The organism is Fischerella thermalis PCC 7521, from assembly GCF_000317225.1.
GTDB classification, from domain to species: Bacteria; Cyanobacteriota; Cyanobacteriia; order Cyanobacteriales; family Nostocaceae; genus Fischerella; species Fischerella thermalis.
In genome coordinates this window covers 1-57,671 of the sequence record NZ_AJLL01000098.1, presented here as the reverse complement: position 1 = coordinate 57,671, position 57,671 = coordinate 1, and the positions used below count along the sequence as shown (strand labels likewise).

52 protein-coding genes, 2 tRNA genes and 1 pseudogene (1 of these 55 running past the window's edge) are annotated in these 57,671 nt (G+C 39.6%); 34 read left to right on the top strand and 21 right to left on the bottom strand.

Features of this window, described 5'->3' with window-relative positions; genetic code table 11:
* Nucleotides 1-61, bottom strand: partial view of a serine hydrolase gene (locus UYK_RS0120840; protein ID WP_009456451.1) — the start only. The gene continues 1,256 nt to the left of window position 1, outside the view; only the first 61 of its 1,317 coding nucleotides appear in the window; its start codon is at nucleotides 59-61; the stop codon falls past the left edge of the window.
* A gap of 750 nt (nucleotides 62-811) precedes the next feature.
* On the opposite strand from UYK_RS0120840, the gene UYK_RS0120835 reads away from it, so the two are divergent.
* From UYK_RS0120835 to UYK_RS0120735, 21 genes are all read left to right on the top strand, one after another.
* Nucleotides 812-895 (top strand) — tRNA-Leu (locus UYK_RS0120835).
* 630 nt (nucleotides 896-1,525) lie between these two features.
* Nucleotides 1,526-1,729, top strand: a complete 204-nt coding sequence (locus UYK_RS0120830; RefSeq protein WP_009456450.1) for a hypothetical protein — start codon at nucleotides 1,526-1,528, stop codon at nucleotides 1,727-1,729.
* 512 nt (nucleotides 1,730-2,241) lie between these two features.
* Nucleotides 2,242-3,057, top strand: coding sequence for a WecB/TagA/CpsF family glycosyltransferase (locus UYK_RS0120825; protein WP_009456449.1), 816 nt, complete (start codon nucleotides 2,242-2,244; stop codon nucleotides 3,055-3,057).
* A 573-nt stretch (nucleotides 3,058-3,630) separates the two neighbouring features.
* A complete protein-coding gene (locus tag UYK_RS0120820; protein WP_016872090.1) occupies nucleotides 3,631-4,410 on the top strand; it encodes an ABC transporter permease in 780 nt (259 codons plus the stop codon).
* A 2-nt stretch (nucleotides 4,411-4,412) separates the two neighbouring features.
* Nucleotides 4,413-5,738: an ABC transporter ATP-binding protein gene (locus UYK_RS0120815; RefSeq protein ID WP_009456447.1), complete on the top strand. Its 1,326-nt coding sequence runs from the start codon at nucleotides 4,413-4,415 to the stop codon at nucleotides 5,736-5,738.
* A gap of 129 nt (nucleotides 5,739-5,867) precedes the next feature.
* Nucleotides 5,868-6,866, top strand: a complete 999-nt coding sequence (locus UYK_RS0120810; RefSeq protein WP_009456446.1) for a glycosyltransferase family 2 protein — start codon at nucleotides 5,868-5,870, stop codon at nucleotides 6,864-6,866.
* Nucleotides 6,857-7,846: a glycosyltransferase family 2 protein gene (locus UYK_RS0120805; RefSeq protein WP_009456445.1), complete on the top strand. Its 990-nt coding sequence runs from the start codon at nucleotides 6,857-6,859 to the stop codon at nucleotides 7,844-7,846. Before UYK_RS0120810 ends, UYK_RS0120805 begins: the two co-directional genes overlap by 10 nt.
* Nucleotides 7,847-7,872: 26 nt before the next feature.
* Nucleotides 7,873-9,126, top strand: coding sequence for a glycosyltransferase (locus UYK_RS0120800; protein WP_009456444.1), 1,254 nt, complete (start codon nucleotides 7,873-7,875; stop codon nucleotides 9,124-9,126).
* Nucleotides 9,127-9,186: 60 nt separating this feature from the next.
* Complete coding sequence (locus tag UYK_RS0120795; protein ID WP_009456443.1) at nucleotides 9,187-11,220, top strand: HAD family hydrolase; 2,034 nt, start codon at nucleotides 9,187-9,189, stop codon at nucleotides 11,218-11,220.
* Nucleotides 11,221-11,289: 69 nt separating this feature from the next.
* The gene (locus UYK_RS0120790; protein ID WP_009456442.1) at nucleotides 11,290-11,679 is read left to right on the top strand and encodes a hypothetical protein; all 390 of its coding nucleotides are present in this window, start codon (nucleotides 11,290-11,292) and stop codon (nucleotides 11,677-11,679) included.
* Complete coding sequence (gene glf / locus UYK_RS0120785) at nucleotides 11,676-12,806, top strand: UDP-galactopyranose mutase (RefSeq protein WP_009456441.1); 1,131 nt, start codon at nucleotides 11,676-11,678, stop codon at nucleotides 12,804-12,806. Before UYK_RS0120790 ends, glf begins: the two co-directional genes overlap by 4 nt.
* A 121-nt stretch (nucleotides 12,807-12,927) precedes the next feature.
* Entirely contained in the window at nucleotides 12,928-14,769 is a 1,842-nt protein-coding gene (locus tag UYK_RS0120780; protein WP_009456440.1) for a glycosyltransferase, read from the top strand.
* A gap of 135 nt (nucleotides 14,770-14,904) precedes the next feature.
* A complete protein-coding gene (locus tag UYK_RS0120775; protein ID WP_009456439.1) occupies nucleotides 14,905-16,023 on the top strand; it encodes a glycosyltransferase family 2 protein in 1,119 nt (372 codons plus the stop codon).
* 16 nt (nucleotides 16,024-16,039) lie between these two features.
* Nucleotides 16,040-17,152 carry a glycosyltransferase family 2 protein gene (locus UYK_RS0120770; RefSeq protein WP_009456438.1) on the top strand — a complete coding sequence of 371 codons (1,113 nt, stop codon included), beginning with the start codon at nucleotides 16,040-16,042 and terminating at the stop codon, nucleotides 17,150-17,152.
* A gap of 71 nt (nucleotides 17,153-17,223) precedes the next feature.
* On the top strand, nucleotides 17,224-17,904 hold the full coding sequence (locus UYK_RS0120765) for a class I SAM-dependent methyltransferase (RefSeq protein WP_009456437.1): 681 nt from the start codon (nucleotides 17,224-17,226) through the stop codon (nucleotides 17,902-17,904).
* Nucleotides 17,905-17,967: 63 nt separating this feature from the next.
* Nucleotides 17,968-18,756, top strand: a complete 789-nt coding sequence (locus tag UYK_RS0120760) for a class I SAM-dependent methyltransferase (protein ID WP_009456436.1) — start codon at nucleotides 17,968-17,970, stop codon at nucleotides 18,754-18,756.
* Between the two features lie 7 nt (nucleotides 18,757-18,763).
* A complete protein-coding gene (locus UYK_RS0120755; RefSeq protein ID WP_009456435.1) occupies nucleotides 18,764-19,924 on the top strand; it encodes a glycosyltransferase in 1,161 nt (386 codons plus the stop codon).
* A 4-nt stretch (nucleotides 19,925-19,928) separates the two neighbouring features.
* Nucleotides 19,929-21,083, top strand: a complete 1,155-nt coding sequence (locus UYK_RS0120750) for a glycosyltransferase family 4 protein (protein ID WP_009456434.1) — start codon at nucleotides 19,929-19,931, stop codon at nucleotides 21,081-21,083.
* Nucleotides 21,084-21,085: 2 nt separating this feature from the next.
* The gene (locus UYK_RS0120745; RefSeq protein WP_009456433.1) at nucleotides 21,086-22,339 is read left to right on the top strand and encodes a glycosyltransferase family 4 protein; all 1,254 of its coding nucleotides are present in this window, start codon (nucleotides 21,086-21,088) and stop codon (nucleotides 22,337-22,339) included.
* Nucleotides 22,340-23,503 carry a glycosyltransferase gene (locus UYK_RS0120740; RefSeq protein ID WP_009456432.1) on the top strand — a complete coding sequence of 388 codons (1,164 nt, stop codon included), beginning with the start codon at nucleotides 22,340-22,342 and terminating at the stop codon, nucleotides 23,501-23,503.
* A 155-nt stretch (nucleotides 23,504-23,658) separates the two neighbouring features.
* The gene (locus tag UYK_RS0120735) at nucleotides 23,659-24,996 is read left to right on the top strand and encodes a hypothetical protein (RefSeq protein ID WP_016872088.1); all 1,338 of its coding nucleotides are present in this window, start codon (nucleotides 23,659-23,661) and stop codon (nucleotides 24,994-24,996) included.
* Nucleotides 24,997-25,014: 18 nt separating this feature from the next.
* Here the strand turns inward: UYK_RS0120735 and UYK_RS0120730 are convergent, their stop codons facing one another.
* From UYK_RS0120730 to UYK_RS0120680, 9 genes are all read right to left on the bottom strand, one after another.
* A complete protein-coding gene (locus tag UYK_RS0120730) occupies nucleotides 25,015-26,130 on the bottom strand; it encodes a nucleotidyltransferase domain-containing protein (RefSeq protein ID WP_009456430.1) in 1,116 nt (371 codons plus the stop codon).
* A gap of 31 nt (nucleotides 26,131-26,161) precedes the next feature.
* Nucleotides 26,162-28,024, bottom strand: a complete 1,863-nt coding sequence (locus UYK_RS0120725) for an ABC transporter ATP-binding protein (RefSeq protein ID WP_016872087.1) — start codon at nucleotides 28,022-28,024, stop codon at nucleotides 26,162-26,164.
* Nucleotides 28,021-28,926 carry a phosphoenolpyruvate carboxykinase (ATP) gene (locus UYK_RS0120720; RefSeq protein WP_009456428.1) on the bottom strand — a complete coding sequence of 302 codons (906 nt, stop codon included), beginning with the start codon at nucleotides 28,924-28,926 and terminating at the stop codon, nucleotides 28,021-28,023. The genes UYK_RS0120725 and UYK_RS0120720 overlap by 4 nt, the downstream gene beginning before the upstream one ends.
* A gap of 352 nt (nucleotides 28,927-29,278) precedes the next feature.
* Nucleotides 29,279-29,497 carry a lasso peptide gene (locus tag UYK_RS0120710; protein WP_009456427.1) on the bottom strand — a complete coding sequence of 73 codons (219 nt, stop codon included), beginning with the start codon at nucleotides 29,495-29,497 and terminating at the stop codon, nucleotides 29,279-29,281.
* A gap of 381 nt (nucleotides 29,498-29,878) precedes the next feature.
* Complete coding sequence (locus UYK_RS0120700) at nucleotides 29,879-30,091, bottom strand: lasso peptide (protein WP_009456426.1); 213 nt, start codon at nucleotides 30,089-30,091, stop codon at nucleotides 29,879-29,881.
* A gap of 126 nt (nucleotides 30,092-30,217) precedes the next feature.
* On the bottom strand, nucleotides 30,218-32,245 hold the full coding sequence (locus UYK_RS0120695) for a lasso peptide isopeptide bond-forming cyclase (RefSeq protein ID WP_016872084.1): 2,028 nt from the start codon (nucleotides 32,243-32,245) through the stop codon (nucleotides 30,218-30,220).
* Nucleotides 32,242-32,682, bottom strand: a complete 441-nt coding sequence (locus tag UYK_RS0120690) for a lasso peptide biosynthesis B2 protein (protein ID WP_009456424.1) — start codon at nucleotides 32,680-32,682, stop codon at nucleotides 32,242-32,244. The genes UYK_RS0120695 and UYK_RS0120690 overlap by 4 nt, the downstream gene beginning before the upstream one ends.
* Nucleotides 32,666-32,980, bottom strand: coding sequence for a PqqD family peptide modification chaperone (locus UYK_RS0120685; RefSeq protein WP_009456423.1), 315 nt, complete (start codon nucleotides 32,978-32,980; stop codon nucleotides 32,666-32,668). The genes UYK_RS0120690 and UYK_RS0120685 overlap by 17 nt, the downstream gene beginning before the upstream one ends.
* A gap of 531 nt (nucleotides 32,981-33,511) precedes the next feature.
* Nucleotides 33,512-33,838 (bottom strand): hypothetical protein, encoded by a 327-nt coding sequence (locus tag UYK_RS0120680; protein ID WP_009456422.1) that lies wholly within the window; start codon nucleotides 33,836-33,838, stop codon nucleotides 33,512-33,514.
* Between the two features lie 429 nt (nucleotides 33,839-34,267).
* Here UYK_RS0120680 and UYK_RS0120675 point away from each other — a divergent pair.
* A tRNA-Gln gene (locus tag UYK_RS0120675) sits at nucleotides 34,268-34,339 on the top strand.
* A 559-nt stretch (nucleotides 34,340-34,898) separates the two neighbouring features.
* A complete protein-coding gene (locus UYK_RS0120670) occupies nucleotides 34,899-37,118 on the top strand; it encodes a GumC family protein (protein WP_016872083.1) in 2,220 nt (739 codons plus the stop codon).
* Nucleotides 37,119-37,184: 66 nt separating this feature from the next.
* Here the strand turns inward: UYK_RS0120670 and UYK_RS0120665 are convergent, their stop codons facing one another.
* From UYK_RS0120665 to UYK_RS0120655, 3 genes are all read right to left on the bottom strand, one after another.
* Nucleotides 37,185-37,664 (bottom strand): hypothetical protein, encoded by a 480-nt coding sequence (locus UYK_RS0120665; protein WP_009456420.1) that lies wholly within the window; start codon nucleotides 37,662-37,664, stop codon nucleotides 37,185-37,187.
* Between the two features lie 175 nt (nucleotides 37,665-37,839).
* Nucleotides 37,840-38,961, bottom strand: coding sequence for a non-hydrolyzing UDP-N-acetylglucosamine 2-epimerase (gene wecB / locus UYK_RS0120660; protein ID WP_009456419.1), 1,122 nt, complete (start codon nucleotides 38,959-38,961; stop codon nucleotides 37,840-37,842).
* A gap of 177 nt (nucleotides 38,962-39,138) precedes the next feature.
* Nucleotides 39,139-39,513: a hypothetical protein gene (locus UYK_RS0120655; RefSeq protein ID WP_009456418.1), complete on the bottom strand. Its 375-nt coding sequence runs from the start codon at nucleotides 39,511-39,513 to the stop codon at nucleotides 39,139-39,141.
* 340 nt (nucleotides 39,514-39,853) lie between these two features.
* On the opposite strand from UYK_RS0120655, the gene UYK_RS26360 reads away from it, so the two are divergent.
* The 4 genes from UYK_RS26360 to UYK_RS0120635 all read left to right on the top strand — a co-directional run bounded on the left by UYK_RS26360 (nucleotide 39,854) and on the right by UYK_RS0120635 (nucleotide 43,165).
* Nucleotides 39,854-40,024, top strand: a complete 171-nt coding sequence (locus tag UYK_RS26360) for a hypothetical protein (RefSeq protein WP_157221844.1) — start codon at nucleotides 39,854-39,856, stop codon at nucleotides 40,022-40,024.
* Between the two features lie 292 nt (nucleotides 40,025-40,316).
* On the top strand, nucleotides 40,317-41,615 hold the full coding sequence (locus UYK_RS0120645) for a type IV pilus twitching motility protein PilT (RefSeq protein ID WP_009456417.1): 1,299 nt from the start codon (nucleotides 40,317-40,319) through the stop codon (nucleotides 41,613-41,615).
* A gap of 130 nt (nucleotides 41,616-41,745) precedes the next feature.
* Nucleotides 41,746-42,510: a circadian clock KaiB family protein gene (locus tag UYK_RS0120640; RefSeq protein ID WP_009456416.1), complete on the top strand. Its 765-nt coding sequence runs from the start codon at nucleotides 41,746-41,748 to the stop codon at nucleotides 42,508-42,510.
* Nucleotides 42,511-42,571: 61 nt separating this feature from the next.
* Nucleotides 42,572-43,165, top strand: coding sequence for a Uma2 family endonuclease (locus tag UYK_RS0120635; protein ID WP_009456415.1), 594 nt, complete (start codon nucleotides 42,572-42,574; stop codon nucleotides 43,163-43,165).
* A 34-nt stretch (nucleotides 43,166-43,199) separates the two neighbouring features.
* Here UYK_RS0120635 and UYK_RS0120630 read toward each other — a convergent pair whose 3' ends face one another.
* Entirely contained in the window at nucleotides 43,200-44,579 is a 1,380-nt protein-coding gene (locus UYK_RS0120630; RefSeq protein WP_009456414.1) for a glycerol acyltransferase, read from the bottom strand.
* Between the two features lie 164 nt (nucleotides 44,580-44,743).
* Here UYK_RS0120630 and proS point away from each other — a divergent pair, with 164 nt between their 5' ends.
* The 3 genes from proS (at nucleotide 44,744) to UYK_RS0120615 (ending at nucleotide 48,156) form a co-directional block, all read left to right on the top strand.
* Nucleotides 44,744-46,549 carry a proline--tRNA ligase gene (gene proS / locus UYK_RS0120625; RefSeq protein WP_009456413.1) on the top strand — a complete coding sequence of 602 codons (1,806 nt, stop codon included), beginning with the start codon at nucleotides 44,744-44,746 and terminating at the stop codon, nucleotides 46,547-46,549.
* Nucleotides 46,550-46,678: 129 nt separating this feature from the next.
* Nucleotides 46,679-47,479: an LmeA family phospholipid-binding protein gene (locus UYK_RS0120620; protein ID WP_009456412.1), complete on the top strand. Its 801-nt coding sequence runs from the start codon at nucleotides 46,679-46,681 to the stop codon at nucleotides 47,477-47,479.
* Between the two features lie 68 nt (nucleotides 47,480-47,547).
* Nucleotides 47,548-48,156 (top strand): GerMN domain-containing protein, encoded by a 609-nt coding sequence (locus UYK_RS0120615; protein WP_009456411.1) that lies wholly within the window; start codon nucleotides 47,548-47,550, stop codon nucleotides 48,154-48,156.
* A gap of 134 nt (nucleotides 48,157-48,290) precedes the next feature.
* Here UYK_RS0120615 and UYK_RS0120610 read toward each other — a convergent pair whose 3' ends face one another.
* The 4 genes and pseudogenes from UYK_RS0120610 to UYK_RS0120590 all read right to left on the bottom strand — a co-directional run.
* Entirely contained in the window at nucleotides 48,291-48,635 is a 345-nt protein-coding gene (locus UYK_RS0120610) for an ArsR/SmtB family transcription factor (RefSeq protein ID WP_009456410.1), read from the bottom strand.
* 69 nt (nucleotides 48,636-48,704) lie between these two features.
* On the bottom strand, nucleotides 48,705-49,256 hold the full coding sequence (gene accB, locus UYK_RS0120605) for an acetyl-CoA carboxylase biotin carboxyl carrier protein (protein ID WP_009456409.1): 552 nt from the start codon (nucleotides 49,254-49,256) through the stop codon (nucleotides 48,705-48,707).
* 441 nt (nucleotides 49,257-49,697) lie between these two features.
* Nucleotides 49,698-50,255, bottom strand: a complete 558-nt coding sequence (gene efp / locus UYK_RS0120600; protein WP_009456408.1) for an elongation factor P — start codon at nucleotides 50,253-50,255, stop codon at nucleotides 49,698-49,700.
* 454 nt (nucleotides 50,256-50,709) lie between these two features.
* Nucleotides 50,710-51,084, bottom strand: a pseudogene (locus UYK_RS0120590) (ion channel); the annotation flags it as partial.
* Nucleotides 51,085-51,182: 98 nt separating this feature from the next.
* On the opposite strand from UYK_RS0120590, the gene UYK_RS0120585 reads away from it, so the two are divergent.
* Nucleotides 51,183-52,889 (top strand): bifunctional ADP-dependent NAD(P)H-hydrate dehydratase/NAD(P)H-hydrate epimerase, encoded by a 1,707-nt coding sequence (locus tag UYK_RS0120585; RefSeq protein WP_009456406.1) that lies wholly within the window; start codon nucleotides 51,183-51,185, stop codon nucleotides 52,887-52,889.
* Between the two features lie 259 nt (nucleotides 52,890-53,148).
* On the opposite strand, the gene radC is transcribed toward UYK_RS0120585, so the two are convergent.
* The 3 genes from radC to UYK_RS26355 all read right to left on the bottom strand — a co-directional run bounded on the left by radC (nucleotide 53,149) and on the right by UYK_RS26355 (nucleotide 55,490).
* Nucleotides 53,149-53,880, bottom strand: a complete 732-nt coding sequence (radC, locus tag UYK_RS0120580) for a RadC family protein (protein WP_009456405.1) — start codon at nucleotides 53,878-53,880, stop codon at nucleotides 53,149-53,151.
* 238 nt (nucleotides 53,881-54,118) lie between these two features.
* Nucleotides 54,119-55,054 carry a phosphoribulokinase gene (locus UYK_RS0120575; protein ID WP_009456404.1) on the bottom strand — a complete coding sequence of 312 codons (936 nt, stop codon included), beginning with the start codon at nucleotides 55,052-55,054 and terminating at the stop codon, nucleotides 54,119-54,121.
* Between the two features lie 289 nt (nucleotides 55,055-55,343).
* Nucleotides 55,344-55,490: a hypothetical protein gene (locus tag UYK_RS26355; protein ID WP_157221843.1), complete on the bottom strand. Its 147-nt coding sequence runs from the start codon at nucleotides 55,488-55,490 to the stop codon at nucleotides 55,344-55,346.
* A 127-nt stretch (nucleotides 55,491-55,617) separates the two neighbouring features.
* On the opposite strand from UYK_RS26355, the gene UYK_RS0120570 reads away from it, so the two are divergent.
* From UYK_RS0120570 to UYK_RS24440, 3 genes are all read left to right on the top strand, one after another.
* Nucleotides 55,618-56,280 (top strand): class I SAM-dependent methyltransferase, encoded by a 663-nt coding sequence (locus UYK_RS0120570; RefSeq protein WP_009456403.1) that lies wholly within the window; start codon nucleotides 55,618-55,620, stop codon nucleotides 56,278-56,280.
* Nucleotides 56,281-56,615: 335 nt separating this feature from the next.
* Complete coding sequence (locus UYK_RS0120565; RefSeq protein WP_009456402.1) at nucleotides 56,616-57,206, top strand: chromophore lyase CpcT/CpeT; 591 nt, start codon at nucleotides 56,616-56,618, stop codon at nucleotides 57,204-57,206.
* A gap of 264 nt (nucleotides 57,207-57,470) precedes the next feature.
* Nucleotides 57,471-57,671, top strand: a 201-nt coding sequence (locus UYK_RS24440) for an NAD(P)-binding domain-containing protein (protein WP_040469505.1), incomplete at its 3' end; no start/stop codon positions are given.

Here is a 57,671-nt window from a genome sequence, read left to right as displayed (position 1 = left end):
TGATTGGAGAAGATAGCAGCACAATACTGACGACGCTAAGTAATAAAAAGCGTAATCTCATCTTCTTATTCATACTAATTTACTTGCACAGATTTTCAGATTTATCTCAGTAGATCCGGAATAAATCTCAGTATTATCCGAAAAATCTAAAAGAGTTAGTAGACTTTTTAGAAATCGAATTAAGACGGTTGAAAAATTAAATAGTTCCTAATATTTTTTGAAGAAATATTTTTAACACCTGCAACGGAAGTTGTCAGATAGCAAAAATTACTATCTTGGTAAATCCTAAGCTAGGTCAAGAGATTCTATTCTGCCGTTTAATTTTGCATAAAAACTGACGATATGAAACTTACGTGAAACTGCTTATGTGTTTGATTAGCATGTAGACATCATACCAGTATTTTTACAATTTTAAAAAATCTTAAAGTTTGGATTATCCCACAACTTTTTTGACAAGCTTCCCATATCACCAAACTTTTAATCCTAAGCCAATCAATAACAGTCGTGAAAGACAAAATCATTGAGTTTTTCAAAAATAGGCGTTGCATAAAATCGGGATGGATTCTTGAACCGTGTTAGACGCGAAGTGCGCGAAGAAGCTAGATTTTTTCGTTTACAACAATTCAAAAACATCCTGCTTTCTCTGCAACACCCAAAAATATAGGATTTGGGTTTGACCAGCCTATTTCAACAATCCCCAAAAAGCTGCTCACGTAAGTATTTGTACCGTTGCACTATCTCAACACAAAAAATAGTGCAAAACTTGTTGCAAAATCAAAAAATATAGTATAATGATGAAGTTGCAAATTAAGGGCGGGTGGCGAAACTGGTAGACGCACCACACTCAAAATGTGGCGAGCTTGCGCTCATAGGAGTTCGATTCTCCTCCTGCCCACTGTCATGGTTACAGTAATAAACTATTGCTAGAGATTTTGTATTAGCTATCTGCAAAGATGGCTTTTGCAAATTTTACCCTATGGACATCTGGCTGTTTTTGCACCCATAGAGTGTCAAGTAATTGACATACCATTCATAAAACATGTCTGAAATTATTTCATGATTCAGATAAATTTGTGATCATATCGTAAAATTCTAGCTTTTTTCCGGGTCATACCTGCAAAATTCTGAATACTGCTTATGGCAGATAACAAAGGTATACCCTTTAACATAATTATATAACTTAAGTAACATTTTACACTTATATCTTGTTACTTAAGTTTCACTGTTTAATTTTTTACTAAGTTAAGAGTTAGCATAAGTAAATTTCTACGTAATAACTACATTCAGGTTATAAATAACTGCTTTTAACTTTTTGACTAGTGATATTTATTACTTCATTTTTTTTGACAAAACAGTGTATTTTTTAGTCTCAAAAATTTACTGATAATTTAACACTTTAGATAACAATGAATTACAATATATATATAGTAGTGAAAGTTGTTACTCTAAGTTATAAAAATGTCGCAACTAAAATCTTTACTTTGTCCAAATATTGGATTTATCGCTAACTCAAAGGACAATCATTATGAGACTAAAAAGATGGGAATCTCCTCGCCGCCAGGGCAGAAATCATAAAGGTAAAGGCGGCTCAGCAAGAAAACGACAACTGAAGAAACAGCAGCAAATGCTAAGGCACAGACTGAAGACAGACAAAGAAACCAATCAAAATAACAATCAGGGAACGGGGGAAGAAAATTTTAGCTTCCCCCTCTTTTTTGGGCTTTTTTAGGATGATAAAAAATAAAGCTGTTAGTTTCACGCTACCAAGTGACAGTTATTTCACTAGCACACTGCTGTTAATCAAGTAGTTAAGTTTTACTTGGCAATAAAAATTACTGATTTAAAGAAATTGCCTATAACGAATATCCATAAGACAGCTAGTGTATCCACCCAATATCAAAATATTGTTGTCATTAGACAAGTAATAGTTTTTACATAAAGAATATATTTCTATTTTATATTTATAAAAAAACATTAAAGCAAATATAAAGAAAACATGAAGTTTACTAAAAAACTACTGACATGGTACGAATGTGGAGTAAGGTAGGATACAGGTGGCTTGATTAAATTATTACCAGGGAAGCAGTAATTTACTGTAAAGACAAATTGCATCTCCATGTGTTAACTGCCTACCGTTTCCTAAATGCCTAAAAAGTCAAAGTTTAGTCTAAGCTTGAGTTTTGACGTATTGGCAATAGTTTTGCGGTTCTTTGATTTTATCTGTGACACAAGGAGTGACTTATGGTAGGAAGAACTTTTCTACCTACTCAGAAAGTACTAGAGTTTCCAATTACTGCCTTACGTTTAGATGAACAAATACAGACGATACTGAGGTGGGCGATCGCGCGCGAGAGCAAGACTGTATGTGTAGCCAATGTGCATATGCTCATGGAAGCTCATTGGAATCCAGAGTTTGCTAGCATATTACAGAACGCAGACTTAGTCACTCCTGACGGAATGCCATTGGTTTGGATGATGAGGCTTCAAGGAGCGCGATACCAAAACCGTGTAGCGGGGATGGATATTTTATTAGAATCATGTCAACTAGCTCAAACACTTGGCGTAAGTGTTTTTTTTGTGGGTTCTCAAACAGAAATTTTGTCTCGGATGAGAAAAAGGCTAGAGAATGAATTCCCGAACTTGAAAGTTGCTGCAATGGAACCCCTACCGTTTCGTCCCTTAACTACTAAAGAAGACGAAGCCCTCATAGAAAAGATCAACGCCAGTGGCGCTGGTATTGTCTTTGTCTCCTTAGGATGTCCCAAACAAGAAAAGTGGATGGAGCAACACCAAGGTAAAATCCAGGCAGTGATGATTGGATTAGGTGGGGTATTTCCGGTATACGCAGGGATTCACAAAAGAGCGCCTCGTATGGTGCGGGATCTAGGTTTTGAATGGTTATATAGATGGATTCAAGAACCCCGCCGCCTTTGGAATCGCTATGTTACAACAATCCCACCCTTTTTATTGTTAGCTTTTAAGCAAATATTGATGTCAAGCTCATTTAGTACTCCATTTCATATCCGCGAACGTTACTTTGGATGGAGGGTTGAGTAAATTAAAGTCTTGTAGTTCTATTAATTAAACGTTGCTCAAACAGATTTAGTTTTGATGGAGGTGATGCAACCAAAAAGCTGAACTAACTTTTGTTGAATTATTCCCACAAAATTATTAGCCAAACAAAAACCATCCTGAGTGGCTAAGTCTATAACAGTATCTAGATCCTGGTTTCTTAACTATTACTATGGCTATCACCACTCACATAACAGGATTGTAAAAAAACTAAGATATCGTAATTGTCATAATTACTAATTGCTGGTAGTCTTTGATCACAAAAATTACAGCTTTAGTAACTAGGATAATTACTAAAAATTAATTAGTCTGCTAGTTTTAGTCTTGTAGAAGAGGTAGCTTAATCTACTGATCAATCAGTATGGCTAGAATAAATTTGAAAAAATTTTGTTCAGCAAGAAAATAAAGTAAACCTTAACACTAATTATGCAACACAGCCAGCATAACTTTAGACGAGATCAAGTCTCAAGCCAGACTCGAAAAGAAATTAAAAATTCGCCTAGAGAAGTGTATCGGCCCGAAAGTCGAATGAGACATCCGCTTCAGTTATTTAGGGCAATGGTATATGACTTGCTGGCATCACGAGAATTAGCTTGGAGGCTATTAGTTCGAGATATTAGCGCGAAATATCGTCAATCTTTTCTAGGAATTTTCTGGGCGATTATTCCTCCTGTCATCATGGCAGCTGGTTTTACCTTTGCTAAAGGTAGCGGCGTTGTCAATCTTGGTAATACAGAATTACCTTATCCTGCTTATGTCATGTTCAGCATGACCTTATGGCAAACTTTTGTCGAAGCATTAAATGGCCCAGTACAAGCAGTAACATCTGCCAAGCCAATGCTGGCAAGAATTAACTTTCCTCGGGAAGCCCTAATTATTGCCAAGTTGGGTGAAGTATTTTTCAACTTTGGCATCAAGCTGATTCTAATTTTTGGTTTATTTCTCTGGTTTAAAATACCAATTACCTGGAGCGTTATATTAGCACCAGTTGCCTTAATCCATCTGGTGTTACTAGGAACATTTATTGGTTTGTTATTAGCACCGATGGGTGCTTTATATCAGGATTTTTCCATGGGACTGACTTTGATTTCTGGACTTTGGTTGTTTCTCACCCCAGTTGTCTATCCAGTTCCCAACAGTGGAGTATTTGGCAGCATTGTAAAGCTAAATCCCGTTACACCTTTATTAGTAACAACACGAGAATTAGCAACAACAGGTGTTATATCTAATCCTCAAGGATTTTGGATTGCAAGTCTGATCGCAATATTAGGATTGCTGCTAGCTTGGATTATCTATCGTTTAGCAATGCCATTTGTAGTTGAGAGGATTAGTTCGTAATCATGATCAGCATCAATGAACAAGATATGACAGCAAAGCCGCAAGATAGTGAGAGTGATATTGTCCTTTCAGTGAATGGAGTTTCTAAAAAGTTTTGTCGGGATTTGAAACGGTCTTTGTTCTATGGTGTTCAAGATATCACCTCTGAACTATTAGGACTACGAGAAAAGAGTGATAAATTACGCCCCAAAGAATTTTGGGCGCTGAACAATGTAAGTTTTCAATTGCGACGAGGAGAAGCACTAGGTTTAGTTGGAAAAAACGGCAGTGGAAAATCAACCCTGCTGCGAATTATCGCAGGTTTGATTAAACCAGATACTGGATTTGTAGAAGTTTACGGTCGCGTCGCACCATTAATTGCACTAGGAGCAGGATTTAATCCAATCTTGACAGGGCGGGAAAATATTTATGCCAATATGTCGATTTTGGGTTTGTCTAAAAAGGAAATTGATGAGCGATTTGATCAAGTTGTAGAGTTTGCAGAAATTGGAGATGCGATTGATGCACCAGTACAAAGTTACAGTTCTGGAATGGCTGCAAGGTTAGGATTTGCCAGCGCCATTCATACTAATCCAGATATTCTTCTGATTGATGAAGTGCTGTCAGTAGGTGATGCTAGGTTTAGAGCAAAGTGTTCGTATAAACTATCTAAGCTTCGCGAACAGGGAACGTCTTTTATATTAGTTGCTCACAATTCATCTGCCATCCTCGCTATATGCGAATCTGCTGTTTACCTTTCTCAAGGCCAGGTGGTGACAAAAGGAGTGGCAGATATAGTAGTCAAAAAATATGAAGAAGATTTATTTTCAAGCGGTGTAGATGTATCAGAAACTGGAATTCTTATTTTGCCAGAAAAAACTGACCAAGATAGTTTAGGTGTGGATATTACCTATCTCTGTTTCAAAAACGAAGATGGGAAAGTTTTGGACGCGCCTCAAACTGGTAATCTAGTTTATTTCTGTGTAGGCTGCAAAGTTCGCCAAAAATTTAAAAATCTTGCTTTGGGTATTGAAATTAGAGATTTGACTCGGGAAGGAGAGATGGTATTGCTAATAGAGAGTCAAAACGAAAGGCAGTCTCTATACCTGAAGAAAGGTAATAATGAAATACAGGTTAAAATGCCATATTGCGGTTTACGTCCTAGCACTTATGATATGCGAATTTACCTGAAAAAAACAGAACCAACTGCTAATCTTGATATAGTCAATTCTTTTAAATTTAGCGTAAAACAACCGGACGAAAAAGTTATTGTTATCAGCAATAATCTATTTTATCAACCGCTACATTGGCATGTAATTGATGATGTTCAAGGATTAGAGACTAAGTGACAAATTCAATACCTATAAGTTGATGATATTAATATTTTTCTGATTTTGAGGTGAGTGACAAATTTCAGACAAATTTCAATTATGTTCAACAAAAATTAATAATGCAAAAGCTTAGAAACAAATAAATCTATGCAAATCTCAGTCATCATTCCTGTATATAATGCGGAAAAATATGTTCGACAAGCTGTAGAATCTGCATTATCTCAACCAGAGGTTGGAGAGGTAATCTTGATAGAAGATGCTTCTTCAGATAAATCTTTCAAGGTATGTCAAGAATTAGCTGATGAATATTCTCTAGTTAAATTATTTTATCATAGTGATCAAAAAAATCATGGTGCAAGTGCAAGTAGAAACGTAGGAATCCAAAAAGCTAATTGTGATTATATTGCATTTTTAGATGCTGACGACTTTTACTTACCAGGACGTTTTAAATCAGCATGTGATCAATTAAATAAATATCCTGAAATAGATGGCGTATATGAGGCAGTTGGAACTTATTTTGAAGATGAAAATAGTAAGAATACATGGATTTCTATTGGTCGTGGCGATAATAAACTAACTACTATTAATGAAATAATTAATCCCGAATTATTATTTGAAACTTTACTCCTTAATAAGGAAGTTGGTTGGTTCCATGCTAATGGATTACTAGTTCGCAGAAGGATTTTTAATTTAACAGGTTATTTCGATGAGAATCTGGAATTTAGCGAAGATATTGTGATGTGGTTCAAAATGGCGGCTGTTGGTAAATTGCTCCCTGGAAGTTTAGACGTACCAGTTGCCATGAGGAGAGTGCATAGTCATAATCATGTGACAAGATTTCATGAGAAATTAGTCTACTACAGTAATTTACCCCGGTGGGAAACATTATTCATATGGGGCTATAAGAACAGATTAGAACCAAGAAAGTTAGCTTTACTTTTTAGTCAATATGCTGACAGTCTCACAAATCAATCTTTAGGGGGAAAAACTGATTTAATACACAAAATTTTTTATAAATTACATAAATTTATTGTAATGATGTTGTTAATCATCAAATATCCAAAAATAATTAAATTAGCTCGGTATTTTTACAGTTTTACAGAAAGAAATTTAATTAAGAAATCGATGAAGCTATTATGGAATTGATAGATAGGAATAATTTTTCGGGAGAACCCCTTGTAAGTGTGGTTATACCAACTTACAATCGCGCAGATTTAATTAGGCACACTTTAAATAGTGCTATCAGGCAATCCTACAAAAATTTAGAGATTATCGTCATTGACGACGGCTCCGTAGACAACACCGAGGAAGTTGTAAAAGCTATTGGTGATTCTAGGATTCGATATATTCGTCTTCCAACCAATAGTGGAGGCTCGGTTGCCCGCAATACTGGTATTGAAAATGCTAGAGGAGAGTATATTGCATTTTTGGATTCAGATGACCTCTGGATACCTGAAAAAATAGAATTGCAACTGGCTTCAATTCAGAAACATCCTAATCCTCAAAAAGTAGTTTGTCATACTCAAATAGTGTTTAGTTTCACAAGAGTATCTAGCTATGATCAACTTGCAATTAACACTGAAACTTTACATATAGTTCCAGAAAAAGGTAAGGGTGAAGTAGAAACTATAGCAGACTATCTGTTTTGCCATCATGGGGAACTTCACACAAGCTCTTTGATGATGCACCGATCGCTTGCTTTAGCTGCTCGTTTTCGTCCAGGCTTAAAAAGACACCAAGACTGGGATTTCTGCTTCAGGCTTGAAGCTCAAGGAGCAATTTTTACCTTCATTAAAAAACCTTTAGTAATTTGGAATGCAGATCCACGCAAAGATCGCATATCGAGAATGCCTGATTATCAAATATCAGTAAACTGGATTCGTGAGTATAAGTCCTCGATATCATCCAGAGCAAGTACAGGTTTTATGCTCACACAAGTACTCCCTTTGTTAATTGAAAGAGGAGAAAAATTATATGCACAGAAAATAATATTAAATGCGTTAATTTATAGATTAATATCCCTAAAGGATTTCAAAAAATTAACATTTTCTGCTTGGAGAATTTGGGGTATGCGAAAACGAGTAAGACTGATGCTCAAAAATATATTTTTTGTGCTAGCTAAATAAATTTAAATAGTAATTATTCTGGATATATGAAAGTAGCTATTATTAGCAAATCTGATAGAAAAGGGGGTGGGGCAAGCAGAGTTGCTGAGGATCTCGCTATTTGGTTAAATGATGCAGGGCATCCAACCGATCATTTTATTGCCTTTAATTTCAAAGAACCTCTTTCATTTCAATACAGCCTTTACGGAGAAGGTCTTAAATTCAGATTATGTAAAACTGTTCATAGAAAAACGAATAAATATGGTTTTCGAGAGTTACTGCCTGTTGAATACTGGGTTAAGGTCAACGCAATTCTCAATGATTACGATATAGTCCATTTTCATGATTTATATACTGCTATATCTCCAGTAACTTTAGCTCTAGCTTCTCGACGCAAACCGACATTTTTCACGGTACATGATTGTTCTGCTTTTACTGGCGGTTGTCTTTATCCAATGGGGTGTGAAAAGTTTGCTAGCTATTGTCACAAATGTCCCCAATTATCTCAAGATGGATGGAAAAATCAGCTACGCGATCGCACACGAGAAGTTCAAGCAATCAAAAGATGGGTTGCGGGAAAATTTAATATTCGCTATATCTTTCCCAGCCACTGGATGCTTCAAGAGGCTCAAAAAGCTCTCAAGTTTCAATCTTTACCTGTGGTTATTCCTAATGGTCTGGATTTAAGTTTTTTCCCGATAGTGAAAAAAGTAGAAGCAAAAACTAGTTTAGGAATTCCAGAAAATCGCCGAGTAGTTGCAATTTCTGCCCATGTTCTTGACGATCCTCGTAAAGGTGTGAAGTATGCGATCGCAGCACTTCAAAGTATAGGTGATTTATCTCCATTTGTAATAGTTGTCGGACTTTGTAACGATGAGTTAAAGCACTCACTCAAGGGACTTGAATACAAAGAGATGGGTTATATTTGCGACCCTCACTTATTAGCAAAAGCCTATTCAGCAGCAGACGTTATGCTTTTTTGTACCCTTGCTGATAACCTACCACTGACTGTTCTAGAAGCAATGGCTGCATCTACTCCAGTCGTTGGTTTTTCTACAGGAGGTGTGCCAGAGATCATCCAAAATGGACACAACGGTATTTTGGTTGAACCTACTAACCAACAAGCCCTAAATCAAGCCTTGCGCCAAGTATTATCAGCTTCTGATTTGGAAGCAATCGGTCAGCAAGCAAGAAGAGATATTGAAAATAAATTTTCAAGAACCGTTTTTCTAGAAAAGCATCTACAACTCTATCAGAATTTTGTGACTAACAATTCTTCAGATCAAAAGAACCTGCAATAAATCCACAAGTCAAGCCTTGTATTTTTTGTTGAATCCTTTAGCAGCATTGGTGAGACTCTGATGAAAAAGATTGTTTACTCCTTTGACGTGTTTGATACATCCATAACCAGAATTTGGGCAAAACCAACAGACCTATTCTGGGAATTAGGTGATCAACTCCGACAAGAAAATTTAATTCAAATGTCACCTGAATCTTGGTCTCACCTGAGAATGGAGGCTGAAAGAATTGTCAGAGAAACAGGGCCTGTTTATGAAGTTAAACTAGACGAAATATATGAATACATCGCTCGTTCCCTAAACTGGTCAACCGCTGAAGTTGAAAGAGCAAAACAAAAAGAAATAGAAATGGAGCTATTGAGTTTGCGTCCAGTACCCGCCATCCAAAAGCGCATTCAGTCGCTCTATCAAGCAAATGAACGAGTAATTTATATTTCCGATATGTATCTGCCGGAAGAAGTTATTCGGAATTTTTTGAAAGAAAACAAAGTGTGGACTCCAGGTAGTACTTTATACGTTTCATCAGAAACAAGAATAAATAAAGGCAGTGGTGAGTTATTTAAATACTGTTTAGCACAAGAAGCAGTCAAGCGATCGCAACTGAAACATGTCGGAGATAACCGACATGCAGACGTAAAAGTTCCCAAAAAACTTGGTATTGCAGTTGAATATTTTACTCAAGCTCACCTGAATCGCTACGAGCAACTAATCACACAAGCAACTCAATTTCCTTTAAAGTTTAGATCCCTACTTGCTGGTGCGAGTAGGCTGACTCGTTTGCAGTCTCAAGAAACAACTCCTCATAAAAAAGTTATTTGGGAGACGACAGCAAGTGCGATCGCTCCAATGTTGTTTGGTTTTGTTTACTGGTGCTTAGTCGAAGCGCAAAAAAGAGGAATTCAAAGACTATATTTTGCTGCTAGAGATGGGCAGATATTACATAAAATTGCTCAGGTAATCTGCCAAAATTGGGGATTTACCATCGATTGTCGCTACTTATATGGTTCTCGTCAAGCATGGCATATGCCTGCTACTCAAGGTATTAGTGAATCCGAATTTGATTGGATTTTGCTTCAGACTGAGGTCCTCACTCAGTTTACATCAATTCGTTCTGTCTGCGATCGGGTTCATATATTACCAGAACAAATTCAAGATGTACTCAGCCGCTATGGTTTCCCAGCCAAAAAATGGGATGTTAATCTTCAGCAGCACGAACGTAAGTTATTGAAGCAGATTTTTACTGAGAAAAAAGTTACTGAACTGATCATCGCCAATGCTGCTCACTATCGTGAGAAAGCTATTGGCTATTTTCATCAAGAAGGTATAGGTGATGGAGTTCCTTTTGCTTTAGTAGATGTTGGCTGGAGTGGAAAAACACAATCATCTTTTAGTAATTTATTGAACATCGCTGGTATTTATCCAGAATCTGGTGTTTATGGTTTTTACTTTGCATTAGAAAACCGGGTTAAACCATTTAAGGATGATAAATTATTTGCTTATTTTTATGATGTAGAGGAAAAACGTAGCGATCGCTATTTTCTCTGCAAGTATAGATGCTTGTTTGAACTTTTCATGTCAGCAGATCATGGCAGCACTAAGTGCTACGATTCACATGATCACAAATATATTCCAGTTCTTCGCCGGCAAAAAAACGAAGAAGCAATTGCTTGGGGGTTATACGTCTTACAAAATGCTGCGGTTGAATTTGCAAAGCAATTCACTACTAATCTAAGCGCGCAAGAATGTACAACTAATCATTTAGTTGAAGCAACTGAAATTTTATCACGAGAATTTGTCTTACATCCTTCCTACCAGGAAGCAAAAGTATTTGGATCCTTCCTGATATCTGGGGATATAACTGAAAATTCTTTCTATGAACTAGCACCAATTTACAGTTTAGTTGATTGGTGGCGGCTGCTGGTTTTGAGCAGACATCCACATGTAGATGCTTGGTTTCCTGCTTCAGTTGCTAGAGCTAATCCGATTATGGGAAGTGTATTTGGAGTCAAAATGGTGAATAAAATTCGCCAAATTAGGAGGAAATTTATCAAACCGAAAGTGACTCATGCAACTGCAAAAGTAAGTCAACCTACTTAATTTTAGCCTTTATTACTGTGATTTTTCTAAACATCAATACTATCCCAACTTCGTTCTAAGGTATCCAGCATGTACGTCAATACAGAGCTGAAACAACAAGAGAATAATCCAAGGTTAGAAACGATTGCGGAGATGGTTCAGTCAGTAGCCAAAAAATATCAGGAAGATACTTTAAAACTACTGGCATTACTACGTTTGCTAGAGAGTTTACATCGAGAAATTCGAGATAGTCTATTTCTGGAATCTTTACCACGCGATCGCCAGACCCTTTACACCCTTTTAAAGAATATTGAAGAGGAAGGTGGTTGGCCATACATTCATCGCCTAAAATTGCAATCTCTCCTAAAAAACTTACCAGAAAATACTTTCAGTGAGTTACACCTTGAAAAAAATACACAATCTTTAGTTGAGTGTGAAACTTCCAAATCTCTTAGTCTCAAGCAAGGAGAAATTTCGTGAAATTCGATTGGTTAATAATAGGAGCTGGATATTCAGCCTGTGTGCTGGCTGAGAGAATTGCCACTCAACTTGCACAAAGAGTTTTAATTGTAGAACGGCGAGACCACATTGGCGGTAATGCCTACGATTACTACAATGAACATGGCATTTTAGTACATAAATACGGTCCCCATATTTTTCACACCAAATCTAAAAAAGTTTGGGATTATCTTTCACAATTTACAGAGTGGAGACATTACTATCATCACGTACTCGGAGTGTTAGAAGGAAAAAAAGTTCCTATCCCTTTTAATCTCAATTCCCTCTACGCCCTTTTTCCTCCAAAATATGCAGAAAAATTAGAAAACTTGCTTCTAGAAAACTTTGGTTTTGGAGTCAAAGTACCCATTCTCAAACTACGTGAAAGTGCTAGTGGAGACCTGACTTTCTTAGCTGATTACATCTATGAAAATGTCTTCCTCCGCTACACAATGAAGCAGTGGGGAGTCAAACCAGAAGAACTTGATCGGGGAGTTACAGGACGTGTTCCAGTCTACATCAGTCGGGATAATCGTTATTTTCAAGACCCCTATCAAGCTATGCCCAAGCTTGGCTATACTGAAATGTTTCGTCGGATGTTGGCTCATCCTAACATTAAGGTACTGCTAAACACAGATTACCGCGAAATTATCAACGACGTTCAATTCAATCGAATCATTTGCACTGGTCCGATTGATACATTCTTCGATTATATGTATGGTGAATTGCCATACCGTAGCATACATTTTGAGTTTCAGACATTAGACCAGGAATGGTATCAAGAAGTGGGAACGGTCAATTACCCCAACGACTACGATATCACCCGCATTACCGAACAGAAATATTTATCAGGGCAAACCTCACCTAAAACTACCTTGGTGATGGAATATCCTCAAGCTTATATACCAGGAAAGAATGATCCTTATTATCCCATTCTCAATGAAGAAAATCGCGATCGCCTTGACCTTTACCTGAAAGAAGTAGAGAAACTCAATGGAACAGTAATTTTTGCAGGAAGGCTTGCAGATTATAAGTACTACGATATGGATCAAGCTGTATTGCGTGCGCTAGGTCTATTTGAGAAAGAGATAGCCAATTCCAGAGTTTAGGAATGGTAAATAAGCTCGGAGAAAAATAGTAGATTTCTATTGTATAGAAATTAGAAATTGATTCCATCAAAAGTCTGCATCTACCAAAACAATATTTAAGTATATAAACACTCAATAAAAGATGACCGTAGTCAACAGAATTAAATTTCCCTCGACATCTGAAACCTCTAGCTTGTACATAAAATGTTCCGGAGGTGCATATCTCAATTCATGTACAGAACACCAAGATATTGTTTTCACTCAAAATAGTGTTTTGTCTTTAAATACCTATTTTAATTCGTTTTTTGAGAAATTCTATGCCAAGTATACCCAGATATCCTCTTTATATTATTTATTAACTCTTGAGGGTAACTTTCAGATTGATCTTTATAGAGAGTATCCTCATCAAGAGACTAGAGAGTTGATACATACAGAAAGTTTTGATAAATGCCAACTATCTGAACCTGTGAAAATTTCACTACCAGATTCTTGGCAGAGTGAAGATGCAGGTAGAGTTTATCTTGAAATTACTTGTTTAGGTGAGCATGGCTTATTTACAGAGGGTGTAATTGCAACTGATCAACCAAAGAGTAAAGAAGTTTCCTTGGGCATTGTTATTTGCACTTTTAAAAAAGAAACATACGTAAAAAACACAGTTAATACTATCTTAAAAGACAGTTTGCTACAAAGTAAAAACTTTAAGGTTTTTGTTGTTGATAATGGTAGTACCTTAAAAAAAGATGAGTTTGATAGCCGAAAAGTGCAATTAATACCAAATAGGAATCTAGGCGGTGCGGGAGGATTTACTCGCGGCTTAATTCAAGCTCTGCATGAAAATTACACACATTTTTTATTGATGGATGATGATGTAGAACTAGACAGCGAATCTATCTATAGACTTTTCCCTTTGTATGAATATGCAACTCAAGATTTTGCAATCTCTGGAGCAATGCTAGACTTGTATAAAAAATGTATAGTACATGAGGCAGGAGGGCTATCTGGGGTAAACTTAGGCACTAATAAAAGTTCTGTAGCTTCTCCTTTTGGACATATCTCTTTGAAGCATAATATTAATCTTGAAAAAAATAGCATTAACCTCTTTTTGTCAGAGGAAAGTCCAGACTACGGAGCCTTTTGGTTTTTCGGTTTTCCTAAGCAAATAGTAGAAAAAATTGGATTACCTATGCCCTATTTTATTAGGGGCGATGATATGGAGTTTGGTTTAAGAATAAAAAAATTTATTGGTAATTCAATAATAGCTTTTCCTGGTATAGCCATTTGGCATGAACCTTTCTATACAAAAAATCATACATGGGTTACTTATTATCTAATTCGTAATCAGCTAGTTACTCATTCTTTGCATAGTTCTTTGCAATATTTAGAGGCAGTAAATTTTATAACTAGGATCTTACTTCATAAACTATTTATATTTGATTATAACTCAGCAGAAATGGTAATCAAGGGATTTGAAGATTATATAAAAGGGCCAAAGATAATTAAAAATAGTGATCCAGAAAATCTGCATAAAAACATTGTAGAACTAAGCAAAAAATATAAAAATCAAACCATTGAATATGGTGATAATCAAGTTTATAAACAACCGAAAAAACAAAAAAATAATGTTAATTTTTACCAGCAATTATTTCGTTTGCTAACTTTAAATGGTCATCTATATCCCAATTCATTAATTTCCAATCAGGACGCACTATTATGGATAGGCTCGGATTATACAGACAGATGGGATAAGGCATTTGCGAAACAAAGAGTTATCATTGTTCGAGAAGGAAACAACTCCATTGAAAAGAATGAATTGAGCCACGCAAGTGGTATCAAAGTTTTCATGAGATGGTTACAAACTATTATAAAGAGTTATCTTAAATGGCATTTCATACAAGCAGAATGGAGAAGTTCTTTTCAAGATTTAACCTCTATTGAGTTTTGGCAAGAATATCTCAAGCTGAATGAGACCAAGTTACATTCATAAGATGTTACTTCACTCCTCTGACGCAGGAAAAAAAGGGAGAGCGGAAGGCATGGTGAGGTTTTAAGCACAACTTGGTATGAGCAAAAAAACAATAATGTACAGACGCCGGTGAAGTAAAATTCAAGGATTCAGCTAATGTTAGAACTGCAAACTGAAAAGCTACAACCCATTAAACTACCCCAGCTTCCTGATAACCCCTTAGTCTCCGTATTGATTGCCAATTACAATTATGAAAAATATATCAGTCAGACCTTAGAAAGTGTCCTTCGCCAGACATATCAAAACTTTGAAATCATTGTTTGTGATGATGGTTCCACTGATAACTCCTGTGATGTTATTGCCAACTACGTTCGTAAAGATTCTAGAATTAAATTAATCAGCAAACAAAATGGTGGAGTTGCTAGTGCTTTAAATGCAGCTTACCAAAAGAGTCAAGGTGAAATCATTTGCTTACTAGATGCAGATGATATTTGGATGGATAGAAAGTTGGAGAAGGTTGTCAATGAGTTTAAAACCAATCTTCAAGCTGGCTTTGTAATTCACAATGTTGTTCAAATTGATAGTGAGGGGAAGTTGATTAAACCTCACCCCATGTATAAAAATCTAGCTTCTGGCTGGATGGGAGTTCACGCTTTAGAAAACGGTGGATTTATTAACAATATTCCTCAAGCTTCAGCCCTGAGTCTTCGTCGAGAAATTGCTGATTATATATTTCCCCTGAATGAAGAATTTAGACGCAATGCCGATAGTTTAATCTTCCGTTGTGCACCCTACATAACAGTCATCGGATCTGTACCCGATGTACTCAATCAGTTCCGCTTGCACGGAAGTAACACCACAAGCGTAGCGATCGTGTCGGCAGACTTCATTGAGAAATCACAAACTACCATAGCTCGCGTACATCAAGAACAAAAACAGTTTCTGTTAAAAGTTTATGGAACTGAAATTGCAGAGCGGTTGAAAGATTGGCGATGCAGTTTGATAGTTTGTCAAAATCTTTATCTACTTGCTCGTCTCAAAGGTGCATCCAAATTAGAAACTAGAAAAACACATCAACAACTCATAAATCACCCAGAATTCTATCAGCTATTTGGTCGAAATACACCTCACACATGGCTATTAAAATGGGGTGAATTTCTACCAGATGCAATCTTTAAAATGTTATTTGACCAAATTTATGGTTCAGGTAGTCTCAGACGTTTTGTTGGGAGGTTCCGCCGGAAAAAGCTATTTGTTAGTCGTGTAGCTGAGTAATAGTAAGGATAAATATATGCAACAATCTCAAACTGAGAAACTTAAACCAGTTCAACTATCACCACTTCCAGAGACCCCGACAGTCTCAGTTTTAATTTCAAACTACAACTATGCCAGATACATCGGAGAAACGATAGAAAGCGTACTTTGTCAAACTTATCCCCATTTTGAAATCATTGTTTGTGATGATGGTTCTACCGATAACTCTTGTGAAATTATTGAAACCTATGTTCAAAAAGACAATAGGATCAAGTTAATACGTAAGAAAAATGCAGGTGTTGCTATTGCTCTCAATAGAGCATATGAGCAAAGTAAAGGAGAGATTGTCTGCATACTCGATGCCGATGATCTTTGGATAAATAACAAATTGCAAAAGGTTATCGAAGCATTTAAATGCAATCCAAAGTCCGGTTTTGTCATTCACAATGTAGTTGAAATCGATGGACAGGGGAACTATGTGAAGTTAGCTCCTAAGCTGGAACGTTTAGCTTCAGGATGGATGGCACCCTATGCTTTAGCTAATGGTGGCTTAGTCAAGCATATACCACCTGCTTCTGCACTCTGTCTTCGACGGGAAATCACAAATCTAATATTTCCTTTAAATCCAGCAATGGTGAGAAACACAGATAGCCTAATATATCGTCTTGCCCCATTAATTACAGAAATTGCAGCCATAGAAGAAATTTTAAGTAAGTTTCGTTTGCATGGAGCAAATGCCACAAGTGCGAAAACAATAACCCCGGATTTAATAGAGCGGGGACAGGTTAGTGCCAAGCTTGTACATGAAGAGCAGAAAAAATTTCTCCAAGATTTCTATGGTTCAGAAATTGCAGATCAGTTGACAGATCAGCATCAGAACATAATATTTTGCCACGAGTGCTACTTGCTTTCTCGTCTGAAAAAAGAATCGAAAGCAGCGCGCGCAAAAGCGCATCAGCGACTGATCACACACCCAGAATTTAATACGACATTTAGCTGGTACAAACCTCATAGATGGCTAGTGCAATATGATCTCCCAGATGTGCTTTTTACATTCTTATTTCAACAAATATATGGACAGGGTCATCTTAAACGCTTGGGGAAATGGCTGCTTAGAAAAAAGCTAAATGCGAGCTTTGTACATGGGTAAACTTGTTGCACGCTAATTGTATAAAGTTTTGAATCTTAAAAATATAGTGTATTAAATAGGAATTTGTATAAATGCTCAAACTCAATCTTGGTTGCGGTTCTCATACTCCAGATGGTTGGTTAAATGTAGACTATGCCCTTGGTTCTTGGTTAGCTAAGCTACCTGTGTTTTCTACCATCAATAAATATCTCAAAATTATCAATCTCGACTGGCCAGATAATATTTTTATTTATGACCTGCGAAAAAGTTTTCCGTGGGCGGATAATTCTGTGGATGTAGTTTATAGCTCCCATACTCTGGAGCATTTCTCACGCACTGAAGGACAAAAATTTTTAACAGAATGCTATCGGGTTTTGAAGCCGAATGGCATTATTCGCATAGTGGTTCCTGACTTGAGCGTCATAGTCAAAAGTTATCTGCAAGGTGAAATACCAGCACATAAATTCCTTGATGCACTTGAAGTTAGCTACGAAGATTCAGCAGATGGATTCCTCAAACGTAAATTAGCACCTTTTATTCGTTTTCCTCATAAGTGCATGTATGATACTAATGCACTATTACAAGTTATGTCAGAAATTGGCTTTGAAGTAGCAAGTAAGCAAGGTTTAGAAAGCGATATTGAGGATGTCGCCATTATTGAACAATATAGCCGGACAGTGAATGCTGTCATTGTTGAAGGAAAAAAAATAACTGACCATGCACCCAAATTGCAAGAAAGCTCACAGCCAGTTTCTCTAGTAGGTAATGCATGATCAATAAATAGGCTGAGAATACTAAAAATTAGAGTAAATTCAGTATTTTTTTTATTAACAATAATGATGAGTCATACCAAGACATATCGAGAAGTCTTACAAACCAAATATTACCTGTCACAAATAGCAAAAAGCTGTATATCAGCTATACAATCTGTGACTTATGCAGGGAAAGAATATACTTGTCCTTGTTGTGAAGGAAGTTTTCGGACATTTTTACCTGCGGGAATTAATCATAGACCAAAGGCTGAATGTCCGAAATGCTTTTCTTTAGAAAGACATCGTTTGTTATGGTTATATCTGAAAAATCGCACTAATTTGTTGTCGGAAAAATTGAAGGTGCTACATTTTGCACCGGAATTCCAACTTTACAGACTGATTCGGAAATTGCCCAATATTGATTACCTAACTGCTGATTTATCAGCACCACGGGTAATGATGAATATGGACATTACTAATATACCTTTTGCCGATGCTTCTTTTGATGTGATTCTCTGCAATCACGTATTAGAGCATGTACCAGATGATGCCAAGGCCATAAAAGAATTATACAGAGTCCTCAAGCCAAATGGTTGGGCAATTCTCCAAGTTCCTTTAGATAAAAACATTGCTGAAACATTTGAAGATCCGAATATCACTTCTGAAGAAGATAGAGTAAAGTTCTACGGACAAAAAGACCATCTGCGACTCTACGGACGTGATTATAAAAATAGGCTAGAAGCAGCAGGATTCCAGGTAAAAGTAGAAGATTATATTCACGAATTAGGTGATGACTTAACAGAAAAATATCGTTTGGTGAGTGAAGATTCCAACACTGAAGATATTTATTTTTGTACAAAGCTAAGTGTGTGAAGTTTATATGAGTCAAGTAATTACTGAGAAAATTTCACCACTGCGGGTTCTGTTTATTACCCATACTTATATGGTTGGTGTCAACCAAGGGAAACTAGATGCGATCGCATCTACCGGGAAAGCAGAAGTTGGTTTACTCACCCCTAGTAGATGGCGGGCGATCGCTTGGGGAAAGGTCATGGAATTAGAGACTCCTTTTCCCCACATTCACATGTTCCCGACTAAGGTATTTTTTAACGGGCGCAGTACAGTATATTTTCATCCACCACTAGCAACTTTGCGCGCCCTCCGGAATTTTAAACCAGATATTCTACAAGTTGAACAAGAAGTACTGGCGATTTCTGCCTTTGAAATGGCAGTTTGGGCAAGATTAACAGGTAAAACCCTAGTTGTCTTCTGTTGGGAAAACATTGACCGCAAACTCCCCTGGTATCGCAGCTGGATGTATAAATTTGTGCTGAATTCCGCCAAGTTAATTATTGCAGGGAACCAAGAAGGGGCTGATATTATCCGGAGGTGGGGTTACAAAGGTCAAATTGAAGTTATGCCCCAAATGGGAGTAGACAACCAGTTCTTTGCTCCCCAGCCAAAAAAACATCCTCATCAGGAATTCCGCATCGGCTTTGTAGGGCGTTTGGTACATCAAAAAGGTGTTGATTTGATCTTAAAAGCTGCCAAAAACCTGCGCGATCGCGGTTACTCCGTGAAGATTATTTTGTGTGGAACTGGTGTCCATGAAGCAGAACTACGCCAAGAAGCACACAGACAACAAGTAGAAGACTTGGTGGTTTGGTATGGTGTAGTCCGCCATGATCAAGTACCCCAAGTCATGAGTCAGTTTGATGTCTTGGTGTTACCCTCTCGTAGCATTCCCACCTGGAAAGAACAATTTGGCCATGTACTTATTGAGGCTATGGCAATGGGTATCCCTGTTGTTGGGTCTACTTGTGGAGAAATCCCGAACGTTATTGGTCGTCCAGATTTAGTGTTTCCCCAGGAAGATAGCGAAGCGCTAACTGCTATTCTCGAACGCATGATCCGCGAACCAGATTGGTGGAAAGCCGCAGGAGAATACAGCCTGCAAAGAGTGCAGCAACAGTATACACACGAAAGTATTGCTCAAAAACTAGTTAATCTTTGGCATCAAGTCGTTGATACAAACACATAAAAACATGCGTGTAGCAATTGTCCGCAGGCTGCCCAAAGCCTCCTTTAGTATGGATGTCTATGCTGATGGTTTGGTTAGTGGCCTCAAAGCAGTTCGTCCAGACTGGGAAATTATCGAATTAACTCCACGCTCGTATTCTCTCAGTCATAAAAAAACTTCCTGGCTTCAAGGAATTGGGAAGTATTACGAGCGTTACTGGCGCTATCCTGCCACTGTCAGGCAACAGGTAGCTGATGTTTTTCATATTATTGACCATAGTGATGCCCATATTGTCCAATGGCTGCGTCAAACTCATCGACCCGTAGTTGTTACCTGCCACGACCTAATAAATTTTATTTACCCAGAAAATATTCAAGACCAAGCAAAGTTACCAGTAGTCAGCATGGCTGCTTGGAAGTATGCCATCAAAGGACTCAAACAGAGCGATCGCATTATCTGTGTCTCGAACCATACAGCCAAAGATGCGATGCAGTTGTTGCACACACCAGCAACACGTCTAAAAGTAGTACACAACGGCGTAGAGTCAGATTTTTATCCCTTACCAGCAGAGGAAATTTTAGCTTTTCGCCAGCAGCAGGGATTGACACCAGATACGATTTGCCTGCTGAATGTAGGGTCAAACCATCCCCGGAAAAATGTCATAACAATACTCCAAGTTTTACAAAACTTAAATTCCCAAGGAATGGGCGTTCATTTTTGGAAAACAGGCGCAGATTTCACCAAAGAACAAAAAACATTTATCCAGAAGCACAACCTTACCTCCTGTATCAAGTATCTAGGTAAGCCAGATAAAAATACACTCAGACAAATTTACAACGCAGCAGACATTCTGCTAGCACCTTCCATTTATGAAGGTTTCGGCATCACCATTTTAGAAGCAATGGCTTGTCAGACGGCAGTTATTAGCTCTAATGTGACTTCTTTACCAGAAGTAGTGGGGGATGCAGGAATTTTAGTCGAGCCTCTGGATGTGTCAGCTATGGTTGAGGCCATACAGCAGATTCAGCAAGATTCTAGCTACCATCAACAACTAATTGAGCGGGGACGAGTTCGGGCGAAAGAGTTTACCTGGGAAAAAGCCGCCTCTCAAGTGGCTGAAGTTTATGAAAGTTTGGTTGGCGTGCAGCGAGATTATTCCTTACAACAATCTATGGTCTAGGTATGGAAAATCAACAAAAACCCTTAAAAGTTCTCCTCTCTGCCTATGCTTGCAGACCGGATATGGGTTCGGAACCGGGTGTTGGTTGGAACATGGCGCGAGAGTTGGTCAAACACTACAAAATCTGGGTCATCACTCGTGCTGAAAATCGCCCATTCATTGAGGCGGAACTGACACAAAATCCCATTCCCGGTTTAGAAGTCATTTACTACGACCTACCAGCTTGGGCGCGTTGGTGGAAAGGAAAGAACCGAGGCGTCCACCTGCATCATTATCTTTGGCAGATCGGCGTTTACTTCTTAGCACAAAATTTACATCGCCAAATCAATTTTGATTTAGTCCACCATGTCACCTACGGTAGGTATTCCGCTCCTAGTTTTCTGTCTTTGCTACCTATACCTTTTGTTTGGGGACCTGTGGGCGGTGGTGAATCTGCACCCACGCCTTTCTGGCAAGACTTTAGTACAAGTAATAAAATTTACGAATTTCTCCGTAATATTGCTGCTTGGGTAGGGGAGCGCGATCCATTTGTTCATCTCACAGTCAAGCGCAGCCAAGTAGCAATTGTAGCCACACCCGAAACTTCTGCCCGTGTCAGTGCCTTAGGTGCGAAGCGCATTGAGGTAATATACGGGCAAACTGGTATCAATCAACAAGAAATTGCCCAGTTGGGGCAGTTACCCGTGGAGGCGTCGGCAACATCTATCCGCTTTATTAGTATTGGCAGGTTGTTACATTGGAAAGGCTTTCACCTGGGTTTGCGGGCTTTTGCCCAAGCCAACTTACCAAATGGAGAATTCTGGATTGTGGGTGACGGGCCAGAAAGAAAGCGTTTAGAAAACCTGAGCCGAGAATTACAAATTAGCGATCGCGTCCATTTTTTTGGCAACTTGCCACGAGATTTGACTTTAAGCAAATTGGGAGAGTGTGATGTTTTGGTACACCCCAGCTTGCATGATTTCTCCCCCACAGTTTGTTTGGAAGCAATGGCAGCCAGTCGTCCAGTAATTTGCTTGGAACTAGGGGGACCAGCAACTCAAATCACCGCAGAAACCGGATTCAAAATTCCTGCCCATACTCCGGAGCAAGTTACCGTAGACATGGCAAAAGTCATGCAGCGTTTGGCTGTGGAACCAGATTTAAGAGTTCGCATGGGAAAGGCAGGTAGGCAAAGAGTAAACCAACTCTACAGTTGGGAAATGAAAGGCAAGTTTTTGAGGAAACTTTATACGGAAATCGTTCATCAGGGGGCTTAAATGCGGATTCTCAGCGTACACAACCGTTATCAAATTCGCGGCGGCGAAGATGAATCTCGCCAAGCCGAAGAAAACCTGCTGCGAGAAATGGGGCATGAAGTGACAGTGTACGAAGAACACAATGATCGCATTGCCAAGATGAATCAGTTACAGGTGGCATCACGAACAATTTGGTCACAAGAAGCATACCAAATTATCCAACGGCGACTCAAAGAACAACCCCAGGATATCGTTCACGTCCAAAATTTTTTCCCTTTAATTTCTCCCTCAGTTTATTATGCTGCCAAAGCTCAGGGTGTGCCTGTAGTTCAGACACTGCGAAACTACCGTTTGTTGTGTCCTAATGCTTTGTTTTTTCGCGATGGGCAAGTTTGCGAAGACTGTCTGGGTAAATTTTTGCCCTTACCAGGAGTGATACATGGTTGTTACCGCGAAAGTCGGGTAGCGAGTGTCGCAGTTGCTAGTATGCTAACAGTCCACCGCACGCTTCGCACCTGGACAAAAATGGTTGATGTCTACATTGCTTTAACTGAGTTTGCCCGCCAGAAGTTTATTCAAGGGGGGTTACCCGCAGAAAAAATCGTCGTAAAATCCAACTTCGTTCATCCCGATCCCAAACCTGGAGAGGGTAAGGGTGGCTATGCTTTATACGTCGGTAGGTTATCTGTGGAAAAGGGTTTGAATACCTTACTGGCGGCTTGGAAGCAATTACCGATGCGACTACCTTTAAAAATAATTGGTGATGGACCGTTAGCAGGGAAGTTGGCAGCAGATACCCAAGATATGCCCCACATCGAATGGTTGGGTCGTAAATCTATGTCGGAGGTTTATGAGTTGCTTGGAGAAGCAAAGTTTTTAATCTTTCCCTCTAATTGGTATGAAACCTTTGGTAGGGTAGCTGTCGAAGCTTTTGCCAAGGGAACACCGGTGGTGGCTTCTGATATCGGTGCGATCGCAGAATTGGTAGAGGACAAGCGTACTGGACTTAAATTTATACCTGCTGATTCCGCAGATTTAGCGAAAAAAGTTACGTGGTTGTGGGAAAATCCCCAAGAACTGAATCGGATGCGTCAAGAAGTTAGAAGGGAATATGAAATAAAATATACAGCCAGACAAAATTATCATAAACTTATGGAGATTTATGATTTAGTTCGTAATCTTTAAGTTTTTAAGGGAAAAAACGAACACAGATGAACACAGATGTAGACGCCCTTACGGGCGGCTTCACGCAGGGTACACAGATAGATGTGTACTTCATCTAATATTAATTACTTATGACCAACTCTAATGGATAATATAAGTGTTCAAATGAACATGATATGGTTAAAAATTCTGTAATTTTGTTGCTTGCCTTTGCTAGTGCGTTTCTACCGCGAGTTCTAGATGCAGTTGGTTTTCCTTCAGTAGTAAATTTTGCTCACTTTGTCTTCATTCCTTTAGCAGGAATTTTCACATTTTTACAAATTCGATCCAAAATTCGAGTGCAGATGGCACTCGAATTGTTAACAGCTTTGCTGAGCTTACTTGCAATCGTTATTTTTAGCGCTTTGCTCAACAAAGCAGGTGTAGTCAATGTCTTTTTAGACTATATGTTGCGTGCTGAGTGGTTCATCTTTTTACTTGCCATGATTAGCATCACACCAACAGAAAAAAGTCTTAGGCGTCTGCGTTTTTGGTTTTTATCATTTGCTTTTATTAATATATTTTTTGCGTTTGTACAGAAGTTTATTTTACGTTGGGGAGAAGGTCAACCAGCAGCAGGAGATTTCATCACCGGAGTTTTTCTTGGACAAGGTGCGGGTTGTGATGTTTCTTCTGGAGTTTCGATTATTTTTGCTATTTATTATTTCACCAGTTCTAAAAAATCTCCCCTCTGGATACGTATAGCTGTAGCTGTATTCGCAATTATACATCTTTTTATTGCAGATGCAAAATCACACTTATTAGTGTTTTTAGTCGCCTTGATATTAGTGATGTTAACTAAACTAAAACTAACAAATAAAAGTATTACTTTATTCTTGAAGTACTTGGTGTTAGCTATTTTATTTTTAGGTGGAATTCATTTGGCATCTCAGACGGTAGCTCCTTCATTACTTGCGTTTTCCCGAGAAGACCAAATGCAGGATGGTTTAGATTTAAAATTCTCAATATTTTCGATTGTGACATCTCACTATCAATCGCCCTTAAATTTACTTTTTGGTTTAGGACCCGGACACACTGTTGGTAGATTAGGGGGATGGATTTTAAGGGATTATGCCAGCTTATTAGAGCCTTTAGGTGTGACAAAATTTCCTGCGAGTCAGGAAGCATGGGATGCGGTTTGGTCTACTTGGATTGGTCCTAGAAGTCGTTTGTGGTCGCCATTTTTTGGTTGGGCTGGTATTTGGGGAGATTGGGGATTGTTTGGTTTAGCGGCTTTCATTTATGTAATGTTTGTCGCTTGGCGGCGATTTTGCGTTGATGATGCTTGCAGAGTGATTTTGATGAGTGTAGCCGTGTTTGGCTTTATTTTTACCCAGATGGAAGAACCAGGATATGTCATCTCTGTAGCTGCAATTCTGGGTTTGCGGTGGCAAGAGGTACAATTAACCAAGCGATCGCGCGATCGACAACTACAGTTAATTTACAATAGCAATCCCCAGCTAGAATTGAACTAACAATCACAAGTGCAACTATTATTTTCTGACAATCATTAACCAGCGTAGAAACGATTGAAAATACAAAAATTTATTTTGCCAGCGTTCTCTGACTCTCATATGAAAGATTGTTCTGCCCAAAAATTTAGGGTTATGATTATCTTTCGTAAATAGACTTTGACAAATGTCTGAAGATAAAGCAACTACCTCTGTATCTGCTTTGATTTGCCGTAACACTTTTACTGGTAGGGTGACATCCAATAAATGATGAGCCAAAAAAAGACCGAGAAAGAACATACGCTTGCAGTCTAATTCAGTAGTTACTTGAATAAGATAATCCCAATTAACTTCTGGATTAGTCCGCAGTAGTTCTGCAATATCACAAAGCCAAATTAATCTTTCCCAACGATGTCTGGAACCATGAACACATAAAATTGGCAACCAATCCTCCAACGGTAGGTTATGTATTGTAATGCCAGCAAAAGGGAAGGGTTTTAGCTTACTCCAAAAGTGTTTGGTTTCGATTGGAGATGTATATTCTGGGCTAACTCTCCAGTGAATCTCTACCAGAATTTTCTTTTCATCATGAAAAAAGTTATAGCTATGTTCGCTTTTCGCTTCAAGAAAGGCAATTTCTTCTCGTTGAGTTAATTCTACTAATGGTTGATATCCCAGAGAAATTAATATTTTCTTGAACTCTAGAACATGCTGCTGTTGCACTATAATATCTAAATCACCACTAGGGCGCAGTGCTATATTGCCATATACAGTGCTAGCCAAAATTGGCCCTTTATAAGGAACCCCTTTAATATCTTTTTCTTGTAATAGATGCAGAATCTTAAATAATTCTGCACACAAAACTAAGTTGCGTTGGCTATTGGCATAAGAAAGATGACGAATTTGATTGATAGCTTCTTTGGGGATATCATCTTTACAGATAGTATTCAGGTTAGTGTATAAAAGCGGTACTAAACCATGTTTATATGCCTGACTAATTACATCTTGCCAGTCTAAATTTGGTAGTTGAATCAAACTTTTTATTTGTTCGGTTTTAGCAGCGTCTCTTTTTGTAGAAGCACAATAAAGAAGTAGCTGTATTTCAGGGCGAACATAGATATTTAAAATATTGGCATTTAACTTTGGTAGAGTTTGCATTTGTCTGCCTTATTCAATGATTTTCAGTTTGTTAAGCAATCCCATTTTTCACTTTCTGACTCGAACTGGACTCCATTTGTGCTTTCCAAGATTGAGCATAAAGTCCACCCAAAGCCAATAGTTCGTCATGATTCCCTGACTCTACAATCCGACCAGCACGCATGACGTGAATTATGTCTGCTTGCATCGCAAGAGTGAAACGATGAGTAATCACAACAGCAGTACGACCTTCTGCTAAGGTGCGGAAACGTTCCAACCAGTCGTATTCAGCCCAGGGATCCATAGCACTTGTTGGTTCATCTAAAATAATGATTTGAGCGCGTCTAAAAAATGCTCGTGCTAGTGCCAAGCGTTGCCATTGACCGCCACTTAAATCGGTTCCATCAGGGAACAACTTACCCAGCATTGTGTTGTAACCCAAAGGTAAGCGCATAATCTTTTCGTGAATACCCGATGCTTTAGCTGCCGATTCAATCTCTACCTGATTTGATAGTGCTGTGATATCTCCCAAAGCAATATTTTCACCTGCTGTGGTGTAGTAGGGAATGGGAGATTGGAACAAAACAGTAATTAATCTACGGAATTCTTTGACGGCAAAGTTACGTAAGTCTATACCATCTAATTCAATCCTTCCCGAATCTGGATCGTAAAAACGGCACAAAAGCTTAATTAATGTACTTTTGCCTGCGCCATTGTCACCGACGATCGCTACAATTTTACCAGCTGGAATTGTCAAGTTAAAATTCTCTAATACAGCTTCTGTAGCACCAGGATAGCGGAAAGTAACCTGCCGAAATCGAATTTCTTTTTGAGGTTTTGTAGGTACAGCAACTGGATTTTCTGGATCTACAATTGTGGGCTGGATTTGTAAAAACTCAAATAAATTACCAATAAATAAGCTATTACGATAAATTTTTCCAATATTACTTAATAACTCTTTAACAATTCCTTGTCCCTGATTAAATACCTGGAAAAATAGAGCTAAATCTCCTAATGTTAAAATACCTAATAATACTTGCCGCCCCATCCAAGCTAGAGCCCCACCAGTAATTATCAGTGCAATTATGGCAGCAATAAAGCGACCTAAAGTTTGCAGTTTTAATAAATGGAATTGTTCTTTGACAAGTCGCCGACGCAGAATCTGATAAGCAGACTGAAAATGATTAGCAAAGTCAAATAATCGTACTTCTGCGGCGGTAGAACTGTTTGTCAGCAGATAGTCATAATACATCAGCCAGCGACGGTCAGTTGTTGTCCGCTGTGACCATTGATATTGAATTTTGCTAAGATACATTAATATATAGAACGCCGGAAAAGCACTGATAATTAAAATTGTGGGTAGCCAAAGACCGTAAGGAATTAAGATTGTTGCCATTGCCAACAATGTGACACTGTTTTGCAACAAACTACCAATGCTTTCTAATAATGCTAGCGATCGCCCACTTGCTCCTTCTCGGGCGCGATTCAGTTTGTCATTATATTCTGAATATTCATAAAAACCATAATCTACTGCTACTGACTGGTTATGAATTAAAGCTGTGATATGGTCATTTACTAATTCTGATTGAGCAGTGCGAATCCATTCGCCAGAACTATTGAAAAACTCTCCCAACAGCATGATACCCGCCATCAATGCCACTGGAATCAAAATCTTTTGCACATTTGCCACAGAGAGACCATTTCCAGCAACTACCACTAAATTATCAACGACCTGACGAGTGAAAGTAAGGGAAATTGCTGGCAGTATTCCCTGCACTAATAACATTACCATACTCGCTAAAGTCCAGTAGCCAGAGGCAGCCCAGACCAGACTGAGAGTTTGAATTAGATGATTTATGATAGTATTGGCACTACGAAATTTGCGCTTCAAAATATCAAGACCCTGTGAATTCAAGATTTGGTAGCTAATAAATAATCAGAGGAATTTTCCAGAGTATTGCTAATATCATCCTCAACTAACTTCACTAAATTCGGTAAATCTTCCAAGGAAGGTTTACGAGTGAAACGGCTAAACTTTACACTTTTAATTAACTCGCTACAAAGACGTAAATGATTAGCAACAAATTCTTTTTTTGTTAATACACCCATAGCACGAGTATGGCGCACCAATGCGACAAATGCTTCTTGGGGTTGCATTTTTGCGATCAAATGTTCACTTCCTTTATCCAAGACATAGACACGTTGTAGTGGTAGGGGAATTTGCTGGAAACCACGAGTAAATTTATAAGCTAGCTTTGTTGTACTTTGATAAACTGGTGATAAATTTTTAGTATCATATCCTAAGCAACTCAAAGCTTCTGGAAAAACTTTAAACTGAGGATAAGCAGGCAAGACTAAAGGTCGCCCCGCTTGAATTTGGATAGCCATAACATCATCTGTTAAAACAGCGTAGCCTTGATTATGAAAAGCAGTTGCTAGGGTAGATTTTCCCCAACCGGAACCACCTAAAAATGCTACTCCTTGATGATTGATGTCAACACAACTAGCATGTAAAACTAACAGTCCTCTTTGTCGCAGCAGAGCGCATAATACAGGACCTAAAAGTACAGTCCGCAGAACAGCCTCATCCACATCTGGTAGAGGATTGATCACAATTTCCCGTCCATTTTGGATAAAAAATTTACCTACTTCTGGTATTCCTCCCACAATATTTGTGCCACCATCATGTTGTGTGGCGATCGCGTCATTAACATCGCCAAACCGCACAATTACATCTGGTTCAGATTCACTTTCCATCAACTCTGGAAGTGGTAATTCGCAAGCAATGCACAAATTATAGGCTTTATAACACTTCATATCCTGTCTGGAAATAGGGATCGGGATTGTGGAACTCAGCCCCTGAGTAGGAATTAGGGGCGGTGGGGACGAACCTCACAGCGAACTCATACTCCATATGTTCCGCTAAGATAAAAAATAATTGTAGGTTGAGTGAAGTAGCATTCAAAATCAATGAACGTTTTTTGGATTTTACAACCTCAAACAACCTACAATGTTGAACCAAGAAATTGCCAGGAAATTGATGATGCTGTTGGTAAACATTTAATCAAGAAGGATATTAGCCTTCTATGAGTTAACCAACATTATCATTTTTTTTTGGCAAATTAATGAAGGTATAATCACCAAGACTTTATGAATGTGATTATCCAAACTATTTCTTGGTAGGAGCAGTTCGGCAATTACCTAAATTCCTCCAGCCTGTACCATCACAGATGATATCCAGGGAACCTTTATCATTGCCACCAGATACAGACTGACCACTACCAGTGAAAAACAGGAAATCTGTTTGTCCAGAACTACCAAGAATTTGGGTAATTTCGGTCACATCGCCATAAACACTGAGTACAGGGGTACTATACGTACTTTTCATGTTTTGTCTCCTTGTTTTGAGTGATAAAGTTGACTTAGTAGTTTTTGAGTGTAGAGCCCCTTGTTGGACTTACGGCGCAGCTTAGTGGTTGCTAGATCAGCAGTATCTACAACCAAGGTCTGCCGGAAACCTGGATTTAGCAGTATTTTCATCGTGAGTGATGTATACCAAACTCCCTAAGCTACGACCTGCCAAGATTGAAAACTGGATCAGACTACATGTGCTTATCTATAATGAATGATGTAGCCTGCTGTTACTCTCTTAAGCTGCCTGAAAGTACTGGTGAGTGGTTGGTGGTTAAATCCAAGACCATCGAACAATTACTTTTAGGCTCTTAAGCCAGTGACGTTTTATCCAATTCTGATGGATCTAGTTTGAGCACTATTTGCATCTACTTGGATTCTCGGGACATGGAGTATCAAAATGGTCAATGGAACCCAGACTACCATTCAGATTAACTGGACCAGAAAGACCAGCATTGTTATCACCATTGAAGAATACGAAATCCGTGCGTGTCCGGTTGCCAGAAAAGTTGGTGATTGTTTCGACACTGCCGTGTGCAATTAGCTTTGGTGCAATATAGGTTTTCTTCATCGCTGTAACTCCTTTGATTTTTGACCTATTTTCTGCAAACTTGTGGTGATGCACCCAGCTAATTGGATTTACAGTGGCTATAATGTTAAGAGTGCTTGTAAATCCACATTTGCCAAGTTTTGAAAATTACGGTGTCAATCCTTTAAAGTCCAGCCATGATGCTAAGATGACTGCCTGCCAAACTGCCATCCAATCATCGTTGCTAGCTTGGTTTTCTGCCGCAAGAATGCGCTGATAAGCTGTTTGCAGAACATCTAAATTAATGTATTTCTCCAGGTTTTTCATTTTTTGGGACATCACCTGATCGAGAATTTGGCGATCGCGCTTGAGAAAGCCATCATTAAAATTTGGTGACAAATCAGCTTTGTCAGTCCGCCACTGAATGCTTTTTGGAAGAATTCCTGCTAAAGCACGGCGCATGACCATCCGTCCCCATCCTTGATATAGTTTTTGTTCAGAAGGCAATGCTAGACAAAATTCTATAAGTCGCTTATCCATGAAAGGATGGCGAACTTCCAAAGAAAACATTGCTGCATATTGATCCATCTGTTCTAGGGTGTAGGCTAGTATTCCTTGAGTTAAGCTACGCCAATGCTCCTGTCTTAAAGTCAGGGGCGCTTCCCGTGGAGGGCTTAACGTTTGCATCCGTTCATCCAGACAAATACGTTGTGCAAAGTTACGGTTGACAAGAGGAGTCTGAGGTAAAGACCAATCAGGAGATGTTTTTTGTCTGTGTTGTCCCCTCCAGAATAACCGTACTTGTTCCCAGAAAGGCTTAATTCCGTGAGCGATAATTAACAATTTCCGGGAAACACCAAAATGTTTGTGAATCAACTGTACGGTTTTAACAAACTCTATCCATTGCCACTTCTTGACTAAATCTTGGAGATATGGTAAACCATGGCCCCGAAAAACTACGTATGGCGAAACATTGTGCTGTGCTGCTATGGCTTTAGCTTCCTGGATGAGAGCTTTCCATTTACCTTGACGTCCTAATTCCGTGAGTCTAGCTATCCCGTGGCTCACTGTGGTATCGCCATCAAAGCCATCTAGGGTAATCCGCATTCCCAGTTCTTTGGCGGCGCGATAAACCATCCAAGGATAGAAATGACTCGGGCCCAATAAAGCCTCATCTTCATACTGAAAAATACTATCTAGATTAGACAAAGGACCAAATTCATCACCATGAATGTAGTGGGGAATGAATCCTCCCTGTTCTAGTACAGCATTGATAAAGGGGCGTTCATCACATTCAGTAACTTTATCAAAAATACTTGAGATGGTGTGCAATGGAGTTTTTCCTACTTCCGCAAGCAGATTCCGTGCTACACAAGTCACAGCCGAAGAATCCAAGCCACCGCTCAGTTGGCTGATCAAGGGAAAGGCGCTACGCAAGCGACACTTGACAGCTTCTGTGAAGATCTGCCGAAATTCTTGAGCATAAGCTTCATTATCAGCTAAATGAATTTCATGCTCAGGGTCAAGTGACCAGTAAGACCATTGTTGTATTCCTGATTGACTGACCACCATACTATGAGCCGGAGGAAGCCGCAGAATATTTTTATAGGTGGTGATCTTTTGATCTTCCATCATCAATGTCAAGTAGTCGCCAATCCTAACTTCATTGAGGCGACGTGGTACCTGTGGTAAACATAGGAGTGCTTTGATTTCTGAAGCAAATATGAATTCTTGATTTGGTTGATAGTAATAGTAAAAAGGCCTGACTCCAAAATGGTCTCTTGCACAGAAAAGTGTTTGCTTTTTTCTATCCCAAATCGCAAAAGCAAAATCACCAAGTAGATGCTCTGCACATAGCTCTTCCCATTTTTGATAAGCAGCTAATATTAGCTGAGTGTCCGTTATTTTTTCGAGTGGACAATCATTTATTTGTAATATAGATAATAATTCTTCCCGATTGTCGATGCGAGCATCGGATGTAATGACTAAATCACCCGTTTGATTAACTAAAGGTAACTTTTCTAGTAGAGATTCGGGGGTAGTCCACAGCATTCTATGACCAAAACCCAAATTTCCATCATGCCAGATGTCTGCACCATCAGGACCACGGTGAGCGAGAGTATTTACCATCTTTTCTAAATCTTGCTTGTCTACAGAACGCCCGTCAAGATAGTAAATTCCCATCATCCCACTCATAACTTGACTCCTTCTAGGGTTGGCAGGGGAATGAAGCGAGAAAGGTCTGCGAGATTCCCAATCACAATCTTTCCCTGATGTTCTATCCAAGCATGAGCTTCTAGGATTCCTGTCTTGTCTTTGGCGACACCAATGCGGAGTTGACAAGGGTGATTATATCTATTCATCAGGACTTGCGTAGTCAAGGCACGAGCTAAACACTTGACGCCAGGCGTGTAACGACTGGCTACCTCTACAGCCCAGACAATTTTGCGGATGGATACTTGGTTGGTAGTTTGTAGGCTAACTGGTTGACTTATTTTTGGTAACAGCTTTAAAAGAGTGCGAAACGGTAATAACCACAATCCCAGGCGCATAGCTGCCAGTAAAATCAAGGTCATGATTAGTAAGTGGCGATCGCCTGCATTAAAACTCACAAATTTAAACAGTAGCGTCATTTTGAATATTTATTAGTTCCGCAGCTAAAAGATCTTCAAGTAACTTGAGCAAATCGCGATCGCACCGTTCGGCTTCAACTTCGTACTCTGCCAAGATAGCTGCTTTAATATCCTTGACAGTTTTGGGTGTTTGAATCAAATTCCAGATCAATGTTCCTACTTCATTCAAACCGTGGTATACACCAGATTTCAGATTGAGAATTACTGCTTCACCTCCCAAATCAGAGGAAATTTGCTCAACAGATGCCACAACAATTGTATTTTCTGAGATATTAACTTCTACTGTTTTTGATTTCATGTTTACTCAATTTCCTTAGGCTATTCTATTTTGGCTATGCAATGGCTCCTGTTAACATCTAACTAGCTTTCTCAGTGCTTATCCGGATATTCAGGTAAAAAAAGCGAATAACTTCCCAAACTTTGCACCCAACAACTCATAGATTCACTTCTTTTTTATTCTTTGCACCCACGAAAACCGAGCCTTACCTTGGGAAAATAAGGTATGGCTGAAATTTAAGTATATTTTGTTACACTTGTATAACTAAAAAGTTTTAGTTTTACTAACACCCATGGTATAAACTTGTGAAACTTTTACCGTAAAACTCGGTTTTTAATTGTTGCAGAGGTAGATCTTTGACGAATTAACAACCCTGAATGCGGAAGATGCTTACGTAGCTTTTCTAAGCTACTAGTATACATACATAACACTCACGATGTACGTAAAGTTCATCAAAAAAACATAATTAGGTTAATCTTGGGTAAAGTTTGCTCTGAGGAGTTTATGGAAATCGGGGTGTAGGGGTCTAAACCTGGAATTTTGAACTAATTTTTAAGTTTCTTCCACTATTGCTTGATTAAGCAAAGCTATCCACATGTCTGATGGTTCTGAGTAGTAATCAATCTGCTCAACTTGATATCTATAAGAGCGACTATCATCTTCTAAAATAATCCAGTCACCACGCTTGACACCTTTACACTGCGCGGTCATATAACCTTTTTTTAAACCTTCTATAGGCTCAAATATATAGTCGCGCCCATAAATCAATCCCCGAAAGTCGTGTATTTTATGTTTTTGGAACGTTGGTATAGTAAAAATAAATTGCGCGACTAACTCATAAATAATACTAATGCTAATCCCTGACCTACTAAAAGGCATAATTATTTGCTTATCAATAAAATTTGTCTCAAATTAATGCTGTTCACAGAGTAATCATTCAACCGACAACTAGTCTCAAGCTGCAAACAATCAAGGACTTTTGATTTTGACTTGATGTTTCTAGTTCTCCCCTTGCAGATAACACTTGAACTAGCCAAAATTGCTGGATACACACATTTAGATTGCAGCCAGATGAAAATAATGTCAACTGTAATCCTACTGTCACAAGTCAAGGCTTTGGTTTGATATCCTTTGTTGTTGGTTGGTGGTTGTTAGTTGTTAGTTGTTAGTTGTTAGTGGTTAGTGGTTGTTTAATACTTACTCCTCACACTCCCCAGTGCATCCACTAATACACTCAAAATTTCTGGGTTAAAGTACTTGACACAACCATGGTCGAAACTGCTATATTGTTAAACAGCGAAAACGCAGTGGGGCGTAGCCAAGCGGTAAGGCAGCGGGTTTTGGTCCCGCCATCCCTAGGTTCGAATCCTAGCGCCCCAGTTAATTCAAAGGTAAAACTAAAGCACTAAACTTGACCTTACAGTTTACAGTTTGGTGTTTTCAAACTTATTTAACTGTAATTTTACCAAACTTGTGGTAGCGATCGCAATTTCGCCAAACTACAAAATATAATGTGCGGTAGTTGGTAATAGGCAACAGCAGCCATCACCCATTGCCATCAAGTGCTATCACAGGCTCGATGGAAGTACCCGCAGGTATAGATGGCACGATGCACAGTATAAAAAATCTATACATACAGCTTGATGAACTGTCTCAATTAAGCTACCAATCTACCTTACGTAATGTTACTGTATGTATAGTGCATCGCTCCAAATTAACGGGCATTTTCAAGACTTAATACAGGGTGACAATAAATTGAAATCAGGAATTCAGTATTTAGAATTACCCGACAATTAAAGCTGGGAACCCCAGACAACGAAAATAATTTTTTTGATCCATAACATGATCAAATTGCGGGCTTTTACTTTTGAGTTTACTAATTCTGAATTCTGAATATCCGATTATTTCGGTCAGGAATGTAGTGAAATTTACTAAAGCTATGCTGAAATCAGAAAAATATCATCACCCGTTGTTAACAGCCAACTCTGCTCAATTAAATGATGCTGATGAAGGCGGATTAAATTTAGGTCAAGTGGGAGCAGCCCTTCGTCGACGAGCGCTACTAATAGCTGGTTTAACCGGCGTAGTAGCAACCGCAGGAGCATTAAAAGCAGAAACAGATCCACCAATATACCAAGGCAGCTTTGAAATTTTAACCAAACCTGTGACTGGTGAGGGTAAAGTTATAGCTAATGTTCCTCAAACTATAGGAGACGGCAAAGACGCGATCGCAGCTCCAGAAACCACCGAAGAAATCAAGACAACAATAAAAGTTTTACAAAGTCGCAGAATACTAGAGCCAGTCATCAAAAAGCTTCAGACTAAGTACCCAGAAATAGAATACGACTATGTAATTGAGAACTTAGAGATTGAGTCGAAACAGCGACATATTTTACAAGTTCAATATATCGATGCAGATCAGCAGCTAGTTACAGATTTGCTAAATAGTATTAAAGATGCTTATTTGCAATATAGTTTGGCAGAACGCCGTAATGATGTAGAGCAGGCACTGAAATTTGTAGAAAAGCAAAGAAAACCATTAGAACAACGAGTCAAAGATTGGCAAGAAAGACTGCGAACAATCAGACAGAAGAATAATTTAGTCGAACCAGCCCAAAAAGCACAGGAAGTATCTACTCATGTTGCTACATTGACACAGCAGCAACTAGAAAATCGTGTGATGCTAGAACAAATGCGAGCCAAGTATCAAGACTTACAAAAAGAGTTCTTGCAACAACCAGGTGCATTAGCTAGCAATTCACTACTCAGTGATAATCCCCGCTATCAAAAAATTCTCGATCAACTCCAGCAAATAAATGCCCAAATTGCTCAAAGAGGATCTATATTTACCGACGAAGAAGAAGGCATGGTACGCCTTTATCAACAGAGAGATACCATGACTATGATGTTGGAAGAAGAAAGAGCGCGAGTCAACAGAGATTTTCAAAGCCGCATCCGAGAATTGGAAGCACGTGATCTGGCTATTAGTGAAAAAATAGATAATCTCAATGGCTATTTGCGAGCTTTAGCAGCAGTTAGTCGTGATTACGATAACATTCAGCGAGAATTAAAAATTGCCACCGAAGGCTTAAGCCAATTTACAGCCAAGCAACAAGCATTACAAATCGAGTACGCTCAAAGATTACAACCTTGGAGATTACTAGATCCTCAATTGACAAAAGTGAGTGAACCTGAAGCCATCTCTGATAGCGCGAAGAGAAATCTCATATTGGGAGGAATGTTAGGTTTGTTAATGGGAGTAGGAGCAGCTTTAGTTGTTGATAAACTCAGCAACGTCTTCTATACTTCCAAAGAACTTAAGGAAACTATAGGACTGCCATTATTAGGAGTAGTTCCTTTCAGAAAAGAAATTGCCCTCTCCACAAATGCAGGTAATACTTCCAGTGGTTTGCAGCAAGCAGCTCGCGCTTCATTTTTTGAAGTATTTCGCTCTCTTTACACCAACATTCTGCTTTTAGGTTCTGATGCACCAATTCGTTCACTAGTGATCAGCTCCGCAGGACAAGGAGACGGAAAATCAACAGTTGCTGTACATTTAGCTTTAGCAGCAGCTGCAATGGGACACCGAGTTTTGCTTGTAGATGCAAATTTACGTTCTCCCAGCCTACACCAACGCGTAGGGTTAATGAATATTCAGGGATTGACTGATGTTATTTCTTCTGACTTAGACTGGAGCAACGTGATTGAGCGATCGCCTCTAGAAGACAATCTCTATGTCCTCTCGGCTGGTCCTGTTCCCCCAGACTCAATTAGGTTACTCGCGTCTCAGAAAATGCAGGACTTGATGCAAGACCTACATAGTAGTTTTGATTTAGTGATTTATGATACTCCGCCCCTCGTTGGATTTGCTGATGCAACCTTATTGGCAGCTAACACCAATGGTATGGTACTAGTTGCTGGTTTAGGTAAGCTAAAGCGTACCGTCTTCCAACAAGCATTAGAAGAGCTACAAATATCCGGCACACCCATCTTGGGATTGGTAGCCAACAAGTCCAGAGATGCCGTACCTGCTTCCTATACCTACTATCAGCAGTATTACAGGCAGAGCATGAGCGTAGAACGTGTTGGTGATGATGACACAGAAATCAGAAATAACTCTGTCCCCACATCTTCTTCTGTGAGGAAAATTAAGGGGTAGTGGTTAGTGGTTAGTGGTTAGTGGTTAATAACTAACTACCAACCACCAACTACCAACTACCAGCTATTACTTATCCGCCGATTTCAAAGCACGATCTAGTATTTGCCTAGCCTGTTCTGCTTTCGCTTTTGCTTCCTGGTAACGTAAATTTGCTTGAGCAAAAGTTTTGAGAACCTTAAAACCTTCCTTCAGGCGAGTAATTTCCTCTTCTGTCGCAGAATCATCTGAAAAGAGAATATCAACTTGTTTGCGAATTTCCAATGCTTCGGCGCGTGAGTCTTGGACTTTCAGCTTGAGTGTAGCTAGGTTGCTAAGAATTTGAACAGCTTGGGTAATTTCGTCCTCACCGCTAGTAGTATCCATTGATACTTCTTTTACCTCGATCAATTGTTTGGCACTAAATCCGTCTTCGAGTTCCGTAGGTAACTTACCTTCATCCATGAGTTGCATCAGCTGATCCATCGCTTTCTCACGGGCTTTAGCTGAATCTTTACCAGGTACAGTAAGGATGATATCTGGGCTTTGAGCGAGAGTGTACTGAACCATATTTTTGCAAGAAACTTGCTACTGCTTTGAAAGCCGCTTAATTTTAACATGAAGAAACCCCTATTTTGGGGATAGTGGCGAGATGGGGTGATGGAGGGAGTGTGGGAGAAATCTTTATCCTTGTCCTCTTTGTCCTCCTTGTCCCCTTGTCTCTCTTCCAATTCCCAATCCCCGATCACCGATTCCCTATCCCTAAATAATTCTGGACTATCTGCAAAATTCGTGCTGCTGCATGACCGTCTCCAAAAGGATTGATTGCATTTGCCATTGCTGCATAAGCATCCGGGTTACTTAGCAATTCTACGGCATTAGCCACTATAGTCTCTGATTTAGTTCCCACAAGTTTAGCTGTACCAGCTGTGACTGCTTCTGGTCTTTCTGTAGTTTCTCGCAGAACCAAAACTGGTTTACCTAGACTAGGGGCTTCTTCTTGCAAACCGCCAGAGTCTGTAAGGAGAAGGTGCGATCGCATAATTGCTCCTACCAGTTCACTATAGTCTAGAGGTTCTGTTAAAAAAATCCGAGGGTGATTGCCCAAGCTTGCCTGTAATGGTTCTCGTACTGTAGGATTGCGATGCAATGGCAATAATAAAGCTGTGTCAGGAAACTTATCTAGTATCTGTAAAAATCCTTGGGTGATTTCTTGGAGTGGTTCTCCCCAATTCTCCCGTCGATGCACAGTCGCCAGCAAAACACGATATTTATTCCATTCCAACCCAGGTATATTACAGGCTGGTTCCTTTGCAGCTACATTTAACAGTGCATCAATTACTGTGTTACCAGTCAGATGAATTTGACCTAAAACACCAGAATTTTTTAAGTTTTGCACTGCTAAAGGTGTTGGTGCAAAGTGCAATTGAGTCAGTTGTGAAATTAACCTTCTATTAGCTTCTTCTGGAAAAGGATTATATAAGTCATCTGTTCTTAACCCAGCTTCTACATGACCGATAGGAATTTTTTGGTAAAAGGCTGCCAAAGTTGCTGCAAATGCCGTGGTAGTATCTCCTTGCACCAAAATTAAATCTGGTTTATTTTCTTGAAATAATTCTTCTAATCCTCGCAAGCTGCGGCAAGTAATATCAGTTAAAGATTGTTGCCGTTGCATAATTTCTAAGTCACGATCTGCCTGAAGGTTGAAAAGCTGCATCACTTGTTCAACCATTTCACGATGCTGTCCAGTCAAAATAACTTGTGTTTCAAAGCCTGGAAAGTTTTGGAAAATTTCAATGACTGGAGCTAATTTAATTGCTTCTGGACGAGTACCTAAAATAATGTAAACGAGTTTGTTATTAGTCATTAGTCATTAGTCATTGGTCATTGGTCAATTGTCAATGGTCAATGTTCAATGGTCAATTGTCAATAATTGTTAAGTTCAAATCATGGTCAATTATTACAAATAACAAATGACAAAAAAGCATGAAAAAACCCGGTAAAACCGGGCAGGATGCACTGTTTGTCGAATTCAGCAATTAGGTTACAGTTTGATGTCACATGTTAGTGGGCAAGCAGCATAAACGGTCTTCTGCATTTCTTCTGTTTCTCCATGCAACCAGCTTAACCACTTCACTTCTTTGGGGTGGATACCCTTAGCGGTCAGTACGCTCGCACCAATAACAACAGCCAAAACATTAAACAGAATTAAACCTCCTGCCACAAGTAAAACGGCACTAACAGGCATCACAGATTGTAGAACAATAGACAATAGACATCCGACCGTAGCCATTAAAACAACCAAAGGAAAACCGACAACCAGCAAGCATACTGCCAATGTGAAAGACCATATTAAAAAGCTTTTAACCATTAATAAGGAATCAGTCTTGCTTAAATTAGCTGTTTGTGAGAGAGCCATGAGTATATCTCCTAAATACGCAAATCAGTTTGGAATTCAGAAGTCTTTCCTTGATGTTGATAAACAAAGGGATCAACAATTAGTGAAGTTCAGTATATAAAAACCAATTGAGAAGATGAGCATTTATTTAATAAAATTAACAGTTAAGTTTTTATTATTATGGATAAACGCTAATAGCTTATTCTCGCTAAAAACTTCTTTTTGCCATCTATCCTTAGACAGATAAGCTATAAGTTACTTACTTATTTAGTGTGTCTTAAGAATTCGCTTCTAGCTTTCTTAATATTTCTTATCAAAACCATAGCTGATTCTCATAATTTTAAGATGTGGCTGGGGTAGTGTGCAAGCAAAATTTGTAGAGACATCTCATCAAAAATCTCTACATGAACATGAACCGAAGTTGTCTGGGAAATTAGGCAGATGGCAGGTGGAAAGTAAAGTTTTTTCATCTGCCCTGGTTTACGCAGTTGATGATGGCTACGTAGTTCACCTAAATTTCAAATCTTATTAAATTATTTTAGTTTTATTTTATACCTTTTTAAATAAGTATATATTCTATGGCTGAATTATATACTTATTGTGTTAGACATAAGTAAAGTTAACAACAATGTATATATTTAACTGAAAATGTTTTCGGTGAATCAGTTAAAAATAATACATATAACAGCAATAAATATTGACCATAGTTTTCAGTGGCAACTGAATACGCAACTATAGCGTTCGCAGGGGAGATGACGTTTAGCTAGCTGCCTTCTGTTTCCTGTCTTTTACATAAGTTCACACAAAATCATTTGTAAAGATATATGTCAGAATCACAAAATCCATTAAATTCAGCCCCGACTGTAGCTCGTGGTATTCCTCCGCTTCCCCCACCACCACCAACAATTAGTACGCAGCGCCAGTCCACACAAACTTTAGAAATACCAGTTGACAGAAGTCGTACTACCCCATCACCAGTTGCTTCCCCTGCTTCTGCTCATCGTCCTGGGACACCACCACCAATCCCTAGTCCCAGTCCTGCCCGTGTCAAAAACAATAGTTTACACCCAACTTTACATCAGTTGGTACGGGAAGCTTATGATAATGGTATCTCTGATATTCACTTGGGTGTAGGCGAACCACCCCGCTTCCGTAACCGTGGCGAAATTCAGACTACAGATTATCCAGAAACGGATAAAGAGACTTTTATGAATTGGATGCGGGAAATATTGACGGAAGCAGAAATTCAACGGTTTGAAGAACACCTAGAATTTGATGGTGCAACTCAATACGAATTTGCCCGTGTGCGGATAAATATCTTTGATTCTCTCAAAGGTTATGCAATGGTCATGCGCTTAATTCCCCTCAAAATCTTAACCATTGACCAGTTACGCCTACCCCCTGTTTTCAGAGATATTTGCCATTACCACAAAGGCTTGATTCTGGTGACAGGTCCGACTGGTTCTGGTAAATCTACCACAATGGCAGCGATGATTGACTACATCAACAAAGAGATGCCCAAGCATATCATCACCATCGAAGACCCCATCGAATTTGTTCACAAGAGTCAAAAGTCTTTGATCAAACAACGGGAAGTGGGAATGCACACCCGAAAATTTGACAATGCCTTAAAAGCTGCTTTACGGGAAGACCCAGACTTGATTCTAGTAGGGGAAATGCGGGACAAAGAAACAGTGAATACAGCGCTCAAAGCTGCTCAAACTGGTCACTTAGTTATGGGAACTCTGCATACTAACAGCGCTGTGAAAACGATTGAACGTATTCTCAATCTTTACTCAGGTGATGAACAGGATGCCATGCGGGTGGCAATTTCCGAATCTCTGGTAGCAGTGATTGCTCAAGGTTTATGTCGCACCACAGATGGCAAACGTGCTGCTTTTCACGATATTCTAATAAACACAGATGCAGTTAAAGACTGGATCAAAGAAGGTAAGTACGATGAAATTACGGAATTAATGAAACAAGCTGGTTTTGATGGCATGATTACCATGAATCAGTCTTTGTTTAACCTCTACCAAGAAGGTCGGATTACTGAAGAAACAGCCTTGGAGATGTCACCGACTCCCAACGAAATGGCCCAGATGCTGCGAGGTCGAGTGTAAGAATTAGGGATAGAGGATAGGGAATAGGGGATTAGGAAATAATAATAAGAGTAGGAATTAGACAATAAAAATATAGTTCTACACTAGCTTCTAATTCCTGGTTGACTATTAGCCCCCAGTCCCTAACCTATTGATTCCCTTGACTTCAGATAGACTCATTCTACCCCAGTTATTTAAAGGCATTGCTCTGTTTACGCCCGGAGGAGATTTGATTTATTGTATCGACCCCAGTAAGCAAGGTCGATGGCATTTGAATTTATGTGCAACTTTACAGGAAATCTTAGACTTGCCAGAACCACCTCATTTTTTAGTACCCTGCTACACAGCTACTATTGATCATTGGTTAGATCCACGTACCCAACAAATACGCACTTTTGCTGAAGCTTATCCAGCTGTGATGCGACATCAAGCGTTACTAAATGCCATTTTTGGTACAGGCGACATTATTTGGCAAAGCGCACCTTGGCAAGAAGGATTGTGCGATCGCATGGTATTAAATAGTTATCGCTCCTCGTTCCCCCAACTTTGGGAAGACCACGACTTAATCGTACGTTTAGATCCTTTTGAAGCAGTACCATACTATCAAGAAGCAACAAAACTACAGATACAACCAAACACCCAAGGCTATGTTCTACGCTTGTTTGTAGCTGGCCATAGCCCCGGTATAGAACGTACACTTGAGAGTCTCCACGACCTATTAGAACAATACCTTGGCCAACCATACACCCTGAAAGTCATTGATGTAATCAGCCATCCAGAACAAGCAGAAAAAAATCAAGTCACAGCTACCCCTACCCTTGTAAAAGTATGGCCTCTCCCCGTGCGGCGCATTGTAGGCGACTTGGATAATGTAGATAAAATTTTGCAGATGTTGGGTGCGAAAGAACAGAGTTAAAAAGTCAATGGTTAAGGGTTAAGAGTTAACATGCAGGTAGACCTGCACTATCTTAAATGTTATGACTACAGTCTTAACTAAACGCTTTACTATAGCCGAATACGATCGTTTAGCAGAACTCGGTTTTTTTAATGAAGATGACCGAGTTGAGCTAATTAGGGGAGAAATCATTTCGATGGTATCTAAAGGCAAACCGCATTTTGTGTGTGAAACACGCTTAGAGCGAGAATTATTTAAGCTCGTGGGAGAAAGAGCGACACTGCGGGGACAGCAACCGATTATTATTTCTGACTACAGCGAACCGGAACCAGATCGGGTAATTGTCAAAAATCGCCCTGATGATTATATTAGCAATCATCCCACTCCAAATGATATTTTACTGTTAATTGAGATAGCCGATTCCTCTTTGAAATATGATCAAGAGGTGAAGTTACCACTTTATGCAGAAGCGGGTATTGCTGATTATTGGATTTTTAATTTAGTAGAAAATCAATTAGAGTATTATAGTGAACCATTACATGATTTCCAAGGTAAATTTGGTTATCGCAAAAAGTTAATTTATCTGGCAAATGAATCAGTTTATCTACCGTGTTTTCCGGATTTAGTTCTGGATTTATCAAAGGTTTTTCCCCAAAAAGATGCAGTAGAATTCTAAAAATTCAGAAAAAGGGCGATCGCTACAATCACCCTTATTTGACAATCAAATCCTCCATTGCGCGCTGTAAATCTTTGGTAAAATCTGCAACTGCTTGTCTCGCACCTTGACGACTTCCCTTATACACCAGATACCGTTCCGAAATTGATAACGGTTCACCCACAGTTATTTTCGCTTTCTGTTTACCCAAAAGCGGTCGCTGGAAAGGATTACCACCTCTAATTCGAGTTACTACATCCCAAATGAGTAATGTTGTTTCAGCAAAGCGTTCGGCGGTGGGTTTTTCGTGTACATAATTACCTGTGACAGCAACCAAACTTTCTACTAAACGCATGTGCCACATCCGCAAATTCGCTTCTTCGGCAATGCGATCGCCTAAATCTCTTTCTAAAGATGACAGTGATTTTACATCTTTATAATCTTCTCTAAAAATATAATTCCAACCTGCCTGTTCTACTCGGCGACAGCGATCATTAAAATTACCCTTTGGTTGTAAATCAAAATACTGTTCTGCTACTTGTAAAACTACATTTAAAAGTGCATTGAGACGAGCAGCAATAAATATATTTATTTCTTCAGATTTTGCTGGAATTTCTGGCAATTTTTGATGATAAAACCGTGTGTAAAAATCTTCCATTAAACTGAGCAAACGTTCTGCTAAGCTTAACAACCGGGGGTAAAGGGAACTAGGGAGATGGGGATGAGAGTAAGTCGAAGGTAAACCACTGTAAGTTTCTAATTTAGTTAATAAATTGGCGATCGCACCCCAAGGATCTGCAACATAACTATATTGAATTCCTATTGGTACAATGAGAACCTGTTCATCTCGTCCAGCTTTGTGCAAGTCTTCAGCACACCAAAAACCCATTTGGGCGATTCCGGGTTCGAGGGGATTAACAATCTCTGAAAGCCCATTGGTAGCACCTTCTGGTGCAGCAGCCATGGGAAAGCGCCCATTGGCAAACAAATCGCGTGCTGAACGCAAACCTGTCCAGTCAGCTTTACCCCGTTGAATAGGTGTTGCACCCAACTTAGAAGCAATCCAACCTACCTGGGAACCAGCCCATAGAGTAATACCGCGATCGTAGATAAAATGAGCATGGATTGGATGCTGTAGCGATATTCCCTCCTGTCGTGCTACCCTTGGCACGAGTTGGGAAAGCAAGTAGCCCAAACACAGTGGATCTGTAGCTTGAGGATGGCGAAATGCTATCAAAAAACGAATCTTTCCCTCTTGAAACTGACGGTAGAGATTTACCAAAACCTCTACGTTATCTGCTTCAATTTGGCTAATTGCTGTTTTCCAGCGTAAGTAGCTGGGTAAACCTAGCTGAATAACTCGTAAAACCAAGGGGTTAAATGCTGGCGGAATAAATTCTAGGGGCGGCTGTGCTTGATTAGTAACATCAGGCAAGGTAACTTCTCCAATGTGAATTATGAATTATGAAATTTTATTTTTTTTTACTCTTTTTTTCATTTTTTGTGGTTCAGATTAAATAATTCATAATTTGTCTTTCATCCTTTATACTTCAGACTTCACTTATTTAGAGATTAGCAACACTGAAAAAGGGATAAACGATGCGACTGTCACAAATGTTATTCGTTACACTGCGGGATGATCCAGCCGATGCTGAAATCCCCAGTCATAAATTACTACTGCGCGCAGGTTACATTCGTCGCATCGGTAGCGGTGTTTACGCATATTTGCCATTGATGTGGCGGGTACTGCAAAAAGTTTCTCAAATTGTGCGGGAAGAAATGAACGCCACAGGCGCCCAAGAATGTCTCTTACCGCAATTACAACCAGCAGAACTATGGCGTGAATCTGGCAGATGGGATACTTACACCAAAGCTGAGGGTATTATGTTCGCCCTCACTGATCGTCGCGAACAAGAATTAGCATTAGGACCGACTCACGAGGAAGTGATCACGATGATCGCTCGTGATATGATTCGCTCTTACCGACAGCTACCCCTGAACCTCTACCAAATTCAAACTAAATTCCGCGATGAAATTCGTCCCCGCTTTGGTTTGATGCGTGGACGGGAATTCATTATGAAGGATGCTTATTCCTTTAATGCGGATGAAGAAAGCCTGAAAAAAACTTACCAGGATATGTACCAAGCCTACAGCAATATGCTGCGGCGTTCTGGTTTGAGTTTTCGTGCTGTAGAAGCTGACTCTGGGGCGATTGGTGGTACTGGTTCCACAGAATTTATGGTTTTGGCAGAAGCTGGCGAAGATGAAGTCCTCTATACCGAAGATGGACAGTACGCCGCTAATGTGGAAAAAGCTGTTTCTCTACCTGCTGATGCGGAAAATTCCCCGTTTACAAGTTATGAAAAACGGGAAACTCCGGGAACTGAGACAATTGAAAAACTTTGTGATTTCCTCAAATGTTCTCCGACTCAAGTTGTGAAAAATGTTCTCTACCAGGCACTATACGATAACAACACAACGGTTTTGGTACTGGTGAGTATTCGGGGTGATCAGGAAGTTAACGAAGTCAAGTTACAAAATGAGTTGACAAAATTAGCTTCTGAATATGGTGGAAATGCGGTTTTGAAGTTAATAGTACCTGATGCAGATGCCCAGAAAAAATGGGCGGCGAAACCTTTACCTTTGGGTTATGTTGCGCCCGATATTGCCGATGATTATATTCAATCTACTAAAGATGTTGCACCGAAATTTTTGCGTTTGGCAGATAAAACCGTCGTTGATTTAAAGAACTTTGTCACTGGCGCCAATGAGTCTGGCTATCACGTAGTTGGTGCTAATTGGGACAAGCAATTTACACTACCAGAAAATATCGTAGATATACGCAAAGCCAGACCAGGCGATCGCGCCATACATAACCCCGAACAAACCTTAAAAAGTGCCCGGGGGATTGAAGTCGGGCATATTTTCCAGTTGGGTACAAAATACTCAATTGCAATGGGAGCAACTTATACCAATGAACAGGGAGAAGAAAAACCACTTGTGATGGGTTGTTACGGTGTAGGAGTGTCACGCTTGGCACAAGCGGCAGTAGAGCAATCTTACGATAAAGACGGGATTATTTGGCCTGTCGCGATCGCACCTTATCACGCCATTGTCACAATTCCCAACATCAACGACGCTCAACAAGTAGAAATCGCCGAACAACTTTACACAGAACTCAATCAAGCTGGAATTGAAACCCTCCTCGATGATCGCAACGAACGAGCAGGAGTAAAATTCAAGGATGCAGATTTGATTGGCATACCCTACAGAATTGTCACAGGAAGAGCGATCGCCAATGGCAAAGTCGAAGTAGTCGAAAGAAAAAGCCGCAATTCTCAGGAAATCCACATCACGGAAGTTGTATCTACTCTTAAAGGGTGGATCTCGCAAGCAGTAAGTTAGGAACTAGGGATAGGGGGGACAAAGAGGACAACGAGGACAACAAAGAAATTTTTCTCCCCATCACCCCACCTCCCTACCTCCCTACCTCCCCATTGCCCCATCACCCCCAATTCCCTTCAAAATAATAAAATGGAACTTCTGACAATCCTTATATCTAGCCTATTGGGTGTAGTTGCTCCTGTAGGAGTGGTAATTGATCAGACTGCTGAAAATACCATCCGTTCGCAGTTTTCAACAGTGGAACAACTACAAGTAAGAGTCGATAATGCTCCTAGTTATCAATTACTGCAAGGTAAGGTGGAAAGAGTGTTAATTGCAGGGCGTTCTTTGCAACTAAAACAACAAGATTTCCGCATCGCAGTTTTAGAATTGGAGACCGATGAAATAGAATTTGATCCAACTAGTTTGAGGCAAAACTTACCCAAATTAAAACAACCTTTACAGGCTGGAGTACGCTTAGTTGTAACAGAGCAAGATATCAATAAACTTTTACAATCACCACAATTTCTGAAGCAGCTGCAAGAATTGAATAAAGGGAATTTTTCTGCTCTTGAGTTTACCGAAGCCTCCAGTTTCGCTAACCCTAAGGTAGAATTTTTACCCAATAATCGCTTTAGTTTCCAGGTAGAGTTACAAAACGAGCAGGAGGTAATACCCCTTTTAATTAAAATCAATTCTGGGTTAAATATAGTTGGTGGCAGACAATTTCAACTAGTAGATCCAAAAGTATCATTAGATGGACAGGAGTTCCCAACAGAATTTCTCAATATGATTATTAGTAACATAAATCAACAATTAGATTTACGTAATTTGGAAGGTGACGGAGTCCAAATGCGAATTCTAAAATGGAAAATGAAACCAGGGAAATTAGAAATGGCAGCATTTGTAAGGTTAGAACCATCTTCTAAGTTTTTGGAAACTCGTCGTTAGTAAGTCTCGTCGTTAACCAAACTTCTCTTCATATAGATAGCATCAAGAGCTTAAGGAAGGTTTTGCATATGAGTCAACAACAAGGATCGAAACGGGTTTCTTCTGGTGTAATAGCAGCTATTTCAGCAGCAGTTGTGTTGGTAGGAGGGGGGGTAGGCTGGTTAACTTGGAATTCTCATCAGAACACCAATCCTACACCATCAGAACGCCTTGTACCAGGGAATCCACCCCAGGTAGGAAATGAACAAACTACCCAAATTTATTGGTTACAAGATACTGGCACAAATTTTAAATTGGTTCCTCAATCAGTTCAAGTGCAAGCAAATCGTAACCAACCCAACCAATTTTTAACAGCAGCATTCCAACGTTTATTAGAAGGACCTACAGAAGGAAGTAGTGGTTCGAGTACAATTCCTCAGGGAACAAAATTGCTGGGTGTAGATGTTCAAGGTGATACTGTTCGTGTCAATTTATCTGGAGAATTTACCAGCGGCGGCGGTAGCACTTCTATGCAAGGGCGTATTGGTCAAATTGTTTACACCGCCACTAGTTTAAATCCGAACGCCAAAGTGTATATTGATGTAGACGGCAAACAACTAGATGTGTTGGGTGGTGAAGGTTTGGAGTTGGAACAGCCACTGACACGTCAAAACTTTAAGGAAAATTTTCAACTTTAATCGTGTAGTCATTGGTCATTGGTCATTGGTCATCGGAAAAATACTAATAGTATGAACGTGCTTTATTCAGCTTTGTTTTGGGTAGAGCAAAGGAAAAATGACTAATGACAAAGGACAAATGACTAATGACTAAATTACTTAGTATTCAATACACGAAAACTCCGGGCTTGTTGTTCTAACCTACTGGCAAGGCGATCGCAAACTCGGTTACACAATTCAAAAATCATATCATCTTCCACCCGATAGTAGGCACAAGTTCCTTCGCTACGACGGCTAAGAATCCCCGCTTGCCACATCACCTTCAGGTGCTTTGATACATTTGCTTGTGACGTTTGGGTTGCCTCTACCAACTCTTGTACGCATTTTTCTTCATCCCGCAATAAATGCAGCAATCGCAGGCGCATTGGTTCACTCAACAGGCTGAAGTATTCAGCTACTTGTTGCACAACTTCTGGCGGTACAGGCAACGTTTGTTTCATCAGGATTGTCCGGGAAGAACTGAACTGAGAAATTTTACAACTTTAGACATCAGTTATATACATTAATACTTAATCTGGATTAATTCGCATCAAAGGCTGACCATATTCTACAGGTTCACCATTTTGAACCAGAATTTCAACCACTTGCCCGGATACTTCCGCTTCAATTTCATTCATGAGCTTCATGGCTTCAATAATACACACAGTTTGACCGCTACGGATGCGATCGCCCACTTCTACAAATGGTGGCTCACCTGGTGCAGGGGCACGATAAAATGTTCCCACCATTGGGGAAGTAACATCTGTAAATTTTTTTTGCTCAAGTGGTGAGGGAGTAGCTGATGATTTTACACCTGTACTCGTAGGAGTATCAACTGTACTGTTTGTAGTTGCATCTGTTGTTGGAGTAGATGCTACTGATGGCATTGCGCTCACAAGCGGTAATCCAGCACCAGTAGCAGCGCTTGGAGTTGCTACGGTTGCTGGTAAAACTCCAGCAGTAGCCGTAACAGCTTTACGTATTGTGATTTCAAAATCGTTGCTTTTGAGTGCTACTTCTACAATGTCTGTTTTAGCGATGGTTTCTAACAATTGACGAATTTCATTAAAGTCCAATGGCACAGCTTTGATTACCTCAATAATGCGTTAAAAAAGGCAGAGGGCAGAGGGCAGAAATTTCATAAATATCATTTTTTATTACCAATTACCCATTACCAATTACCCATTACCAATTACCAAGTTTTTCAGTGCGTTTTGGTGTACGCAGTTGATGACGAGTTTACTGGTAGATAGGCTTTTTGGTAAAGATAAATATTAACCCTCATTTGTCACTTTGGGAGAATCCAATCGCTCAAATAGTTACGGGGCTTTAGTTTCCACTTTTCGTCTATAAATTTTAGTTTCTGTTAGAAAATAAAGCCTCAAACCCGGATGAAACCAAAGTCTCAGAAGTTGGCTGAGATTATTGTTTTCCGAGAGTGACAGAACAGGGTTAAGCGAGGCAGGGATGGAAATCCCCGCTAGGGATAGAAATATAGATTTCCATCTTTGCTGAGTTATAATTTACTCCCTGCCCAGGTATGTGTCATTACGGGTGTCAATACGGATGCGTTCTCCTTGGCTAATAAATAGAGGAACCATCACAACTGCACCAGTTTCCAGTATTGCAGGTTTACTGCCACCAGTAGCTGTGTCACCTTTGACACCAGGGTCAGTTTGCACCACTTCTAATACTACAGAGTTAGGTAGTTCAACTTCTAGTACTTGTTCACCCCAACGGATGACGTTAGCTTCCATACCTTCTTTAAGATATTTAACGCGATCGCCAATTTGGGCTGCACTTAATCTACCTTCTTCATAGGTTTCCATATCCATAAAAACGTATTCATCACCGTCTTTATAGGTATGCTGCATCGTGCTTTTTTCCAGAGTCGCTTGTGGTACAGTTTCCCCGGCGCGGAATGTCCTTTCTACCACGTTTCCACTCTGGACATTTTTTAATTTTGTTCGCACAAAAGCGGAACCTTTTCCGGGCTTAACGTGGAGGAATTCCACAACTCGCCATACAGATCCATCTAAAACAATTGAGACACCAGGTCGAAAGTCGTTACTGGAGATCATGAAGCTTTCAAAGTTTGGAAGACAATCGGCATTTATTGTACCCCTCAAAGGGAGAAATTAGTCATTAAGTCATAAAAGAAGGGTGAAGGATGAAGGGTAGGAATTTTCACTTAGTGATTCAGAAGGTGTGATCGCTCGATATTGTGTTGGTGGTGTGCGATCGTATATCCTCAAGTGAGCATAGCTCCTTTTTACTATGGTTTATAATCCCAAACAGTAGCGAACCCCAGCTTCCACTTTCAGCATCTTAGCCTCAGAAATCTTTATTTGCTTTTTGTTTTGTGTGAGTTAGGTTTTTGTAAATATTTTAGTGACAAAACTATCACCACTCAGCTACTGCGGCTGAAAAACACAGCAGCCGCAATAATTAAACCCAAAAGTGCTAAAGGAACCCAAAGATTGGGAAGATCATTAAAACTCATAAAAAAAATCAAAAATTAAATTACAACTATTTGCGCATCAAGTAAACCCGTAACTGCGCTTCCAAAATCTGGTTGCGGCGCTTGTTTGCGGCGCGAAACATGAGAGTAGGTACATCATTGTGAGGCGCAATTACTGCTACCCGGCTAAAAATGACACGGGCTGTAGGTCGAGAGAAACGGGCAAATGCTAAACCAGTCAGTACCGCAATTCCCACCAAACCCATCATTGCTTCAATAGTGACAACAACATTAGCATAGGTTGTTTTAGGAAACATTGCCCCGTAGCCAATAGAAGCCAGAGTTTGCACACTAAAGAAAAAGGCATCGAGAAAAGACCCAGGTCTAGCGTTAGCAATACAATCTTCCCCTGCCAGGTAAGCTAAGGCAAACAAGGCATTAGTAGTTAATCCATTCCCCTTTTTTGATGATACAAATACATCCATAGGGGCGTACGACTGTGGACCTGTACAGTGGTTAATGGTTATAAGAAGACTGGCTATCAACCATGAACAACCAACACCCAACACCCAACAACCAACGAAGAATTGAAATTTCGCAAGTTGTAGTGACAGCACAACAGATGCGTGAGGTTGAAGCGCGTATCTTTGCAGCAGGTATACCTGTGGCGGCTTTGATGGAAAAGGTAGCAGGACTAATTGCCCGTCGGATTTTGGATATGTACCTCAACCCCGGGCAAGAAGACAATAGATGGGGAGGTGGGGAACTCGGAACCCCCACGACCGACAGAGAGTGGGGATTAGGGGCAATGGGGAGGTGGGGAGATCAGCCCCGTTTCTACTCCCGACCTCGTGTGGGAATTCTTGTCGGTCCCGGTCATAATGGTGGGGATGCTTTGGTTGTTGCCCGTGAATTGTACTTTCGCGGTTATGCTGTCTTTATATACAGTCCTTTTGCCAAACTCAAAGAATTAACTTCACAACATTTGCAGTATGCTCAGAGTTTGGGTATTCCCTGTTATCAATCAATTGAGGACTTGCCGGAGTGTGATTTGTTGGTTGATGGGCTGTTTGGATTTGGGTTAGAAAGAGAACTCCAAGATCCTATTGCTAGTGCTATTAATCAGTTAAATCACAAGTCTGTGCCTATTATTAGTATCGACATGCCGTCTGGCTTGCATACAGATACTGGCAAAGTTTTAGGAACTGCTATCCGTGCTAGCCACACTTTTTGTCTGGGTTTGTGGAAATTGGGTTTATTACAAGACCAGGCTTTAGAATATGTGGGCAAGGCAGAGTTAATTGATTTTGATATTCCTTTGGCGGATGTGGAAGCAGTGCTGGGAGAAACACCCAGAATTAAACGTGTCACAAAAAATAGTGTGTTTTCAACTCTGCCTCTACCGCGTCCTGCTGTCACCCATAAGTACAAAGAAGGACATCTATTATTAATTTGCGGTTCGCGTCGCTATGCTGGAGGTGCGATTTTAACTGGATTGGGAGCAAGGGCAAGTGGAGTTGGTATGCTGTCGATCGCTGTGCCAGAATCTCTCAAACCTATCTTGGTTAGCCATTTGCCAGAAGCACTGATTGTCGGATGTCCAGAGACACAAACAGGTGCGATCGCTCAATTACAATTACCAGAAAACACAGACTTAAATTCCTTTGATGCGATCGCCTGTGGCCCCGGTTTAACCAAAGATGCTAGCCCAATTGTTCAACAGGTGTTAGAAAGCACAATCCCTCTAGTGCTTGATGCTGATGGTTTAAATATTCTGGCTAATCCCCCCCTTAGTAAGGGGGGGATGAAAGGGGGAATACGACAAGCATTAACAGTACTTACACCCCATACAGGCGAATTCCAACGCTTATTTCCTGATTTACCAGATGCCAAACACAATAGAATCGAAGCAGTACGAGAAGCAGCAGCCCAAAGTGGGGCAGTAGTATTGTTGAAAGGAGCAAGAACAGTGATCGCCAATTCCGAAGGTGCAGTATGGATTGTTCCCGAAAGTACTCCTGCTTTGGCGCGGGGTGGTAGTGGTGACGTATTAACTGGATTAATGGGTGGATTAATTGCTCAGGCTGTTACCCATCAAATAGCCGCCGAAGATATGGTAGCAGCTGCTGCTTGGTGGCACGCTCAAGCTGGAATTTTAGCAGCCCAAGAACGCACAGAATTAGGGGTTGATGCATTTACGTTGACTCAGTATTTGAATTTAGTTCTCAACCACACTGATTTTGATAGCCTGTGAGATCCCAGACTTTTTAAAAAGTCGGGGATCTGGCCCCTCGCAAAGAGTCAGAACTAATATCGCCTAGGCTGGTAATTGGTAATAGGTAATTGGTGAGACTACTTGCCGTCTTGGCTTATGCCGAGATGGCAAAGTAGCGAACCCGAAGGGTAATATCGTAAGCAATTAGCCGAACTTGATATAATGACATATACCACTTGTTCTCTCTCCGCAAACGGGTAAGATTTAGGATAGGGCAAAAGATATTTGTGCAAAAAGTCTAATCTCCTTGGGGACACTCTTCCCACAAAGTTGTAATTTCCCGCAAACTCTGATGATTGCCATTACCTAAAATTAAATGATCAAGCAGGGGAATACCTAAAAACGCAGCTCCTGCTAGTAACTGGCGAGTGAGTTCGATATCTTCGCTACTGGGTTCGATGTTACCAGAAGGGTGGTTATGGGCAACAATTAACCGTGTTGCACCTTGACGAATCACTTCTCGAAAAATCTCACGGGGAGGTGCGAGGGTTTCGGTTGCAGTTCCTATAGTAATGACTTGCGTTCCCAGTAAGCGATTTTTCACATCTAGTAACAGAACTGCAAAGCGTTCTTGGTTTTGCCACATCAAATCTTGACTGAGAGCAGCCGCCGCTGCTGCTGGGCTATCTATAACTGTACGATCCGCAGGGCGCGATTGAAAGGCGCGTTTGCCCAATTCAATGGCTGCTAAAATTGTTGTTGCTTTGGCTGGGCCAATACCGGGTATTTGCATGAGTTCAGCAGCGCTAATTTCTCGTAGAACTGCTAAAGGTTCGCGATCGCATTTACTCAATTCATGTAATATGTATTGTCCCAAACCCACCGCAGAAAGTTTTCCCGGGCCTTGACCAGTGCCAAGCAAAATTGCTATTAATTCTGCTGTGGATAGAACTTTTGCACCATGAGCCAATAAGCGCTCCCGTGGACGCTCAGTCTCTGGCATATCAGCAATTCTTAGGCAATAGGTCATAGCTCAAGAGAATAAAAACAAAGGAGGACATATACTCTAGTTATCCCCCGTAAGCTCTCAAAATCTATGCCTTTTTGATAAAATATTCAATATTTTGGTGTTTAAAATTGGTTGTTCGATGTTTGTTGTTTAGCACAAGCCATCTAGATTTTAGATTTTGGATTGACCCTAGAGATAAATCTGGAGGCTTGTACTCTGTTGAGAATGATTGATCAACAACCACCAACCACCAACCAACTTATTGATAAATCTGTGTTGCTTTTAATATGTGGTAGGTAGTGAGAAGTTGAGTGATAGCTAGGGGGTAACTCTGGATTGTTTCGCCGGTAGTACCAGCAACTTTGCCGATCTCTGGGTTAACTTCGCGATTACATACATTCTTTAAATAAGGCATATCAGAACAAATCAAATGTTCGAGTTTGTTGACTTGTTCTAGAGTTGCATGACCGTCTACTTCTAGCACATCCACTGGTTTACCCATGTCGCGGTCTAGTCCCAAACGGATGGCAGACATAGTATTATCACAAAAATCAAGAATTTTGGTAAAGTCTGGATGAGGAATTGTTGGACGTAGTACCAAACGCACGTTTAAATGTCCATTGGTGTTATTAATATCATCGCTAGGTGGATAAAAACTCACTACTATATCTGACCATTGCCGTTGCGGGCGGATAAACTGTTCTGAGTCGGGTTCTCGCTTCTCTAGTTCTGCCAAAACTTGTTCTTCTGTGTAACCACGCTTTTGGGTATCTCGCTTGACTTTCCAACTGGTGCGGATTGATTCAGGGGGTGCAAGGTAAACTTTTACATCATAGCAATCGCGAGCAGCACGGGTAGAATAGCCGAGTAATCCTTCTACAATTACAAATTTGTTGGGTTTAACATACACTGGAGCTTCAAAAGTACCAGTTGTATGGCTGTAAACTGGCTTGAGAATAGGTTGCCCAGTCCGTAACAGCGATAGATGCTGCTGCATGATATCGAGATGGTTGCAGTCGGGATGGAGAGCCGTAATACCAATTTCTGCACGTTGCTTGCGATCGTACTTATGGTAATCATCTGTACAGATGATTGTGACATTTTCTGGGCCGAGTACCTGAGCAATTCCTCTTGTCAGCGTAGTTTTGCCAGCAGCACTATCACCAACAATACCAAGAATAATTGGACGGCTCATGATTTCTTCCCCCTGAAGATAGCTGTTACAATGAAATGCAATTTTTAATTGTATTCCAGTTTACTAATTCTAGAAATGAATTAAAGATAACTCAAGGTCTCGAACAGATGTTCTGATCAAAGTGAGTCAAGAAATATTGACTTCATTACTTGTAATCAAGCTTACTTACCCTTTAAAACGATTTGTATATATTTTTGTCAATAAGTTATGACAAATGGCCCAGAACTAGTTTCCACCTGCATTGGTATTACTCAACATATAAATCTAAAAACTCTGTGTTTCTTATTTATCAGTTAAATTTAGTAACGAGGGTTCGGGCGATTGCAACTAGCGATCGCACAGCAAAAGCAAGGCGGTGGTAGAACAGGCGCTTTCCGGCGAGAAACAACCACAAGGTGATGATGTTAACTCTTTTGTTAATGATGTACGAAAGCATCCTTGTTTAATAAATTAAATTAACTTTGTTAATAAACTCTTAATATCTAGTTATTAATCACATAGTAGTATTTTTAGTATCTAATGTTCATAAATATCACTGTTGTTGAGCCAGTGAGTGTATGGTCATGGTATTAATTATACAAGTAAAAAATTTTGTTAAAACAATCCTGCCAAAACCTGTAGTTGATAGAATTCAGAGTTTTCTTGCCCAGATTGCAAGTAGTCGGCTCCGGGGATTTAATTTACATCTCAATACCCCTGATCGCTATGTACTAGAAGATATTATTATCCCATATTTGCTTGAACGCAATGAATTTTATAAGATTCTCTTTGTTGGTTGTGATTGGTTCACTAAACCTTACAATAACTACTTTAAAAATAAAGAATACTGGACTATAGAAATTGATGAAAAGAGAAAAAAATATGGTTCCAAAAGGCACATTGTTGATTCGCTTTTGAACCTCAGCCATCATTTTACTAATGATTATTTAGATGTGATAATTTATAACGGAGTTTTTGGATGGGGCATCAACAGCAGGGAAGATACTGAAACTTCTTTTCAGCAATGCTTTCAATCTCTGCGACCAGGAGGAATTTTAGTGTTCGGATGGAATGATATTCCTGAAGCAAAGCCTTTTCCTGTAATTGAAGAATGTCAAACCTTACAACAATTTGAACCTTATTTTTTCAGTCCTTTATCTACTGTACAATACTCAGTACCTGATCAATCCAATGATCAGAAGTTTGGGCATGTGTTTAACTTTTATATGAAGCCTTTGTCTGATTAAATATCAAAATTTGTATAAATAGAGCTAAATATCGAGTTCTTGCGACAGGTTGGCACGACTTGAAAAATTTTTATCAGTGTCTGATGACAAAAGCACCAGAAGTTAGGACATGAGCCAGGATCATAGCAGAAAAAATGCTGTCGTACAGGTTGTGCTGCGATCGCATCTACACTGAGTCAATGATAAATGCGTTAGTAGTTCATATACAATTGCTCACATAGGTAAGTGCGATCGCGCTCCTAAGCACTAAGCAATTGACTTCAATTTGTATTGACATCCTCACAAGTTTTACAATACTCGCAGATAATTTTTAAACGATTGGTGTATTTTTTGTAATGACTAGCTCCACAGATATTGCTACCTTAGCCCGCCTGATGGCAGCAGACTTTAGCAATCAAGAACAAGCTTTTGAAAACCCACCTTTTTATGCTCATATCCGTGTGTGTATGCGTCCCCTCCCCTTAGAATTGCTATCAGGGGTAAGTTTTTTTGTTGAGCAAGCTTATGACTACATGCTCAATGATCCCTATCGTATGCGGGTATTGAAGTTACTAACGACACAGAAGCACATCATTATCGAAAACTACACTGTTAAAGAAGAACAAAGATTCTACGGTGCATCTCGTAACATCGAACGTCTGAAAACGCTAAATGCTGATGATTTGGAAAAATTACCAGGCTGCAACATGATTGTAGAGTGGACTGGTAACAGCTTCAAAGGTAAGGTAGAGCCAGGAAAAGCGTGTATCGTCTTTCGTAAAGGTCACAAAACCTACCTTGATAGTGAGTTTGAGATTAACGAAGAAAAATTTATTAGCCTGGATCGGGGACGTGATCCAGAAACAGATGAACATATTTGGGGATCTGTCGCTGGACCATTTCATTTTGTTCGTTGGCAGAGTTTTGCAGATGAAGTGAAAGTGTAAAGTAACCACCACCAACCGCCAAGCGGTATGGTGGGTAATTTAAGAAATTACATAATTATGACGATCGCAGTGTCGATACAGAAAAGTTAAGCAAATAAGGAAGAAAATGACTTAACTTATAAACTTAACTAATGAATAGGGCAGGTAGAAAGGAGATTTAAGTAGGTTGGTAAGGACTCAAAATCCCTAACTAATCTGTATCGACTATTGAAATCCCAAATTTTATAAAGATAAAAGTAAAGATTTTCAATCAAAGTTGATTTTATGAACGCTGAACTAGACGTTATCATTATTGGGGCTGGTTTTTGCGGTATTACTATAGCTGCAAGTTTAAAAAATTTTGGGATTAATAATTTTATTGTGATAGAGAAGGGAGAAACTGTCGCAACTATCTGGAAAAATGCCTACGAACGATTAGTTACTCAAAATCCTTATTTTACTCTACCTTTCTTTGAGGGCAAGAGA

Bases quoted from the DNA above. Each gene is read 5' to 3' on its own strand.
- UYK_RS0120735 (WP_016872088.1), top strand. From the start codon at position 23,659: ATGGTTAAAAATTCTGTAATTTTGTTGCTTGCCTTTGCTAGTGCGTTT.
- UYK_RS0120780 (WP_009456440.1), top strand. From the start codon at position 12,928: ATGACCGTAGTCAACAGAATTAAATTTCCCTCGACATCTGAAACCTCT.
- UYK_RS0120750 (WP_009456434.1), top strand. From the start codon at position 19,929: ATGCGTGTAGCAATTGTCCGCAGGCTGCCCAAAGCCTCCTTTAGTATG.
- UYK_RS0120720 (WP_009456428.1), bottom strand. From the start codon at position 28,926: ATGAAGTGTTATAAAGCCTATAATTTGTGCATTGCTTGCGAATTACCA.
- UYK_RS0120585 (WP_009456406.1), top strand. From the start codon at position 51,183: ATGAACAACCAACACCCAACACCCAACAACCAACGAAGAATTGAAATT.
- UYK_RS0120755 (WP_009456435.1), top strand. From the start codon at position 18,764: ATGAGTCAAGTAATTACTGAGAAAATTTCACCACTGCGGGTTCTGTTT.
- UYK_RS0120740 (WP_009456432.1), top strand. From the start codon at position 22,340: ATGCGGATTCTCAGCGTACACAACCGTTATCAAATTCGCGGCGGCGAA.
- UYK_RS0120695 (WP_016872084.1), bottom strand. From the start codon at position 32,245: ATGAGTGGGATGATGGGAATTTACTATCTTGACGGGCGTTCTGTAGAC.
- UYK_RS0120730 (WP_009456430.1), bottom strand. From the start codon at position 26,130: ATGCAAACTCTACCAAAGTTAAATGCCAATATTTTAAATATCTATGTT.
- UYK_RS0120565 (WP_009456402.1), top strand. From the start codon at position 56,616: ATGACTAGCTCCACAGATATTGCTACCTTAGCCCGCCTGATGGCAGCA.
- UYK_RS0120795 (WP_009456443.1), top strand. From the start codon at position 9,187: ATGAAAAAGATTGTTTACTCCTTTGACGTGTTTGATACATCCATAACC.
- UYK_RS0120825 (WP_009456449.1), top strand. From the start codon at position 2,242: ATGGTAGGAAGAACTTTTCTACCTACTCAGAAAGTACTAGAGTTTCCA.
- UYK_RS0120710 (WP_009456427.1), bottom strand. From the start codon at position 29,497: ATGAAAAGTACGTATAGTACCCCTGTACTCAGTGTTTATGGCGATGTG.
- UYK_RS0120655 (WP_009456418.1), bottom strand. From the start codon at position 39,513: ATGGCTCTCTCACAAACAGCTAATTTAAGCAAGACTGATTCCTTATTA.
- UYK_RS0120615 (WP_009456411.1), top strand. From the start codon at position 47,548: ATGAGTCAACAACAAGGATCGAAACGGGTTTCTTCTGGTGTAATAGCA.
- UYK_RS0120665 (WP_009456420.1), bottom strand. From the start codon at position 37,664: ATGGTTCAGTACACTCTCGCTCAAAGCCCAGATATCATCCTTACTGTA.
- UYK_RS0120815 (WP_009456447.1), top strand. From the start codon at position 4,413: ATGATCAGCATCAATGAACAAGATATGACAGCAAAGCCGCAAGATAGT.
- UYK_RS0120645 (WP_009456417.1), top strand. From the start codon at position 40,317: ATGTCAGAATCACAAAATCCATTAAATTCAGCCCCGACTGTAGCTCGT.
- UYK_RS0120805 (WP_009456445.1), top strand. From the start codon at position 6,857: ATGGAATTGATAGATAGGAATAATTTTTCGGGAGAACCCCTTGTAAGT.
- UYK_RS26355 (WP_157221843.1), bottom strand. From the start codon at position 55,490: ATGCTTTCGTACATCATTAACAAAAGAGTTAACATCATCACCTTGTGG.
- UYK_RS0120575 (WP_009456404.1), bottom strand. From the start codon at position 55,054: ATGAGCCGTCCAATTATTCTTGGTATTGTTGGTGATAGTGCTGCTGGC.
- UYK_RS0120610 (WP_009456410.1), bottom strand. From the start codon at position 48,635: ATGAAACAAACGTTGCCTGTACCGCCAGAAGTTGTGCAACAAGTAGCT.
- UYK_RS0120570 (WP_009456403.1), top strand. From the start codon at position 55,618: ATGGTATTAATTATACAAGTAAAAAATTTTGTTAAAACAATCCTGCCA.
- UYK_RS0120800 (WP_009456444.1), top strand. From the start codon at position 7,873: ATGAAAGTAGCTATTATTAGCAAATCTGATAGAAAAGGGGGTGGGGCA.
- efp (WP_009456408.1), bottom strand. From the start codon at position 50,255: ATGATCTCCAGTAACGACTTTCGACCTGGTGTCTCAATTGTTTTAGAT.
- UYK_RS0120790 (WP_009456442.1), top strand. From the start codon at position 11,290: ATGTACGTCAATACAGAGCTGAAACAACAAGAGAATAATCCAAGGTTA.
- proS (WP_009456413.1), top strand. From the start codon at position 44,744: ATGCGACTGTCACAAATGTTATTCGTTACACTGCGGGATGATCCAGCC.
- UYK_RS0120745 (WP_009456433.1), top strand. From the start codon at position 21,086: ATGGAAAATCAACAAAAACCCTTAAAAGTTCTCCTCTCTGCCTATGCT.
- radC (WP_009456405.1), bottom strand. From the start codon at position 53,880: ATGACCTATTGCCTAAGAATTGCTGATATGCCAGAGACTGAGCGTCCA.
- UYK_RS0120810 (WP_009456446.1), top strand. From the start codon at position 5,868: ATGCAAATCTCAGTCATCATTCCTGTATATAATGCGGAAAAATATGTT.
- UYK_RS0120700 (WP_009456426.1), bottom strand. From the start codon at position 30,091: ATGAAGAAAACCTATATTGCACCAAAGCTAATTGCACACGGCAGTGTC.
- UYK_RS0120760 (WP_009456436.1), top strand. From the start codon at position 17,968: ATGATGAGTCATACCAAGACATATCGAGAAGTCTTACAAACCAAATAT.
- UYK_RS0120770 (WP_009456438.1), top strand. From the start codon at position 16,040: ATGCAACAATCTCAAACTGAGAAACTTAAACCAGTTCAACTATCACCA.
- UYK_RS0120620 (WP_009456412.1), top strand. From the start codon at position 46,679: ATGGAACTTCTGACAATCCTTATATCTAGCCTATTGGGTGTAGTTGCT.
- UYK_RS0120670 (WP_016872083.1), top strand. From the start codon at position 34,899: ATGCTGAAATCAGAAAAATATCATCACCCGTTGTTAACAGCCAACTCT.
- UYK_RS0120680 (WP_009456422.1), bottom strand. From the start codon at position 33,838: ATGCCTTTTAGTAGGTCAGGGATTAGCATTAGTATTATTTATGAGTTA.
- UYK_RS0120830 (WP_009456450.1), top strand. From the start codon at position 1,526: ATGAGACTAAAAAGATGGGAATCTCCTCGCCGCCAGGGCAGAAATCAT.
- UYK_RS0120775 (WP_009456439.1), top strand. From the start codon at position 14,905: ATGTTAGAACTGCAAACTGAAAAGCTACAACCCATTAAACTACCCCAG.
- UYK_RS0120635 (WP_009456415.1), top strand. From the start codon at position 42,572: ATGACTACAGTCTTAACTAAACGCTTTACTATAGCCGAATACGATCGT.
- UYK_RS0120685 (WP_009456423.1), bottom strand. From the start codon at position 32,980: ATGAAATCAAAAACAGTAGAAGTTAATATCTCAGAAAATACAATTGTT.
- UYK_RS0120820 (WP_016872090.1), top strand. From the start codon at position 3,631: ATGGTATATGACTTGCTGGCATCACGAGAATTAGCTTGGAGGCTATTA.
- wecB (WP_009456419.1), bottom strand. From the start codon at position 38,961: ATGACTAATAACAAACTCGTTTACATTATTTTAGGTACTCGTCCAGAA.
- UYK_RS0120765 (WP_009456437.1), top strand. From the start codon at position 17,224: ATGCTCAAACTCAATCTTGGTTGCGGTTCTCATACTCCAGATGGTTGG.
- UYK_RS0120690 (WP_009456424.1), bottom strand. From the start codon at position 32,682: ATGACGCTACTGTTTAAATTTGTGAGTTTTAATGCAGGCGATCGCCAC.